Genomic DNA, 56,145 nt, shown 5'->3' with positions numbered 1-56,145 from the left:
CGCTGTTGCAAAAACTTCGCGTTGTCAACGAGCCGCTTCGCGATCGGCGCTTTCGGTTTCTTTTCTTTTTCCGGCATGGCCACCACTCCTTTCGAGAATCAACTCGACCGCCTTGCGCGTAATCGGCGCTCCGTATTTCGCATGGTCTCGATATCCCATTTTGCCGATGTCGCCGATGCCGACGATGAGCGGAATGTTCAGCCGGTCAAGGCAGTAGACGGTATCGCCATTGATCCGCCCGATCTCGAGGTCCCGGACGCCTTCTTTATCGACCCCATATTCGGTCATCACGCCGTCACGGTCGATGCTCACATGCACTTTTGTCCATTCATGCTGGTGCGTATTGGAGGCAACCGCCAGCGCCCCGAGCACTTGGATTTGCTCATGCGTCGCCACATAGCGAAGCGCCTGCTCTCCGGCCCCCTCCCCGAGGGCGCCGCAATCGTCAAACATGACAAACACTGGATCGTGCGGCGTTTGCAAAATGAGTTCGACCAACTGTTCACCGCTCAGTTTCGTCGGATTGCCTTGCGAGCGAGAAATGCAACGGCCGCCGATCTCGGCGGCAACCCGCTCAATCGCCCGGCAGGCGAACTCGTCCCCATCCGTTACTAAAATGACTCGTCGTTTTTCCATCATCTCTACCCTTTCGGTTTGCAAGTGAGCGCCGCGGCAAAAGAGCCAGCCACGATAAAAGCGAACAAGGCGCCGGCAAATCGGAACACCGCTGCTCCGGTTTCGACAAATCCCTCCGGCCGCGGTTCTGCCATGGCCCCTTTCGCCAACCAATACCCAAATCCGCATAGCGGCATCGTCGCCCCGGCGCCAGCCCAAGCGACGAATGGATCATAGACGCCGCCAAAGCCAAGGAGTACGCCAAAGACGACAAGCGAACCGGCGACGCCAGCCGGCGTCCATTTGCCGCGGTCGATGATGAGCTGAACGATGGCGCACAGCAGCCCGCCGGCGAGAAAGGCACGGACGTATTCCATATCACATTCCCTCCTGATCGTTCCCAAATAAAAGACGTCCTACGGCGGCAAATCCGGCTCCTGTCCAGCCGCTTCGATGACGACGCCGTGAGCGATCGCTGGGATCGACTGTTTTTGCTGCACCATCGTTTGACTCAAGAGCGCCCCGGTAGCGACGACAAACAGGCGTCGAAACGTTCCGCGGGCGAGCTCTTGAAGCAAATACCCGTACGTGACGACCGCCGAACAGGCGCAGCCGCTGCCGCCGGCGAACACCTTTTGATCTGGCCGGTAAATCATCAGCCCGCAATCGTTGTAAACGTCGGTCACATCGTAGCCTGATTCAGCAAGCAACTCGCGGACGATGACGCTGCCGACGCGCGACAAGTCGCCGGTGACAATCAAATCGTAATCGCCCGGCGAGACGCCTAAGTCACGGAAATGCTGCTCGATCGTATCGGCCGCCGCCGGGGCCATCGCCGCCCCCATGTCGAGTGGGTTTTTCAGCCCGGCGTCAACGACTTTGCCGATCGTCGCCGCCCGGACGCGCCAACGTCCCGGCGCGCGGCCAACGAGCGCGGCGCCGGCGCCCGTGACGGTGAACGTCGCCGTTTTCGGCTTTTGCACCCCCAGTTCAGTCGGGTAGCGAAACTGCCGTTCGGCCGTCGCGTTATGACTGCTTGTCGCCGCAAGCGCCCGATCAGCCAATCCACCAGCGACAAACGCAGCGGCTGCCGCCAACGTTTGCATCGAGGTCGAACAGGCGCCGAACAAGCATAAAAACGGAATCGGCAGCTCGCGGGCGACATAGTTCGATGTCGCATTTTGGTTTAACAAATCACCGGCCAAAAATAGATCGACTTCTTCGGCAGAGACGCCCGCCTTTTGCAAGCAGCAGTCCACCGCCTCCCGCATCAGCCTCCGCTCGGCCAGCTCCCACGTCGCTTCGCCGCAATATAAGTCGCGATGACAAACATCAAAATAACTTCCGAGCGGCCCGTCGGCTTCAAGCGGCCCGACTGCGGCAGCGGCCGCTTGGATGTAAACACCATCGTCAAACACCCATGTCTGCTTTCCGACACGTTTCATGGCCAATCCCTCTTTTCGTCACGGCCAAACAAGGCCAAGCACATAGGCGGCAATCAGACCATAAATGACCGCTGCCCCACCGGCTTTCAACATCTGCCCGGCCACCCCGGCCGTCCATCCTTCGCTGCGATGTTCGATGGCAGCGCTCGCGATCGCATTGGCCAGCCCTGTAATGAGCATCGTCGCCCCCGCACCGGCAAATTGGCTGAAATCATCATATTTCCCGACGGCCGTCAGCACAATCGCCAATCCGGCCATCACCATAGACGCCCACAGATGAGCCTCGAGCGGCGAAGCGGCAAACGTGCCGCCATACCAATCAACGAGCCATTGCGCCAACGCACAAAGCGCCCCGCCGACAAGAAACGCTTTTACCGCATTGGCGGCGTATGGGGGAGAAGGCTGAAACGCCTTCACCTCGCGGACATAATCGGACTTTAATCCCACGTTTCCTTCCCCCTTTGTCAGCGAAAGTGATCGACAAAATAAAGCCAATGAAACAACGAACCGGCCACTTTGCCAAAGGCGATGGCCATAAGTAAAATGACGATTTTATCATCGACGCCGATCCGCTTCGCTAAAATCGGCCAAACGTTCAACACCTCTGTTAAAGCGGCAGCGAGCATTCCGATAAACACACCATGAAACAATCCGATCGGCGCTAGCCAATATTTGGATAAATGCCAAACAGAATGGCGCAAACTCATCCAACCGCCAACGATGGCGCCGGCTACAGCCCCCCATTCATAGGCGTGAATGCGTTTTGGAGTTTTCGTCAGCTGCGTCAGGCGCGGGATGACGCCAAGCACGACCAAAAAAGCGACAAATCCGGTTCCGACCGCCAACCCTCCGGCGAAGCCGACGAACACTACCAGCAAAATCTCAAGCGTCGTCAAGAGGCCTCAAGCTTTCTTTGTTTTCATGCAAAATGACGTACTGATCGATCGATTGCTGGTAGTTGAACATTTCGACTTCAAGAGGGCTGGGCTCCTCGTTGATTCGTTTGCGGAACCAATGGTTGAAAAATAAAATCATCCCGATGCCGAGCCCAAGCGAATATGGAATTTGCAAAAGCAGCGGTTTATCGACCGCCTGGCCGGTCACCATCTCGTACAGATGGCGATGCACCCGTTGCATGCTGACGTCCTCGTGAAAGTTCATGATCGCCATCGCCGAACCGACGAACAAAAGAAGCCAAACGAGAACGAAGGAAGCGGTCGAAACCTTCCGTTTTTCATAGACGACTTCAATGATCGTCTGCGATGGGCCGATCATCTGCACATCAAGCGAGGAATCCACATCAAACACAGCCCGGATCATTTGCATCATATCGATGATGACGATATTTTTATCGCTGGGCTGGATGCGATAGAGCGGAATCGTCTTCAACCGCCGAATGAGCCCGCCATCCGGCGCAGCGATTTGGGCCGCCTGCCCGAGCGTCACCACCGCCCCCGGCTTGACTTGCACGCGATGGCGCGGCTTGATAAATACGGTGTTGGCCATTTGCTTCACACCTTTGTCCCCATTTTGTTTTTCTTTAGTTTGGTTGGCAAAAACACCGATCATGCGGCCTGTCGGCGTTCACCATCGATTTCATAAAAATAGAAAAGAATGGGCAAAAAATGCCCATTCTTTTTTAGACTTTTGTTGCTTGCTATGGAAAAAGCGTTCCAAGATGCGCTTACAGACCAAAAGACGGATGCGATTCATGGTTCACCGCCGATGAATTGACATCCGTCCATTTTGAACACACCTGTGCGGACAAAATGGACTATCCGTCCATTTTGTTGCCCACTCTGTGCGGACAAAATGGACTATCCGTCCATTTTGTTGCTCACTCCGTGCGGACAAAATGGACTATCCGTCCATTTTGTTGCTCACTCCGTGCGGACAAAATGGACTATCCGTCCATTTTGTTGCCCACTCCGTGCGGACAAAATGGGCTATCCGTCCATTTTGTCCTTTATGTGCTGCAATATTTTCTTTTCCAGCCGGGATACTTGCACTTGAGAGATGCCGAGCCTCGATGCCACTTCGGACTGGGTTTGGTCTTTGTAATAGCGCAAATAGACGATCAGCCTCTCACGCTCGTCGAGTTCTTCGATCGCTTTTTTTAAGGCGATTTTGTCAAACCATGACGCTTCGTCGGCGTCAGCGATTTGATCAAGCAACGTAATCGGATCGCCGTCGTTTTCGTACACCGTTTCGTGAATCGATGTCGGCGAGCGGACGGCCTCTTGGGCGAGAACGACTTCCTCAGGGGAAATGCCTAAATGGTCGGCGATTTCCGTAACCGTCGGCGCCCGCCCGCGCGTTTTCGACAGCTCATCTTTCGCCTTGCGGATTTTGTTGCCCATCTCTTTCAGCGAACGGCTCACTTTGACGGTGCCGTCGTCGCGAAGAAACCGCTGAATCTCCCCAATGATCATCGGCACGGCGTACGTCGAAAACTTGACGTCATACGACAGGTCAAACTTGTCGACCGACTTTAACAAGCCGATGCAGCCGATTTGAAACAAGTCGTCCGCTTCATAGCCGCGGTTTAAAAAACGTTGAACGACCGACCAGACGAGGCGCATGTTTTTTTCAATAATTTCATCACGCGCTTCTTGATCGCCTTCTTGGCTGCGGCGGATCAGCTCTTTCATCTCCTGATCTTTGATTGGCGACTGATCTTGCTTGACATCGACATCCATAGGCATGTCTCCCTCAGTTACATAACGCTTTGCTTTTCGCAATATGCTTTTTCAAATACACAGTCGTCCCTTTATTCACTTCCGATTCGACGATGACTTCGTCCATGAAGTTTTCCATAATGGTAAAGCCCATCCCTGACCGCTCGAGCTCGGGCTTTGTCGTAAACAACGGCTGGCGCGCTTCTTCGATGTCAGGAATGCCGACTCCTTCGTCTCTCACCGTCAAATGGACGACACCGTCTTCAATGATGACGGAAATGGAGACGATGCCGTTCGGATCGTTGTTGTAGCCGTGAATGATCGCGTTTGTCACCGCCTCAGAGACAACCGTTTTAATTTCCGTCAGTTCGTCCATCGTCGGGTCAAGCTGGGCGACGAACGCCGCCACGGTCACACGGGCGAACGATTCATTTTCGCTGCGGGCAGAAAATTGGAGGTGCATTTCGTTGCGCATTTACGCCACCCCCAATGCTTGCAAGGCGAATTGCTCATCCGCCTCAACGCGGATGATTTTAAACAGACCCGACATGTCAAACAGCCGTTTGACGGCCGGCGATACGGCGCATACAACCATCTGCCCGCCGACGTTTTTGATTTGTTTATAGCGTCCGAGAATGACGCCGAGGCCAGAGCTGTCCATGAACGTCAATTGTCCTAAATTGAGCACGATGTGGCGGACCGCTCGGTTTTCGAGCACATCCGTCACTTGTTCACGCAATTGTTCGGCTGTATGATGGTCAAGCTCCCCAGACAGGCGAACGATGAGCACGTCTTGCTTCACTTCCAAGTCGATCGCGAGACTCACAGCGTGTTCCCCCTTGTCCATTTCAGGATATGGAGACATTTCGCTGCTGTCCGCCCGAAATCCTGCCGCCCGACAAAACTAGTGGTCGTTCGCCAAAGAGAGCGAAAAGACCGCAAAACTTGACATTATCCCGCTTGCACGAAGCGGCCAAACACCCGCTTAAACAAGTCCCAAAAGCTCGCTTCTTCGACCGTTTGCTTGGCGACGATCGGGCTGTGCAAAATTTCTTTTCCATCCTGTTTTAAAATGAGGACGCCAAGCTCATCGCCTTTGCGAACGGGTGCTTTCACATTGTCTTTCACTTTGATCACTTTTTCGATCTGCTCGACCGACTGCCCTTTTTTCGTCAGCACCGACACCGGCTCCGACGTCACCGCTTCGACGGATGACCGTTTGCCTTTGCTTATGTTGACGCGGGCGACTGTTTCATTCCGTTTGTACACCGGGTGAGTTCGATATTGGGAAAACGCGTAATCGAGCATCTTCGTAATTTGCGCATTGCGCGATTTCGGCGTCGGTGCTCCAAACACAACAGCGATGACGCGCATGCCGTTCTTTTTCGCCGTGGCGGTCAAACAATATTTCGCTTCGGCTGTATATCCGGTTTTCAGGCCGTCAACGCCCGGATAAAATTTGACAAGCCGGTTCGTATTGACGAGCCAAAACTTTTTGTCCGTATTTTCGCGCAAATAGTCTTCGTACTTGCTCGTATATTTCGTAATATCTTCATATTTCAACAGTTCGCGCGCCATCATGGCCATATCATAAGCGCTGCTGTAGTGATGTTCCGCCGGCAGGCCGGTCGCATTGGCGAAATGAGTGTTTTTTAAGCCGAGCTGTTTCGCTTTTTCATTCATCATCTCGACAAATGCTTCTTCCGACCCGGCGATCTGCTCAGCCATAGCGACCGACGCGTCGTTGGCCGAACCGATGGCAATGCCGCGCAGCAGCTCATCGACGGTCATTTCCTCGCCCGGCTCGAGGAAAATTTGCGATCCACCCATTGACGCGGCGTATTCGCTCGCCCGCACTTTTTCATCGTAGGACAGCTTTCCTTCATCGATGGCTTCCATGACTAGCAGCATCGTCATAATTTTCGTCATGCTCGCCGGCGGCAATGGTTCATGGGCATTTTTTTCATACAATACTTTGCCGGTGTCGCGTTCAATCAAAATGGCTGATTTCGCCTCATCGGCCAGCTTCACTTTCGCTTCCTTCATCTCTTTCGCCTCGGCATGGGCAGAAAGAGGAAGAAAAAGAAGAAACGGCAATAAAAGAAGACGAGTGACTTTCGTTTTCATCTCCCAAACCTCCATTCTTTATACATGCCATTTTTTCCAGGCGAGATATTTTTATACAAAAAAACAGCTCATTTTCCAAAAAACAAAAAAAACGCCCGAAACACGCGTTTCAGGCGTCTTCTTCTTGAACAACCGCTTTTTTCCTTGCGGATCGCCAGCGTCCCTCTCTATACGATGGTCTCATAAATGAGCGGCGGCCGAGCAACCGGCTGCGGCGACAGACGAACAGCCCCCTCGATCTTTTCTTTCACGTCAAGCACATCTGGCCGGTTGCTGTGAATCGTGGCGAGCGCTTCCCCTTTCTGCACGCGATCGCCGATTTTTTTATGGAGCACAATGCCGACCGCCAAATCGATCACGTCTTCTTTTTTCGCCCGGCCGGCGCCGAGCCACATGGCGGCCGTGCCGATGTCATCGGCGGCCATCTCGGCGACATAGCCGTCGGCAGCCGCCGTGACGGTCGACGTATAGGCCGCCTTTGGCAATTTATCCAGATCGTCAACGACCGATGCATCTCCACCTTGAGCGGCCAAAAACGTTTTGAACGCCGCGATGGCGGCCCCGCTGCGAATCGCCTCTTCAAGCAAACGGCGCGCCTCATCAAGCGATGGCGCCTTCTCCGCCAAATAGACCATATGGCTGCCGAGCGTCAAACAAAGTTCGGTTAAATCGTGCGGCCCGTCTCCTTTTAACGTTTCGATGGCCTCTTTCACTTCCAAGGCGTTGCCGACGGCATAGCCGAGCGGCTGGCTCATGTCAGAAATGACCGCCATCGTCCGGCGGCCGACGCGCTTGCCAATGTCGACCATCGCTCGAGCGAGCCGGCGCGCCTCGTCAAGTTCCTTCATAAACGCTCCGGCGCCCGTTTTCACATCCAAGACGATGGCATCAGCCCCAGCGGCGATTTTTTTGCTCATGATCGACGAGGCGATGAGCGGAATGCTGTTGACGGTCGCCGTCACATCGCGAAGCGCATATAGCTTTTTGTCAGCCGGTGTCAAATCGCCCGTTTGGCCGATAATGGCGATTCGGTTTTCATTCACGAGTCGAATGAACTCGTCTTTGCTGATCTCGACATGAAACCCGGGCACGGACTCGAGTTTGTCGATCGTGCCGCCCGTATGGCCGAGGCCGCGCCCAGACATTTTCGCCACCGGCACGCCGACAGAAGCGACAAGCGGCCCTAAAACGAGCGTCGTCGTATCGCCGACCCCGCCGGTCGAATGTTTATCGACTTTCACGCCGCGAATACTCGACAAATCGAGCATTTCGCCGGAGTGCACCATCGCCATCGTCAGCGCGGCCGTTTCTTCCTCGGTCATGCCGCGGAAATAAATCGCCATCGCGAGCGCGCTCATTTGGTAATCGGGAATGTTCCCGTTTGTATACCCTCGGACGATCCACTCAATTTCTTCCTTCGTCAGCGCCTTTCCGTCGCGCTTTTTCGCAATCAAATCGACCATTCGCATCGCGATCACCTTTTTCGTTTTGATTTCGCCATTTCGGCGACAATCGCTTTCACAAACCGCAAAAAGTCCGTCTTCACCCGCTCGGCCGTTTCAACCACTTCGTCGTGGTGAAGCGGAGCATCCGACATCCCTGCAGCCATATTCGAAATGCACGAAATGCCGAGCACCTCAATGCCGCCGTGGCGGGCGACGATCACTTCCGGGACGGTCGACATGCCGACCGCATCGCCGCCGAGCGTACGAATCATGCGGATTTCCGCCGGCGTTTCGTACGACGGCCCCGTATTGGCGACATATACTCCTTCATGCACGCGAACGCCAAGTCTCGCCGCCGTTTCCTTGGCGAGCTCGCGCAGCCGCCGGCTGTACGCTTCCGTCATGTCCGGAAAGCGCGGACCAAGCTCCGGATCGTTCGGACCAATGAGCGGATTTGTGCCCAGCAAGTTGATATGGTCGGAAATGATCATGAAATCGCCGGGCTGGAACCGTTCGTTGATGCCGCCCGCAGCGTTTGTCACGATCAATTCGCGGACGCCAAGCGCCTTCATCACCCGGACGGGAAACGTCACTTCCTGAAGCGAATACCCTTCATAATAATGAAACCGCCCTTGCATGGCGACAACGGTCGCCCCCTCAAGCCGCCCATATACGAGCCGTCCAGCGTGTCCTTCAACGGTCGACACTGGAAATCCGGGAATATCTTCATACGGAATGCGAACCGCCTCTTCGATTTCATCAGCGAGCACGCCGAGCCCCGAGCCGAGAATGAGACCGATTTCAGGCGGAGTTGGCATCAATGGGCGCAAATGACCGGCGGTTTTTTCAATCGCTTGTCGATCCATTCTTTTCCCCCTCATCGTTCTTTATGAAGTTAGGCCAAATCAGCCAAAAAGCTTGTTCCGTACGGCGGCCGGTTGACTTGGAAGTTATCCGCAATCGTTGCGCCGACATCGGCAAACGTCTCGCGGACTGGGAGCGGCTTGCCGCCGCGAAATCGCGGGCTGTACACAAGAAGCGGCACATATTCGCGCGTATGGTCAGTTCCGTGGTGAATCGGGTCGTTGCCGTGGTCAGCGGTGATGATAAGCAAGTCGTCCGCTGTCAAGCGCGGCAACACATCGGCAAGCCGGGCGTCAAACTCTTCGAGCGCATCGCCGTAACCTTTTGGGTCGCGGCGATGGCCGTATTTAGCGTCAAAATCGACGAGATTGACGAAACTCAACCCGGTAAAGTCCATGCCGAGCGTGTCGACGAGCTTATCCATTCCGTCCATATTGGATGTCGTTCGCAACGACTGGGTAACTCCTTCATTGTCGTAAATATCGGCGATCTTCCCGATGGCAATCACTTCATAACCGGCGTCTTTCAATTCATTCATCACCGTTTTGCCAAACGGCTTAAGCGCATAGTCGTGCCGGTTGGCGGTTCGCTCAAAATGGCCGGGTTTGCCGATGAACGGTCGGGCAATGACGCGCCCGACCATATACGGCTCGTCGCGCGTCAATTCACGAGCGATTTCGCAAATGCGGTACAATTCATCAAGCGGCACAACTTGTTCATGGGCGGCGATTTGCAAGACGGAGTCGGCTGATGTATAGACGATGATCGCCCCTGTTTTCATATGCTCTTCGCCAAGCTCTTCGATGATCGCTGTTCCGCTCGCCGGTTTGTTGCCGATCACGTTCCGGCCGGTGCGCCGCTCGAGCTCAGCGATCAATTCATCTGGGAACCCGTTCGGAAAGACGCGGAACGGCTTGTCGATGCGAAGGCCCATCAGCTCCCAATGGCCTGTCATCGTATCTTTTCCAGCCGATGCTTCCTTCATTTTTGTATAGTACGCGAGCGGTCGCTCGACTTTCGGCACCCCTTTGATCTCACGAATATGGCTTAGGCCGAGCTTCGCCATGTTCGGCATATAGAGGCCGCCGCGATACTCAGCGATATGGCCGAGCGTATCCGCTCCTTTGTCGTTGTATTTCTCGGCATCCGGCGCCTCGCCGATGCCGACTGAATCCATCACAATCAAAAAAACGCGCCGGTATGTCGTTTTCACATTCATTCCCCCTGCCTGCAATGAAAAATGGAGTCTCTTTCTATCGTTCCCGTATTTTCGCGAAAACACGCCTATGGCCAATTGGTCAGAAGTCTGACAACTAAAACGACAGGCAAGCGCCTAGCATACGGCAGCTGCTAGGCGCGCGGGTGGTACTGTTTGTACACGTCTTTTAGGCGCGTTTTCGTAACATGCGTATACATTTGCGTCGTCGAAATGTCGGCATGCCCAAGCAACTCTTGCACAGCGCGCAAATCGGCTCCGTTCTCAAGCAGATGCGTCGCAAACGAATGCCGAAGCGTATGCGGCGTCAATTCTTTTTCGATGCCGGCTTCTTTCGCGAGCCGCTTTAAAATTTTCCAAAACCCTTGCCGTGTCAACCGCTGGCCATAATGGTTCAAAAACAGCGCCTCCGTTGCCCGTCGTCGCGGATTGACAAGCTGCGGGCGCCCTCGCTCCAAATAGTGGGCAAGCGCTTCAATCGCCATGCGCCCGATCGGCACGATCCGCTCTTTCCGCCCTTTTCCATAGCAGCGGACAAACCCCATCGTCAAATGCACGTCGCTTAAGTTGAGCTGCACAAGCTCACTGACGCGCATGCCGGTCGCATACAACAGCTCCAGCATCGCCTTGTCGCGCAGCCCAAACGGTGTGCTCACTTGCGGCGCTGCAAGCAGCGCCTCGACTTCCTCGACCGACAGCACTTTCGGCAGCGTCCGTTCAAACTGCGGCGTTTCGATATGGACGGTCGGGTCTTGCGCCGCGATTTTCTCCCTTAGCAAAAACTGATGAAACGAACGGATCGACGCCAAATGGCGGGCGATCGTCCGCGCCGATTGCCCTTGTTCGCTTAAAAACTTTAAAAAATGGAGAATATGGAGGCGCTCCACTTCGCCCCACGCCTGAAGCTGCTCGACTTGGCGCAAATAGCGGACGTATTTTTTCAAATCGCGTTCATATGAAACGATCGTATTGTGCGCCAAATTCCGCTCCACCGTCAAATAATGCAGAAAATCTTTCAACTCGTATTCCAACGCTCTCTACTCCCCATCGCGATAAAAAAATAACAGCCGGTCGAGCCAACTTGGCGGCGCACTCTCCGCCGCCGATACTTTGACCGCCGATCCCTTCGGCTCATCGTATCGGTGGTAATACTCGTACTCGCGGTTAAACCATACAAGACTATAATAAAATAAAATGGTGCATCCCGTAAATAAAAGAAACACTTTCACCATTTGCCAAACGGTTTTCATGGCATCCTCCCTATCAGCTGCTTGTCAGCTTGCTAGTATGAGGATATGCCATTTGTTTCGTTGTTTATACGCAAAAAACCTTTCCCGTTGGAAAAGGTTTTATTTTTCTTCATGCTTTTGCTGGCAACGGTGACAAATGCCGTGGAACGTCAAACGATGGTCTTTAATTTTAAATTTCCACTTCTCCTCAACAATCGCTTCGACATCCTCAAGCAAATCTTCTTGAATTTCCGCCACCGACCCGCATTCTAAGCAGATGAGGTGGTGATGAAAATGGGCCGCTCCTTCCTTGCGGAGGTCATAGCGCGACACCCCGTCCCCGAAATTGATTTTATCGACAATTTTCAGCTCGGTTAACAGCTCGAGCGTCCGATAAACGGTCGCCAACCCGATTTCTGGGGATTTTTCTTTCACGAGGAGGTAGACGTCTTCCGCGCTTAAATGGTCTTCTTCATGTTCAAGCAGGACTCTTACCGTCGCTTCCCGCTGCGGCGTTAACTTGTAACCCGCCGAATGCAGCTGCTTCTTGATTCGTTCCACACGATCTTCCATCTTTTCATTCCTCCCTCGCCATTCACCCATCATTATAACAAATGCACGAGGGAAGTATCAAAGTAAAATCACTATTATGAAGAAATGATAATGGTTATTATATAATATTCATTATGATTAAACTCATTGTCCATTGAACCGCCTGTTTCATCAATGCCGGCGAAAGATATGCCTCGACCGCTGAGGAAAGAAGCAGCCCAAGGGCGACAGCCGCCATCGCCGCTGCGTAGCGCATCACCATCGGAAACATCGATCCATGCGGCCGCTTCATAAACTGGTTGCGCACCATGTGCAAGGAAAACGAAATCGAAATGACGCCCATGACGATCATGAGTGGAATGGCCACCAAATTTTGCGGCATGATGGACACAAACGACAAAAGAAACCCGCGCCAACCCATTTGGTTGACTAAAAAGCCAACCGTAAAGCCGACAACGACGCCTTTGAAAAACAGCAAAACAAGAATGATCGGCAAGCCAATGACAGAAATGCCAAGCACCCACATCAGCGCGGTATATTTGACGTTGTGCATATAGCTTTGCCGGAACATATCATGGGCGCTTGCGATATTGTCTTTTGACACTTGTCCAAAAAATTGCGTCAAGTAATAGTACAAGTCTTGCTTTTGACTGAAACCGAGGCTGTTGACGACAATGGCGCCGAAAATGACGCCCATGAGAAACAGGACGATGACAAACACGTACAGCGAAGCATGTTCACGCCAATGAACAGCGATAGCCGATTTCAGCGGATGGGTTCTCATTGTGCTTCGTCCTCCTACTTTGTCTCTTAGTAGATTGTATGTCCATCCGCTTTCGGTATGACTGTTTTTCTAAAAGGCTGGTGATGTAATAAAAAAGCAGCTCAACACCGACGTGTGACCAACTCCACGGGCGGCACGCCGCCTCGGTCCATTGGCGCATGGCTGGGCCAAGCAGCACGCACGGCATGATGATGAACGGCAGGAGCGCTGCCCGAGTGGTTACCCCTCCCGCACTTTCCCGTACCTCCCACCGCCCCCGGCCTCGATATGGAGCGCACCGCTGCGGGCAAGGACGATCAGTTGGGCCAACTTTTCTCCCACCGTCTCCGCGATCTCTTCCTCCGCCGCCTCATGAAGAACGCTCATTTCCGTGCCAAAACGGGCGAGCAGCTTTTCATACGCTTTTGAACCAAGGCCGGGGATGAATTCAAGCGGCACTTGATAAATGTACGGCGGCCGTTTCGGCCCGCGTTCCGCCGTTTTCAGCTCCGCAAGCCGGTCAAACACGCCTTTCACGAAGCGATGATGGCCGCATGCCGCACAGCGGTCGACGTCCGGTGCAACCGGCGCAAGGCAGCGCTCGCACACTGTCTGGTGATATTTTCCGAGTTTGGGATTTAAACCGTAGTTGGCGACAATCGCGCGCCCGTCTTCACCGCGCAGCGCTTTTTCCAATTCAGCAAACGTCGGGGCGGCGAGCCGCACTTCTTCATATTCGCGGGCGATTTTCCGCAGCGAATGGGCATCGGAATTCGTCAAGTACGGGTAGCGATGCAATTCGGCGATCTGGTCCGCCATCGCCGTGTCGGCGCTTAACCCAAGTTCAATGGCATCAATCCAATCCGGGTCAAACACTTCTGTCAGGCTGTGCTTGACCCCTTTTCCGTACAAGCTTTTAAACGGGGTGAACGCGTGCGCGGGAATGAACCAGCCGCCCTGCTCTTTCGCGGCAGCTTGCAGCTCGCGGCCGGAGGCGTAAATGCGCTGTGAACTGAGCGACATGTTCTTTACCCGTTTGCCAAGCCAGCCGGAAAACGTGCGCATCGTCTGCACAGTCGGCAAAAAAACGAGCACGTGGATCGGTCCATGGCAATGGTCGTCATATACTTCGATTTCACTGCCTAACAAAAGCGTCACTTTCCCGGCGCTGACGCCGCCCCCCTCATGTTCGCGCCAACCGTGCTTCTCCATTGCCCGCTCGAGCTCGTCCAGCACTTCGGGCACATGGCTGTCAATGACGCCGACGAGGTCGATCCCTTTCACCTCAGCCGCCTCATGCAAGATGTTCTCAAGCGTCAACGTCCGCGCCCCAGTAATTTTCACCGGGCGGCCCGAGGCGGTGCGGCCGATGTGAATATGTAAATCAGCGTAATAACAGCCGAGGCCGCGCTCGTTTTTTTTATTCGGCATTTTGCTCCCCTAGCGCGCGGCGCAGCTGCAAATATTGCAAGGCGTATGCCGTTTTCGCATCGTAAATGTCGCGTTGTTGAAGCATCTCAAGCGCCTCCTCCAATGTAACTTCCAACAGCTCGACAAACTCATCTTCATCCAAACCGGCGCCGTCCTCCGCTTTTTCCAGCCCCTCGGCGACATACAAATGGATGAGTTCATCGGCAAACCCTGGGGATGTATAAAAGGAAATGAGATGGCGCATCGATTGGGCGCGGTAGCCGGTTTCTTCTTCGAGCTCGCGGTGTGCGGAAGCGAGCGGCTCTTCCCCATGTTCTAGCTTGCCCGCCGGAATCTCGACTAATGCGCGCTCCAGCGCTTTTCGGTACTGGCGGACAAGAACGATTTTCCCGTCCGGCAACAGCGGCAGCACCGCCACCGCCCCCGGATGTTTGATCACCTCGCGCTGGCTCGTTTTCCCATTTGGCAGCTCGACTTCCTCGATATACAAGTCAATGATGCGGCCGCTGAACAATTTCTCTTTGCGGACGGTTTTTTCATACAACTTCTCCATTCTTCTTCTCCCCTATCGATTGATGGACTCTTTTCCATTGTACTACATGTTTGGCCATTTTTTCGCTTCCGTTGTACAATGAACATATCATCATCGATCGCGAAAGGGGGCGCAAAAGATGAACAAACGCCGCATCGGCACATCAGACTTATACGTCAGCGAAATTGGACTCGGCTGCATGTCGCTCGGCACTGATGAAAACCATGCCATCTATCTCATCCATGAAGCATTGGAGCGCGGCATCAACTACTTGGATACAGCCGATTTATACGACCGCGGCTTAAACGAGGAATTTGTCGGCAAAGCGGTGAAAGGAAAACGCGACCAAGTCATCATCGCGACAAAAGTCGGCAACCGTTGGCGCCGAGACGGAAGCGGCTGGGACTGGGATCCGTCAAAAGCCTATATCAAACAAGCGGTCAAAGAGAGCCTGCGCCGCCTGCAAACGGACTACATTGACTTATACCAGCTCCACGGCGGCACGATCGACGACCCGATCGATGAGACGATTGAAGCGTTCGAAGAGCTGAAGCAAGAAGGCGTCATCCGTTGGTACGGCATCTCCTCGATCCGCCCAAACGTCATTCGCGAATATGTGAAGCGCTCGAACATCGTCAGCGTCATGATGCAATACAGCTTGCTTGACCGGCGGCCGGAAGAATGGTTCCCGCTTCTTCGCGAACATCACATCAGCGTGATCGCCCGCGGTCCGGTCGCTAGAGGCTTGCTCACGAGCCGCCCGCTTGAACAAGCGAGCAGCGCGGTGAAAGAACACGGCTACCTCGATTATTCCTACAAAGAACTGCAGGCGCTCATCCCGAAGCTGAAGGAAAAAACGGCCGGGCGCCGTTCATTGACCGCGACCGCGCTGCAATTTTGCCTGTATGACCCGGTCGTTGCTGCCGTCATTCCGGGCGCAAGCCGGCTTCGGCAGCTTGAAGAAAACATCGCCGCCGCTTCCGCCCCGCCGCTTGATGCCGACGAATACGAATGGCTGAAACAAACGACAAAACGCTCGGTGTATGAGGCGCACCGATAAGCGCAGGAATCGCCATCGTGCTTCATTCCGACGCCTATGGCCAGCAACAACCGCAGGCCGCAGCCTCTATTCCCTGCCTATGTGTGTCACTGAACTTGCCGGCGGCCATGGCGCTGACAAGAGGCAAAACGAAAAAACAAACCAAAAGAGCCCAACGGCTGCCAATGTCCGTTACGGGCTCTTTTTTCCAAATGGGCCGGTCACTTCACAAAAACCGATCAATCCTCTTCCACATACTGATTCCTCGCTGCCCCTAAGCCGAACGCCATCATGGCCGCACAGACGGCCAACAACATGCCAAGCGGGGCGGTAAACCGTCTGGCCGCATCGTACAATACGCCAAACAGAGGCGGTCCGGCAGCAGCCAGCAAGTAGCCGACCGATTGGGCCATGGCCGACAGCTGGGCGGCTTCCAGCGGACGGCGCGTGCGCAAAGTAAACAGCATCATCGCCAGCGAAAACGCCATGCCGGCGCCGATGCCGGCGAAAAGCGCCCCAACCCAAAGCAGCCAACCTTGGCCAGCCAAAAAGGCGATCGTTCCAAAAGCCATGAGCAACACCGCCGAGCCGATCAGCACTTTTTGATTGTCCATCCGCTCCGCGAGCATCGGAGAGACGAACATCATCGGCAACTGGGCAAACTGGAAGAAAAAGAGCAGCCATCCGGCTGTATCGGCCGCCAAGCCCTTGCTTTGGCCAAGCTCCGGCAGCCACGTGACGATGCAATAAAAGAACAAGGATTGCAGCCCCATAAACAGCGTCACTTGCCAGGCAAGCGCCGATCGCCAAAGCGAAGAGCGCCGGCTTCCCGCCGGGACGCCGCTTGACTTCTGGCGCCAAGCTTGCGGCAGCCAAACGACAAGCGACAACGCGGCAACCAGCGCCCAAAAGCGAAACGCCCCTTGCCAGCCGATCCCCCACCCGTCGGCAAGCGGAACGGCGAACCCGGAAGCGAAGGCGGCGCTCATGTTCATCGTTACGGTATAAACGCCCATCATCAAGCCGACCCGTTCAGAAAACGTGTCTTTGATCAGCGCCGGCATGAGAACGTTGTCGACCGCGATGGCGGCTCCAATCAGCGCCGTGCCGAGAAATAGGGAAAACTCTCCCGAAAGCGGGCGAATGAGTTCGCCGGCAAGCAAAACAACAAGCGAACCGAACAGCGTCCGCTCTATTCCGAACCGCCGGGCGAACGCGGCCGCCACAGGAGCCAAGAAGGCAAACGCCAAAAGCGGAATCGTCGTCAACGCCCCAGCGGCTGCGTGGGAGAGGCCAAGCTCCCGCTGCAATTCAGGAACAAGCGGCCCGACCATTGTGAGCGGTGCGCGCAAGTTGGCGGCCAAGATCACGACCGCAGCCACCATGAACACAGACGCGGACGCCATACCCGCTGTCATCATTTTTTGTTTCATCTGAACGTTCCCCCTATTTAAACTTCCGCCAATCGAGTTCACTTTCTTCCAGCAGCTCGGCAAATGATTTCTGTTCCTCACGGCGGCGCTCTTCCTCGCGACGCCGCGCCTCTTCCGCCGCTAGACGCCGCTGTTCTTCCTCGGCAAGCGCCCGCTTTTTCGCGAGCAGTTTCGCTTCCGTCTCGGCACCGAGCCGGTCGGCAAGCGTCACTGCCTGCGTCTCTTGTTCTTTTTTCCGCGCAACCCGGTTCTTCATGATTTCCGCCCCCTTTGCATAACGACCGTTCGTTTGTCAAACGATACAACTAAACGATAAGAAAAAGGAGAGATGTATGGATGGAGAAAAACCGCGCCCAAAAAGGGAAACCGTCCGCCGATACGGTGAAGCCGGTGATCGCAAAAGAAGAATTGGAAAAAGCAATCCACCCGACTAAGCGGCAAAACAGTCCGCAATAACATTGGAAAGCGCCGTTCGGCGCAAAACGCGGCTTCTAACTATGGAAAGGGGCGCCCCCGGCCGAAAATGGCTTAGGGGCGGCCCCTTTACAACACCTCGGTGATGTGCGGCATATGTTCGCCAAGCCAGGCGATCGCCTCCTCCAGCGTCGGAAACTCTTTCATTTCAAACGTCATTTCGTTTTGCAGCAGCCAGACGTCTTTCGCCTCATGATACGGGCCGGCGACCGACCAATGAAGCAAGCTGTACGGATCGTTTTCATGGGTGAACGACACCCATGTTTTTTGCTTCGCCGCCTTTGCGAGCTGCTCTAGCTTACCGTTCATGGCCAGATTTCACCTCAACAAACGGCATATGACCATTCAACGTTTGCCCTGGGCTTTTGAGCTGAAAAACGGTCGTTCCCGGCTTGACGTCAATCGTCATCGTTTCATCAAAAAAGATGAGACGCGACCGTTCCACGAGCACCGGCGCAAAATTCGTCTCGACGACGACATCATCTTCATCGGCTTTGTCGACAAGCCATAGCGCCGGCACGCCGTCGACCAAACAGCCGCAGCCGTCAGTGTCAAACATCAACTTTAACTGCCGTCCGGATTCCGCTACAATAGAGGCAAGCGCCCGTTTGGCTGCATCCGTAAACGTGATGTACAGACTCATAGCTGGCTCCTTTTCCCTTTGATTTCCTTTATTTATTTTACCTGTCAACATGAGAAACTGTCAAAACAAAGCAAGGAGGAAAAAGCGATGGCAAAAGTGCAAATCAAAGTGAACGACAACGGCTCGCTGCGCGTCACCGGCGATGTTGAACTGCTCGATGGAGAAGGAAAGCCGTTTGTGACCAAACAAACGTTTTCGCTCTGCCGTTGCGGGCTGTCGAACAACAAACCGTTTTGCGACGGTTCGCACAAAGGCCGCTTCCAATCCGTTGTCCGCGCCCCTTTGCCGGAAACGGATAAACAATAAGGCGGTGAGAAGCCGATGGACGAACGATGGCTGCAAAAACAAGTGCGCAACTGCCTGCGGCATTATGGCTATGATGATGACATGATGCCGCTTGGCGAAGACGACTGGCGCGAGCTTTGCACCCGCATTGCCGCCGCCAAAGAGAGGCAGCCAAACGCGGACATCTATGAACTTGTCCATGACGCCGTCTACCGGTTCATCACCAGCGCTTGACCCGGCTCGTGTCAAACGAACACGGGGTTGGCCCCAAAGGCCATCTTTCTTCAAGAAGAGGAAAGGCGTTTCGCGCGTCTAGACGATGATCAGAAAGGGTGCCCCTTATATTTGGGACACCCTCGCTTACTTTTGGAAAAACGCCCGCTTTGCCACCTTTTCCACAAGACCCGGAGCGAGCCGGTACAGCCGGCTGCCGAGATCCATCCAACGCGGCATGTTCACTTCGCGCGTTGGCGTCATCATCGCGGCAACAACGCGCTTCGCCACCGCCTCCGGCCTTAACATCCAACGCGAGACATTGCGCACATACTCTCCCGATTCATCAGCGGCCGAAAAAAAGTTCGTCTCCACCGGCCCCGGATTGACGGCCGTGACAAAAATGCCAAAGCGCCCCGCCTCGAGGCGGAGGCTGTCGGTAAAGCCAACGACCGCGTGTTTCGTCGCGGAATAGACGCTCGACTTCGGCGTCGCGATTTTGCCGGCTTGCGACGCAATGTTGATAATATGACCGCTTCCTCTCTCTTTCATATGCGAATACACCGCCTTCGTACAGGCGATGAGGCCGAAGACGTTGACGGCAAACATCCTCTCCATTTCATCCAAGTCGATGTCCTCGACATAGCGAAAGACGCCAAACCCGGCGTTGTTGACCAACACATCGATCGCGCCAAGATCCGCAATGAGCTGGGAAACAACCGCCTCGATCATGCCGCGGTCGCTGACATCAAGCGATGCATACGGGGCGCGAATACCGGTTTGCGCTTCGATCCGCGCGCTCGCTTCTTTCAGCCTTTCTTCACTGCGCGCCAAGAGCACCGGCACCGCCCCTTGGCGCGCCGCTTCATAGGCGATTTGCTCGCCAATTCCTCCCGACGCTCCGGTAATGACGACATGGCGCCCCTTCAGCCGCACACCGACACCCCCACCGCTTCGTAGACGTATCGGCCGGCTTCTTGCTTTTTCGTCACATACCCGTTCGCCTCGAGATAATCAAGCTGGCCGATCGTCTCTGACATCGTCAGCATGAGCTGGCGTTCGTAAGCGGTCGGGAACAGCTTTTGACAAACGTCAAACACCGTATGCGGGCGTTCTTTCACCATTTCGAGCACCCGCTCGGCGCGCTGGCGTTGCTTACCCAGCCGCTCGCGAACGAGCGCCGGAATATCGGTCGCATCGTCGCCATGGCCGTTTAGCGAGCGAACGATATCGTATTGCAGCATTTTTTGCAGCGACTCGTTGTACTGCAACAACGGTTTCGGCCGTCCCGTCTCCCCTTCCGCCGGCGGCTCCATCATTGGATTCGGGGAAATATGAACAAGCAAATGATCGCCGCCGATCAGCAATCCGTCCGCCTCGCGGTAGAGGGCGATATGGCTTTGCGCATGCCCCGGCGTTTCGATGACCTGCCACCCGGGCATCCCCGGCACCGCGTCCCCTTCCGTCACCATGATGTCAAGCCCGCGCCGGCTTGCGTAGCGAAGCGATCCGCCTTCTTTGGACAGCTGACTGAACAAACGGCGGTCGACGCCGCATTCCGTAAAAAATTCCTGAAAAAATTGGACGTACCGCTCCATAAACGAACGTTCGCGGCGCAAAAACGGATCCGCTTTCGGATGGCCGATGATCGGCGCATGCGGAAAATAATCAAGCAAGCCGACATGATCCGGATGATGGTGAGTAATGACGATTTGTTCAATATCCTCTGGCGCATAACCGACCTCGCCAAGCTGCTTCACAAACAGCTGCCATGCTTCCTCTGTTTTCACTCCGGCATCGACCAGCGTCAACCGATCGCCGGCGATCACGTACATATGCACATCGCCGACCGGAAACGGCGTCGGCACCGTGATCCGATACACTCGTTCCTCGTTCATTGCGTTCCCTTCTTTCCTCAAGTTCATGAACCATCCCGTTCGAACCGTTTCATCAGTCAAAATGAATAGTTATTCATTATATTTTATTTTACAGTTTACACCGATTTCATCCATTTGTCATGCCTTTTTCTTCCGCACGACGAAATTGCAAAAAAATTCGCTCTCCTCTCTTGACAACAGCGCCTGTCCCGCGGCATAATGACTAATAACATCACGGATACGGCAAACCGGCGATGAACAGGGCCAGTAAACCGCAAACGGCACCAGAGAGCGAAGCCCGCGGCTGGAAGGCTTTGCGGCCCTCTTTGCGGTTGAACCTACCCTAGGAGCTGTTAGGCCAACCTAAACGCCTCCCCGGCGTTATCGGGGCAGAGTCGGGCCTGTTTGGCGCTTGGGCCAAATCGGGCCAAAAAAGGTGGTACCGCGGAAACGAAGGTTTTCCGTCCTTTTGCAGGACGGGAAACCTTTTTCTTTTGGATGGATACACCAAGGCAAGGAGGAGTGGAATGATGAACAACGAACGAACGATCGCGCTCATCGGCGCCGGCTCGATGGCGGAAGCGCTCATCGCCGGCATGACGAAAGCGTTTTGCCATCCGGCGCACATTGTCGTCGCCAACCGACAAAACCGCGCTCGGCTCGAGGAGCTGGCGCGCCAATACGGTGTTTGCACGGCGGGTTGCGCGCAAGAAGCCGTCAAACAAGCGGATATCGTCATTTTGGCGATGAAGCCGAAAGACGTCGTCGAAGCGATGAACGCCATCGCACCGACCCTCCGCGCCCATCAGCTCATTCTTTCACTGCTCGCCGGCATCACGACCGAGACGATCGAACGGCTCGCCGGACGCAACATCCCTGTCGTGCGCGCCATGCCAAACACATCCGCCGCCGTCGGCTTATCAGCGACCGCGATCGCCGGCGGCCGCTTCGCCGCGAAAGAACATCTTGAGGTCGCCAAACAGCTGTTTGAAACGGTCGGCATCGTCGCTGTTGTGCCGGAGAAGGACTTGCATGCGGTCACCGGCCTGTCCGGGAGCGGTCCGGCGTATGTGTATTACTTGGTCGAAGCGATGGAAAAAGCGGCGGCCGACATCGGCCTTGAGCGAGGTGTCGCCAAACGGCTCATTTTGCAAACGATCATCGGCGCAGCCGAGATGCTAAAAGCGTCCGACAAGCACCCATCCGTCCTGCGCCGTGAAGTCACGAGCCCAGGCGGCACGACCGAAGCCGGCATTGGCGTGCTTGAGCAATACCGGTTCCAAGAAGCGGTCATCGCCTGCATCCGCCGGGCGACGGCCCGCTCCGAAGAGCTCGGCAGCGCTCTTCTCGCTGCCATCGCCGAAGCGTAAAGAGCGGACCTCCGGAGCGCGCCGCTCCTTTTCCCGCCTAGCCCGAACACGGCGACAATCCGTTTTATTTTGTTTTTGATAAGCAGCGTGCTATCATTCAGTAATGAACCATTCATTGGCCTAGAAAGGAGCTGCTTGTCATGAACACGATGCTGTTTTCGCCGTATACAATCCGCGGGCTGACGCTGAAAAACCGAATTGTCATGTCGCCGATGTGCATGTATTCGTGCGACACGAAAGACGGCGCCGTACGCACGTGGCATAAAATCCACTACCCGGCTCGCGCTGTCGGCCAAGTCGGCTTGATTATCGTTGAAGCGACCGGCGTGACGCCGCAAGGTCGCATTTCTGAACGCGACTTAGGCATTTGGAGCGATGACCATATCGCCGGGCTTCGCGAACTCGTTGGGCTTGTGAAAGAGCATGGGGCGGCCATCGGCATCCAGCTTGCCCATGCGGGGAGAAAATCGCAAGTGCCGGGAGAGATCATCGCTCCGTCAGCCGTCCCGTTTGATGATTCGTCGCCGACGCCAAAAGAAATGACGAAAGCCGACATTGAAGAAACGGTGCAAGCGTTCCAAAACGGCGCACGGCGCGCGAAGGAAGCCGGCTTTGACGTCATTGAAATCCATGCCGCCCACGGCTACCTCATTAACGAATTTTTATCGCCGCTCTCCAACCGGCGCCAAGACGAGTACGGCGGCTCTCCGGAAAACCGTTACCGTTTCTTGGGCGAGGTGATCGACGCTGTCCGCGAGGTGTGGGACGGACCGCTTTTTGTCCGCATCTCGGCGTCCGACTACCATCCGGACGGGCTGACGGCCAAAGACTATGTCCCATACGCCAAGCGGATGAAAGAACAAGGAGTCGACCTCGTCGATGTCAGCTCCGGCGCTATTGTTCCGGCGCGCATGAACGTCTATCCCGGCTACCAAGTGCCATTTGCCGAACTGATCCGCCGTGAAGCAGACATCCCGACCGGCGCTGTCGGCCTCATTACGTCCGGCTGGCAAGCGGAAGAAATTTTGCAAAACGGCCGCGCCGATCTCGTCTTTTTGGGGCGCGAGCTGCTGCGCAACCCGTATTGGCCATACGCCGCGGCGAGAGAGCTGGGCGCAAAAATCTCGGCGCCCGTCCAATATGAGCGCGGCTGGCGGTTTTAACCGCGCGGGATCGAAAACGAGGCGAAATCAACGGCGAGCTCGGTGTTCGGAAACACGCTGCGCGCCTCGGCGACGAGCTGCAGCGCCGCCTCACCTTGGTAGCGAGAGCTGATATGGGTCAAAATAAGCCGCTTCGCCCCGGCCCGCCTCGCCACCTCGGCTGCGTCTGTGGTCGTGGAATGGAAATAGTCATGGGCCAGCCGCTGTTCCGCCGCGGCAAACGTCGCCTCGTGGACGACGACATCGGCATCGCGGGCGAGTTCAATCGCCGCTTCGCAAAAACGGGTGTCGCCCAACACGGCGACGATTCTCCCCTTTTGCGGCGGCCCGACAAATTCGCGCCCGTCGATGACCGTGCCGTCATCCAGCACGACCGTTTTTCCTTGCTTAATTTCTTGATAAATCGGGCCGGGGCGGACGCCGAGTGCTTGCAATCGCTCGACCAAGAGCGGGCCGGGCAAATCTTTTTCAACGACGCGGAAACCGTATGACGGCATGCCGTGATCGAGCCGTTTGGCGATGACGGAAAACCGTTCATCGTCAAAAATGACGCCCTCATCGATCTCCACAATGTTCAGTTCATAGCGGAGCTTTGTCCCGCTGACGGCAAGGGCCGTTTCGACAAACGCGCGAATGCCTTTTGGGCCGAAAACCGTAAGCGGCGTCTCGCCGCTTTGAAACGAACGGCTGCCTAGCAGTCCAGGCAATCCGAACAAATGGTCGCCATGCAAGTGCGTAATAAAAATATGCTCGATGCGGCGCGGGCGAATGGCGGTATGCAAAATTTGATGCTGCGTCGCTTCGCCGCAGTCAAACAGCCATGTCGCCCCGCGTTCGCCAAGCAGCTGCAGGGCGACGGACGATACGTTGCGCTCTTTGGCCGGCACGCCGGCACCCGTGCCTAAAAACAACAGTTCCAACGCGCTTCACTCCTTTTTCTCGCTCAACATTGCCTGTTGTTAGCGTACCAATGTCAAAACGGCTTTTCAACTTTCTTTTGCGCTCAAAAACGCCGGGTTGGCGCCCGGCTCTTTCATGAACATAAACGCTTTCCCGCCGGAAAGCAACAAAGTGTTTGCGTTCCGACCGGCAAACCTCTACAATGGTTTCATTGAAGAGACAAATTTGGTTAAAGCGAGGTACATACGGTGGACAACATGAATCCGAAATCGATCATCGTCATTTTCGGAGCGACGGGAGATTTGGCGAAACGGAAACTGTTTCCGTCCCTTTACCGCCTGTATGAAAAAGGGCATTTGAACGAGCAATTCGCTGTCGTCGGCGTCGCGCGCCGCCCGTTGTCGGCCGACGAGTTCCGGAACTATGTGCGCGACTCGGTCGAAACGGCGTTTCACCAAAAGCTCGCCGACGGCCGATTCACCTCCCATTTCTATTACCATCCGTTCGACGTGACGGAAGCCGAGTCGTACCAGCGCTTAAAGTCGCTCCTCGAACAGCTCGACGGCACATACAAGACCGAAGGCAACCGCATCTTTTATTTGGCGATGGCGCCGGAATTTTTCGGCACCGTTACTTCCCGCTTGCAGTCGGAAGGATTGACGGAAACGCACGGCTTTAAGCGGCTCGTCATCGAAAAGCCGTTCGGGCATGACTTGGCGAGCGCCGAGAAGCTGAATGACGAGATTCGCCGCGTCTTTTCCGAGCGGGAAATCTACCGGATCGACCATTACCTCGGCAAAGAAATGGTGCAAAACATCGAGGTCATCCGCTTTTCAAACGCCATTTTCGAGCCGCTTTGGAACAACCGGTTCATCGCCAACATTCAAATCACATCGAGCGAAACGCTCGGCGTCGAAGACCGCGGCCGCTACTACGACCATTCCGGGGCGCTGCGCGACATGGTGCAAAACCATATGCTGCAAATGGTCGCTCTGTTGGCGATGGAACCGCCGATCAAATTAACGACCGATGACATCCGCCATGAAAAAGTGAAAGTGTTGCGCGCCTTGCGCCCGATTGCGCACGATGAAGTCGACCGCTATTTCGTGCGCGGCCAATACGGGCGCGGGGTGATCCACGGCAAAAACGTGCCGGCGTATCGCGAGGAGCCGAACGTCGATCCGGACTCGAACACGGAAACGTTCGTCGCTGGAAAACTCCTGATCGACAACTTCCGTTGGGCTGGCGTGCCGTTTTACATTCGCACCGGCAAACGGATGGCGGAAAAATCGACGAAAATCGTCGTCCAATTTAAAGATGTACCGATGAACTTGTATTACCGGACGAATGAGACGATCGCCCCGAACTTGCTCGTCATCCACATCCAGCCGGACGAAGGGATCACCCTTCATTTAAACGGCAAAAAAACCGGGGAATCGACGACCATAACAGCTCCATTTCAACTCGACTATTGCAACAACTGCATCGATGGGATCAACACGCCGGAAGCGTACGAAAAGCTGCTGTACGACTGCATGCGCGGCGACGCGACAAACTTCACCCATTGGGATGAGGTAGCAGCGTCATGGCAGTTTGTCGACCCAATTTCTGAGGTGTGGGCGAACACAAAAGCTTCCGACTTTCCGAACTACGCGGCTGGCTCCATGGGCCCGGCGGCCGCGGACGAGCTGCTCAAAAAAGACGGCTTCCACTGGTGGCCGATCGAGCATCCGCGTTCGTAAAGACGCGATGGCCCGCCTGTTGCGCCTATCGCGTCCTCTTTGACAAACCAACATGGGGCGCTTGCCCCTTTATCCCTCATGCAAAGGAGCGAATGAACGATGAAGGTGTATGACGTCACCGCCCCGATTTACGAGGGCATGCCCGTGTATAAAAACAAACCAGAAAAACAGCCGAAACGCACAACGATCACCAACGGTTATGTGACCGAATCGCGCATTGACATGGACGTGCACACCGGCACGCACATTGACGCGCCCCTCCATATGGTCGAAGGCGGGGCGACGTTTGAAACGATTCCATTGAACGACCTCGTCGGCCCGTGCAAGCTGTTCGATTTGACGCATGTCAACGACCGGATCACGAAAGACGACATCGCGCATCTTGACATTCAAGAAGGCGACTTTGTGTTGTTCAAAACGAAAAATTCGTTCGAAGACGCGTTCCATTTCGAGTTTATTTTCGTCGCCGAAGACGCGGCCCGTTATTTGGCCGACAAACAAATCCGCGGCGTCGGCATCGACGCCCTTGGCATCGAACGGGCGCAGGAAGGCCACCCGACTCATAAAACGCTGTTTTCGGCCGGTGTCATCATCATCGAAGGGCTGCGGCTGAAAGACGTCCCCGAAGGACGCTATTTCATGGTCGCCGCTCCGCTCAAACTCGTCGGCACCGACGCCGCCCCGGCGCGCGTCTTGCTGTTTGACCGCGAGCCGTAAAAACAGTCGGCCCCTTGATGGGACCGATTTTTTTCATTCTCATTCAAGAAGACCCCATGTCTATGTGTGAACGGGGCAAGAGGGCGTTCAACGTCCGTTCTCATATCGTTGCTGACCACACATGTTTCTTGCTGGACAAAAAATCATACGATTTTTAATGATTGATTCAACACAAACATAAGTATAAAAAGCGTTCTCGAAAGGAGTGAACGCATCGATGGAGAAGGGGAATGTTTCTGCTCAACCATCGCCTATCGTCATGAAAGCGACAAGCAAACTGTCTAGCCGAGGGCAAGTGGTCATTCCTGCTGAAATCAGGAAAACATTAGGCCTTGCTGAAGGCGACGATTTTACGTTTATTGTAAATGAAGATGGGGAAATCAAAGTGGAAGTCACGAAGAAATATCGCTTGTCACAATTAATCGGCATTCTCAAAACCAATCAGCCGTTCCGCCCCGTTGAGGAAATCCGAGATGAAGTATATCGTACGATGGGAGCAAAAGAATTGAAAGACGGGGAGGAAAACTAAGTGGCTCGCAAATATTTGAAACGATTGAACATTCGCCACGATCGTCCAAAGAACTGGTGAAAAGGCGGGGCTTCCCCGCCTCTTTTTACAGCTCTTCCCCGTTCGTGCGAATGACGCGCTGGAACCAATAAAAACTTTTTTTCTTATAGCGCTTCAAATCGCGCAAGTTCTCGTCGTCGCGGTTGACGAAAATGACGCCGTAGCGCTTGCGCATCTCCCCTTGCGAGCTTAATAGATCCGTCGCCCCCCACATCAAATAGCCGATCACCTCGACCCCTTCTTCCATGGCCATCTTCATTTGTTCGATATGGCGGCGCAGATAGTCGATCCGCTCGTCATCGTCGACCGTGCCGTTCTCATTCAGCTCCTCCTCAAGCCCGATGCCGTTTTCGGTGATGAAAATCGGCATTTCGTAACGGGCGTACACGTCTTTTAAGGCAATCCGCAAACCGATCGGATCGATCGCCCAGCCCCATTTCGTCTTTGGCAAATAGGGATTCGGTTCAAGCCCTTTGATGATCCGCTCATCCTGTTCCTGATGGCGGACGATTTGGCTTTGATAGTAGCTGAACGACAAAAAGTCGACCGTCTGCGAACGGAGCAACTCCTCATCCCCCGCTTCGAGCGGCAGGCAGATTCCTTTTTTCTCAAGCTGATTCGTCACATAACGCGGATAGGCGCCGCGGGCGAACACATCAAAGAAGAAATCAATGAACAGCTCTTTCGCCTGCACGTTCGCCAAAGCGTCTTCCGGCCGGCATGTCGCCGGATACATCGTCAAATACGTCACCATCCCGCCGATCTTCGCCTCGGGAGCGATTTCGCGCAGCGCCTTCACGGCTTTCGCGTGGGCGATGAACACATTATGACAGACGCGGTAGGCAAACGCTTCCGGGTCTTCGTCTTCCGGGCAGATCGCCCCCCATAAATGCGGTTGTTCGAGCACTAAATTTTGTTCGTTGAACGTCAGCCAATAGTTCACTTTCCCGCGGTAACGCTCAAATACGGTGCGCGCGTACCGCTCAAACAAGTCGACGACCTTTCGCGAGGCAAAGCCGTTGTATTTCTTGGCCAACGCCAGCGGCAAATCAAAATGGTACAGCGTAATGACCGGCTCGATGCCGTTCGCTCTCAATTCATCAAACACGGCGTCATAAAACGCCAAGCCCGCTTCATTCGGCTCCCCTTCCCCGTCCGGAAAAATGCGCGTCCAAGCGATGCTCGTCCGGTAGGCGGTAAAGCCGAGCTCCTTGAACAAAGCGATGTCTTCTTTGTAGCGATGGTAAAAATCGACCGCCACTTTCCAATCGGAATGCCCTTTTGGAATCGGGCGCGCATCAACGATCGACAGCCCTTTGCCGCCTTCGTTCCACGCCCCTTCCGTCTGGAACGACGTCACCGCCCCGCCCCATAAAAAGTCGTCGGGGATGATCGATTTACGCTGTTGTGACATGGAAAGACCCTCCTATCTGTGAACAGACGTGTTTAAGTGATTGAACGCCTTGGAAAATTCACCCTTGGGCATCATCCTCATTATGACATATTTGCTTCTTTTTGAACGCTCTCCCACCTACGCTCACGCTTAGAGGTGGGAGATTCTTGAACACCCGCCCTAAGGCAGGCTTGTCAACCAAGCCATCCCCGTGCGTCCCACGGTTTAGTGGTCTTACCAAAACAGCAAACGAAGCCCTTCCTGCAAAATAGTTCGGGCGGCGTTATGGTCCCGGTCATGTTCGGCTCCGCCGTTTGGGCACATCCACTGACGGATGTCGAGCGATTTCACCTCAACCTGCCGATGCCCGCAACACGAGCACAATTGTCAAGAGGGAGATCGATGGCGAATAACGATTCATCCCCCACTTACGCTCACGCGTGGAAGTGGGGGGTCTTCTCGGTTTAGGATGATAAAACTAGACGGGCGGAGGTACGAGCCCGTCTAGACGTTGTGAAAACTGTTTCATGCGCTTTGGAGAAGCACCAACGCTCCCAGCAATGGCAATTTTATTGAGACAGTTTTTGCTTAATCAAATAATGGTTCGTAGCCACTTTTCGATACGTGAAGATCATTCCATCATCTCCAGCCGTTGCGAGCAACGCTTCAGATGACAAATCGGCGATTTTCGTTCCTGTTGCCCGGTTATAAATGGCACGGCTGGTGATGATATATTGACGGCTCGCCGCCCGCAGCGGCTCCGGAAATTCAGCGGCCACCAATGCGCCGGGCTGGGCTGGATTGATGCGCGCCTTTCCGTAAAAAATCTCCCCGCCGTTCATAAAAAAGGCATCATCCCCTCCAGGGAAGGACAATAGTTGCGAAACATGCCAATCGGAAAGCCGCACCGCATACAGATCATGATCCGATGTTCCTTCCTGTCCGACATACAATACATTTTGTTTTTCGTCATACCCAATCAACGGATTGATGAATACCTTTGGGATTCGCCATTGTTTTTTCGTCTTCATATCATAAACGGCAATCGATCCCGTCAACGTGCGGCTATTGTCCGTGAAGAAAATTTTCCCGTCCCCGATCGCCAATGAACGCGGAGCAGCGATCAGCGGCACCGTTCCAAGAAACTGCATTGTTTTGGCGTCGTAAATCGCCATTTTCGTCGCTCCCGATAGCGCAACATACACCTTGCCGCCATCAATTTTTACATCCGTCGGCTGCGGTCCGGGATGAATTTCTTTCACCATTTTCATGTCGCTGGCGCGAATGACAAACAGTTTGCTGTCTTCGGCGGACAACACATACAACCATCCGGTCGACGAATCATAAGCCAAATGGGAAATGGGGACATTGGTGAAAGCATAATGGGACGATCGAACATAATAGCTCTCATCGGCCGGCAATGGATATTTATAAATTCGATTTTCCCCTTCTTTGATCAAATACAAATTGTACTTTGCATCCATCAACGCATAGTTCGTCGGGAATGGAAGCGCGTTTATCTTAGCAGAGGTGTAACGGTCATACACCGCCTTATTTGTCACCACATAGGCCCCTTGAACATCTAAAACGGGGCCGTTATAACAGTCGTGCACCATGTTGATATTTCCGGCATCAATGCGCCTTCCCGCAAAAAACACATCGCTTCCGTCAACGATGAGCGGATGGGTGGGAGCGCTACCTCTCGGCCCTTGATACGAAACTCGCTTCACCACCTTCAAATCGAACAGGCGCAATACCGCTAAATCAGGAATGGAAACATTGCGGCCGATGAAGGCTAGACCTCTCTTCTCATCGAAAAACAACGTATTTTCCTCTGAAAAAACAGAAAAAAAGTTAGGATCAGCAATCAGCCGGCTTGTTTGGCGTTTCGCCGCCAAATCCCACATGTACATCTCATACGTCGTCTTCCCGCGCCCGTACTGCTTTCCGAAAGTTACGATTTTGTTGCCTAATAGGCCAAACGGCAATCCGTTATACGGGGCTCGTTGAATCAGCCGTTTCGTTTTGACGTCAAAAACGTCTATCGATGTTTCAGACGGCACATACAGCTTCCCGTCCCGCAAAAGAAGAGTGACCGACCGCTGGGCATATTTCCGCCATAAAGCGCTGTATGCCCGCAGAGAAACGGGTTCCTGCTTTTTGATCGACAATGTGCTCGCTTCAATAAATAATAACATCCCCTTTTCCGTGAGCGCATAAATATACCCATTTTGATCATCCATGACCCAATCGAGCACGCGCCCAGGAAGCTGTTGCGTACGCGGTCCCGCCGCTTCCGCTTTAGCGGAAGGAAAAACATGGAAAAGACAGATAAACAAGAAGAGACAAAATAAAAAACCTTTCCTAAATGTTGTTCCCATTCCAATCCCCCGTCAAACGATGATTGCTAATTCCTATACATTCCTTGCGCATAGCATAGCTCAAACAATCGAGCACCGACATTTGACCATTCCTTATCCATCCTCAATATCCATGATAGCCCACCGTTGATCATCACTTCAAGCTCTTTTTGCCATACGCACCCCGTTCGGCCGCATACACCAACTGCCGCCGATCACGAACAGCGGCCATCGCTTTGCTGTCTAATACATTTTCATGCTTTCCATTTTGAACCTCCTTTCCCCCGAACGGTCAAACAAATATAATGAAAACGGAGCTCCCAATAGAAACAAGTGGGGTGAGGCAAAGTTGAACATTTTGCTCATTGAAGATGATGTGACGTTGTTTCAAGAAATCAAAGCACGTTTGGAACAATGGTCGTACGACGTTTGCGGCATCCGCGATTTCGGCCGTGTGATGGAAGAGTTTTCTGCTTGCAAGCCGCACTTGGGGAAGCTTTCGTTTCATCAAGCACCAAAAAACCCTTAGAACCGCCTTCGGCTCTAAGGGTTTTTCGCTTATTTCAACCATTCCGTATGGAAAATGCCTTCTTTGTCGACGCGTTCGTACGTGTGGGCGCCGAAGTAGTCGCGCTGCGCTTGGATTAAGTTGGCTGGGAGCACCGCGGTGCGGTAGCTGTCGTAATAGGCGAGGGCGCTTGCGAATCCTGGCACTGGAATGCCGCGCATCGCCGCGGTGGCGACGATTTCGCGGAGCGCGTCTTGGTAGCGTTCGACAATGTCTTTGAAATACGGATCCAAGAGCAAGTTCGAAAGCGCCGGATCGCGGTCGTACGCCTCTTTAATTTTTTGCAAAAATTGCGCGCGGATGATGCAGCCGCCGCGGAAGATCATGGCGATGTCGCCATAGCGCAAGTTCCAGTTGTATTCCTCAGAAGCCGCCTTCATTTGCGCAAATCCTTGGGCGTACGAGCAAATTTTGCTCATATAAAGCGCGCGGCGCACGGCTTCGATGAAGTGGCCGCGGTCGTCTTCAAACGGCTTCACCGCTGGGCCTGCCAGCACTTTGCTTGCTTTCACGCGCTCGTCTTTCATCGCCGAGATGAAACGGGCGAACACCGATTCCGTGATGATCGGCAGCGGCACGCCCAAATCGAGGGCGTTTTGGCTCGTCCATTTGCCCGTCCCTTTTTGCCCAGCTTTGTCCAAAATGACATCAACAAGCGGCTTGCCTGTTTCTTCATCGATTTTCGTGAAAATGTCGGCCGTAATTTCAATCAAGTAGCTGTTCAATTCGCCTTTGTTCCAGTCGGCAAACACTTCGTGCAGCTCTGCAGCATCCATGCCGAGCACATGTTTGAGCAGGAAGTACGCTTCAGCGATCAGCTGCATGTCGCCGTATTCAATGCCGTTATGCACCATTTTGACATAATGCCCCGCGCCGTCCGGACCGATGTACGTCGTGCACGGCTCGCCGTCGACTTTCGCAGCGATGGCTTCAAAAATCGGGCGCACGAGCTCATGCGCTTCTTTTTGCCCACCCGGCATGATCGACGGGCCTTTCAGCGCCCCTTCCTCACCGCCGGAGACCCCTGTGCCGATAAAGTGAATGCCGAGTTCAGCGAGTTCTTTATTGCGGCGTTGCGTATCCTTAAAATACGTATTGCCGCCGTCAATTACAATATCGCCTTTCTCCAAATGCGGCTTCAGCTGTTCGATCGTCGCGTCCGTCGGCGCTCCCGCTTTCACCATCAGCAAAATTTTCCGCGGTTTTTCCAAGGCGTTGACGAATTCTTCGATGCTGTATGTACCGACAATGTTTTTTCCTTTCGCTTCTTGCAAAAACTCGTCCGTTTTTTCGCGCGAACGGTTGTATACCGCCACTGAATAGCCTTTGCTTTCAATGTTCAACGCCAAGTTTTTCCCCATGACCGCCAGTCCGATGACGCCGATTTGCTGTTTCGCCATTGTCCAACGTCCCTTTCCGTTTTGGTTTGTTCATCAAACAACATACCATACGTTTACGCTTGCCTGCAAGTTTTTCTAAACCGATTTATGAACGAGTCTGCACGACGGATTTGTTTGCCATTTTCATATTGAAAATGAAAGGGGCGCAACGCCCCTCATGCTTAGTAGCCTCCATAGTGCGGGAAGCCGTATGGGGAAAACGGATAGTGGCCATCATACATCCCGTATGGAAAATGGTGATAGCCGCCGTAGCCCCCGTGCCAATAAGGATAGTAGCCATACGGATAGTGGCCGTAGCCGCCAAAGTACGGCGGATAAAAGCCGCCCGGATACGGGCCAAACGGTCGAACCATGGAATGCGCCTCCTCTTCATGAGTTGAAGTTCATTTCCATGATTAGGATATGCGCGGAAGAAAAAACGGTATAGGCAAACACCTATACCGTCTCTCCTGCCCGGACAGCGGCTTGGGCAGCGGCCACCTGCTCGCGAATCTCCTCTGCCTCGTCCAAATGGGCAAACAAGACGCGCGGGTCAAGCACGGTCAACAGCCGGTCGGCTTGCGCCGCCATCCCGACTACATACGGCGTGCGCTCCGCGGACATCAGTTGAAGCGGTTTAATGGCCTCAGGCTCAATATCGGCGATCTCTTTCGCCTCATCGACGATAAACGCGACCGACAAGCCATCCACAGCGGCGACAATGAAGCGTGTCTGATCCGTTTCCTCAATCGCTCTTCCGTACAACAATTCCCGCATATCAAGCACTGGCACGAGCTCGCCGCGGATGCGCACGACGCCGGCCATATAGTCCGGCATATGCGGAACGGCGGTCGGCTCTGTCATTTTTTCAATCGAGACGACATACGCGATCGAAACGGCGTACTGTTCCCGCTCAACGCGAAAGATGACATATTTGTCCATTCCCCAGCCCTCTCTTCTTCAACATCTTGCCTTTGCTTTTTTTATCGGCAGCTTTCATCCTATTTTCAGCGCGAATGTTCCCCGCTCGAGAAAAAGAGCATCCAGCCTCGGGGATGCTCACTCGGCATTGGCGACTTCTTCGACAATGGCGATGACCATTTCCGTCAGTTTGACCAACTCTTCAATCGGCATCCGCTCGTTCGTCGTATGGATCTCTTCATAGCCGACAGCGAGGTTGACCGTCGGAATGCCGAAGCCGGCGATGATATTGGCATCGCTGCCGCCGCCGCTTCGCTCGAGCTTGCACGGCCGTCCGATTTTCGCCGCCGCCCGTTTGGCGATTTCCACGACATGGTCGCCGTCGCTGAACTTAAAGCCCGGGTACATCACTTCCACTTCGACATCGGCGCGGCCGCCCATTTCCGCGGCGACCGTTTCAAACGCCTCTTTCATTTTCGCCACTTGCGCTTCCATTTTTTCCGGGACAAGCGAGCGGGCTTCCGCTAAAATATCGACGCGGTCGCAGACGATGTTCGTTTGCGTGCCGCCTTCAAAGCGGCCGATGTTGGCCGTTGTTTCCTCGTCGATGCGGCCGAGCGGCATTTTCGCGATCGCTTTCGCCGCAATCGTAATGGCGGACACCCCTTTTTCAGGCGCCACACCGGCATGAGCGGTTTTGCCGTGCACAACCACTTTCAGCTTCGCCTGCGTCGGGGCGGCGACGACGATGTTGCCGACTTTGCCGTCGCTGTCCAAGGCATAGCCGTATTTCGCTTGGATGAGCGACGGATCGAGCGCCTTCGCCCCGACAAGCCCCGACTCTTCTCCGACGGTGATGATAAACTGGATCACGCCGTGCGGGATGTTTTGCTCTTTCAACACCCGAATCGCTTCCAACATCGCCGCCAAGCCCGCTTTATCATCCGCGCCTAAAATCGTCGTCCCGTCGGTGACGACATAGCCGTCTTGAATCGATGGCTTCACGCCTTTGCCCGGCACGACCGTATCCATATGCGACGTGAAATAAATCGGATCCACCCCGTCTTTCGTCGCCGCGAGCGTGCAAATCAAATTGCCGGCGCCGTGCCCGGTTTTCGCGGCGGCATCGTCTTCGATCACCTCAAGGCCGAGCGCTTCAAACTTTTGTTTGAGCACGTTGGCGATTTCCCCTTCATGCTTCGTTTCTGAATCGATTTGCACGAGTTCCAAAAATTCGTCGACAAGACGCTGTTCATTGACCATAACTTTCTTCCTCCTGCTTATGTATTCCACCTTAAGTATACCGAAATGTTCCGCCAAGAGCCAAACCGGACGCCGGAACGATCGGCACGCACAGCGCTGACAGCCACGTTCGCAATGCGCCAGCGCGAGCTCCCGGGTTCGACAGACGAAAAAATCCGTAAGCAATGGGAGACATAGCAGCGGAATGAGCCTGATGGACGCGAATCCGTATGCGAAAATAGAGGCCAAGCAACAAAACGGGGCCCCTTGACCCCGTTTTTACAGCGGAATATTGCCATGCTTTTTCTTCGGCCGCTCCTCGTGCTTGTTTCGAAGCATCTCGAGCGCCTGAATGAGCTTGATTCTCGTATCGCGCGGGTCGATGACGTCATCGATCATGCCGTATTTGGCGGCGACATACGGATTGGCGAATTTCTCGCGGTATTCGGCAATTTTTTGCGCCCGCGTTTCTTCCGGATTCGGACTTTTTTCAATTTCGCTCGCGAAAATGATGTTCGCCGCCCCTTGCGGCCCCATGACGGCCACTTCGGCGTTCGGCCACGCATAGACGACATCGGCGCCGATCGATTTGCTGTTTAAGGCGACGTACGCGCCGCCGTACGCTTTCCGCAAAATGACCGTAATTTTCGGCACCGTTGCTTCCGAGTAGGCGTACAAAATTTTCGCCCCATGGCGGATGATGCCGCCGTGCTCCTGCTTGACGCCCGGGAAAAAGCCGGTGACGTCCTCAAACGTAATGATCGGGATGTTGAACGAATCGCAAAAACGGATAAAACGCGCCGCCTTGTCGGACGAATCAATGTCAAGCCCGCCGGCCATAAACTTCGGCTGGTTGCACACAAGCCCCACCACTTCGCCTTTGATGCGGGCAAAGCCGATCACGATGTTTTTGGCGAAATCTTTTTGCACTTCCAGAAACGATCCGTCATCGACGACGTGGGCGATGACGTGGCGCACATCGTACGGGCGGACGGCGTCAATCGGCACGACATCGGCCAAATCGGGGCGGTAGTCGTCCCCGTCCGGAATCGGGCCAAACGGCGGCTTTTCGTTATTGTTTGACGGCAAATAGCCAAGCAGCCGCCGCACCTCGGCGAGCGCTTCCTCTTCATTCGCCGCCGCAAAATGAGCGTTGCCGCTGATCGTGTTGTGCACGCGGGCGCCGCCTAAATCTTCGGCGCTGATTTTCTCCCCGGTCACCGCTTCAATCACTTTCGGACCGGTGATGAACATTTGGCTCGTTTTTTCGACCATGAACACAAAATCCGTGATGGCCGGCGAATAGACGGCCCCGCCGGCGCACGGCCCCATAATGACGGAAATTTGCGGGATGACGCCGGAATAAATGGCGTTGCGGTAAAAAATGTGCCCGTACCCGTCAAGCGACAAGACCCCTTCTTGAATGCGGGCGCCGCCCGAATCGTTCAAGCCGATGACCGGCGCCCCGGTTTTCGCCGCCAAATCCATGATGTTCGTGATTTTTTTCGCGTGCATTTCCCCAAGCGCCCCGCCGAAGACGGTGAAATCTTGCGAGAACACAAATACGGTGCGTCCATTGATCTTCCCGTAGCCGGTGACGACCCCATCGCCCGGCCCCTTCTTTTCGCCAAGTCCAAAATCGGTGCAGCGGTGCTCGATGAACGGATTGAGCTCGACAAACGTCCCTTCGTCCAACAGCAAATCAATCCGCTCGCGCGCCGTCAGCTTCCCTTTCGCGTGCTGCTGTTCGATTTTCTCATCGCCGCCGCCCAGTTCAATCTCACGCCGGCGGTCATACAGTTCGTTGATTTTATCGTACATGTCGCTCATTGGTGTCCCTCCGTTCGGTTCGTCCGTTCACAAAGTTCGTACAACACGCCGCCGGTCGATTTCGGGTGCATGAAGGCCACCCACGCCCCGCCGGCGCCGCGTTTTGGCGCATCTTGAATCATGCGGATGCCATGCTCCTTCAGCTCACGGATGCGCTCGGTGATGTCTTCAACCCCAAGCGCCACATGATGAATCCCTTCGCCGCGCTTCTCGATAAATTTCGCCACCGCGCTCTCTGGCGACAGCGGCTCAAGAAGTTCAATTTTCGCCTCTCCAGCCTGCAAAAACGCCACTTTCACCTGCTCCGACTCGACTTCCTCGATGCCGAGAAACGGCAGGCCGAGCACATCTGTATAAAACGGAAGCGCTTTCTCGATCGAGCGGACGGCAATGCCGATATGGTCCACTTTTTTCACCTGCATCGTCTTGGTCTCCTTTGCTGCAAAATGATGAGGCCAACATTTTATTATTCGCCGTTTCGACAAAAAATCCTGCTTTTTTTGTTTTTCTTTGTCTGCGCAACGGTCAAGCCATGGAGCGGTCCGTTTCATCTCTCATCCTGCTTTTTTCCTTGTCCGCTCCGCTGTTTGCCGTTACAATAAACGTAGAACAGCGGACGGAAGGAGGACGGACCGTTGTCGCGCAAAACGCAAAAATTCGTGGTTTACTTGATGCTCATTTGCATGCTGCTGACGACGCTCCTCGCCGGCATCAGCATGTGGTTTTAAGCGCGATCCGGCGTAAAAAACGCAAGCTCCGAAACCGGAAGCTTGCGTTTTTCATTGGACAGCGCCGTACCGTTTGGCAATGGCGTAAAACGATTCGTTGCTGCGGAGAATGAGCACGTTGGCGCCGATGGGCACCCGTTCATACAGCTGCTCGACATCGCGGTTGTGCATGCGCACACAGCCTTGCGAAACGTAGCCGCCAATCGACGCCGGGTTGTTCGTGCCATGAATGCCGTACGTGCGCCCGTCCGTCCCGCGCGCGTTAAAGCCGATCCACCTTGTGCCGAGCGGATTGTTCGGCGCCCCGCCCGGGATGTTCTTTTTCCGATAATACGGGTGTTTCGCCTTCACCGTCACCGTAAACATTCCTTCCGGCGTCAAATCGGTATTGACCCCGGTCGCCACCGGATAAACGGCTTCGATGCGGCCGTCGCGGACGAGCGCGAGCTTATTGATCGCTTTGTTCACAATCACGAGCGGCTTCGCCTCCGCCGCTGTCTGGAAAGGCGCCCCCAACACTGCGGTTATCACGAGACAAATGGCCAACCATACCCGCATATAAGTCCATCCTTTGCTTGAATGTTTGGCTATAGTGTGCGCCAAAACGGATGGACATATGCCCTGTATCATGCCTTCAGCCGCTGCTGTTTTGGTTCGTTTCCGGGGTGGAATTCGCTTTTGATGATTAAATATCGCTCCAATTCGCGCACTAAATGAAACAACGCAGCCCGCTCTTCAAACTGCTCGCGCGTCTTTGGCAGCGGCATCGCCTTAAACTGTTCGCGCATCTCGGCGAGGCGCCGCAAAAAGCGGTCCGCCGTATTTCCCGGGTGAATGGCATCGCTTAATTCGTCGATAAAATCCGCAATCATCATCCGCTGCTCGACCGTGTAGACGAGCGACGTCACAAGCGGAAGCATATGCTCAATGATTTCCAACTGCCGCTCGCGCATGCGGAAGTAGCGGACATATTCATCCTCATTCCGCCATAATTGGTTGTCGGCGTGACGCATGGCGAGTTTTTTCGCTTTTTCGAGCGTCTCGGCGGCGAGCGGAAGCTCTTTGCCATCCCAATCGAGTTCATTGGTGCGCAAGTAGCGGACGATTTCTTTTAAAATGATGCGGAACAAGTCTTCAACAGTGCGTTGGTGCTCCTTCAACTGCTTTTCCACACTCGGCATATACATGTTCATCAGCAGCGCCACACCAATGCCAACCGCCACCAGCAAGATCTCATTGGCGACCAATCCCCACGTGATGTCCTTGGCCGCATACAAATGCAAAATAATGACCGAGCTTGTCGCAATGCCCTCGTTCACTTTCAGCCTGACGGTCACTGGAATGAACAGCAGCAGCAACAGCCCGATCGTCCACGGATGATAGCCGAAGACGGTAAAAAACAACGCCGCAAACCCGATCGCGACGACGCACGCCGCAAAACGAGCCCGAGCTGTTTCCAACGACCGCTTTTTCGTCACTTGGACGCATAAGATGACGATAATGCCAGCGGAAGCGAAGTTATGAAGACCGATGAGCTGAGCGATGGCAATCGCCAGCGCCGCCCCCACCGCCGTTTTCAATGTCCGATAGCCGATTTTCATCGCGCCGTCTCCTTTGCCAATGTTTGCCGACTTCATTGTACAGATGACGGCGCTTTCGATGCAAGGAAAAACAGACAATACTTGGCTCACACGCACACCCGTCCCGAAGCCCATCTGCCCAAACAGCCGCGGAAGGGCAAAAAAAGGCCGCCCTCAAGTGAGAAAGCGGACCGGCTAAATCCGGAGGCACGGTTCATGAGCAGGCTTTCTCATAAATCGTTTTCCCATCGCGCTCGATTTCGCGCCTGATCGCTTCGTTCAGCGCGTCGAAAAAAGCACGTCACACGAGTAAATGTCGACGATGTCGTCAATATCCTCTTTGATTTTCCACTTTTGTTTGCCGGTGTAGTCAATGCACAAGTCAATGTCGGAGTTGTAGCGGGCCATGCCGCGCGCCCGCGAGCCGAACAACACGACTTTTTGAATCTCCTCCTCGCCGGCGAAATACGCCATCAGCCGTTTAAACACGACCGGGCTCATTCCATAGGTCACGATCGATCACTTCTTTTTTGATGTGTTCGAGCAGTGCTTCGATTTTGTGGACATATTCATTCATCTGAAATCAAACATGCCTACTTCAGAAAACAGTGAACAGACTAAATCACTTCTAACGATATTTCATGTAGCATATCGAGATCTTGCGTCTGGCAAGATGGAAGGAGCTCACCGTAGACACTTATATTTACTTTCCGCTGTGGAAAAGCCTCAACATGAATTGATTCAATTCTCGCCATATAACGCCCGTTGTTTTGAATAAGGTTAAACATAAACTCGCTATAGAAAGCAGGAATATACCCTAGCTTACACCCTTCATCTGTTAACACTTCTACTGCTTTAGAATCTTGCCTATTCTCCGGCTCTAACCGAAAATGCACCTCATCTCCCACTTTAAGATGTTGAACCACTTGATCTCCCTCATAATACCTCCAACCGGCGACATAAAAATCAAAATCGAAATGATTTCCCCATACATAAATTGGCGCTACAAATTCATAAGAATCTGTCGCAAGTTTACCACCAGTCGCTCGCAACATATCCATATCTGTACAATCGCGCGGCAAGCCGTATGTCCGCAAAATTTCTAAAAAATCCGGACGGCGCCGGTCAGGCAAACGCCGCTCAAAAGGCCCGAACAATCTGTTAGAAACGTATTTTTTTCCTATATCCGGAAACGACAAATGAGGTTGATAACCGTTTTCTAGTGCTTCGAACAGTCCTCTTCTCTTCCTGCTGCGTTCATAATAAAATACATACTTATCCCCATCGTGTAATAAGTTTCCAATATGATATCGCTGCCGAGTACATTCATTTTGCCAAATTAACCAAAGCACAAAAGGGCGCATCGCTTATTTCACCTCCATATACCAATTTACGAGCCATTCTTTTCGATACTGTAATAATTTTAATACCCATTCTTTGTAAATTTTACTCATGACATTTTCTGAAACACCATCTAAAACAGTTGTGACTTGTTGCTCATTTATTTGACTGATACGATCAATTTCCTTCTTCATTTCTTTTGGATACAATTCATAAATGAAACTTAGTAATTCTTTATATTTAGGCTTCTTCTTATGAGGAAGTCCGATTAAAGAAAAACTCCGATTTGTAAAAGCTTCGAACATTCTCTGATCTTGAAACATTTTTAGAATACGTTCTTCCTTCAATTGGTATCCTAGCGACGCCCCGTTATCATATATAGGTGCAAGCTTGCAGCTAGTGTGGTGAACAATAATCCCCCAGTTATCACAGTGACGATCTTGATTGGCGATTAGCGCGTCAAATACAGGGATTTGGACAAATTCTTTTTCAAGATGAAATCCAGACAACACTTTTATTACATTCAGAAAATGATAATGTTTTAAATTGCGGCGATCAAAACTCTCTTCAATTGTAAAGAACAAATCGCCACCTTCATAAAATTCCTCATTATATAAGACGAAATTTTCAGATAAAATACCTATTGTTCCATCGTAAACAGCTAAATCGGCCTTCATCATATCTAACCCTATATGTTGGCCGATTTTTGATGCAACAACCTCTGCCCACGCTTCCCCAGTATTTTCCTTAGGAATTTTAAATAGATACCGACGTTTATTATCTGGATTAATTAACCAAAACTTCTCTCTTGTCCCAGAAGCTTGCCGCTCCTCATCTTTTTTCCAATGACTAACATCATATAACTCCATAAAAGATGATCCTTTTTTTAGTTTTTGGTTTTTGATAGAAACAAGAGAAAAAGTTGATCGCAAGAGAAGCCTGCTAAAATGATGATCATATGCACTGCTGTTTGCCTGTCTCTGATCTCTTTTTATATTATCACAAACAATAATGGTCATGCAAAAACCCGAAGTCCCTTTTCGAACTTCGGGTTCTCCTTTCACACTTCCTCACAATATTCATCGAACAGCGCCTGCAGCTTTTGCACGACGGCGACCGGTTCGTGCCCTTCGATGTCGTGTCGGTGCAGCATGGCGCACAATTTCCCGTCTTTTAACAAGGCGAACGACGGCGAGGATGGCGGCTCGCCGACAAAATATTCGCGCGCGCGGGCGGTTGCTTCTTTGTCTTGGCCGGCAAAGACGGTCACCAAATGGTCCGGGCGCTTGTCGTAATGAACCGCGTGGGCCGCTGCCGGACGGGCGATGCCGCCGGCGCAGCCGCACACCGAGTTGATGAGGACAAGCGTTGTGCCCGGACGGCGGAATGCCGCATCGACGTCTTCCGGCGTGCGCAGTTCTTCAAATCCGGCTTCGACCGCTTCGCGCCGCGCTTGTTCGACGATGTCGTTATAGAGCGGAAATTGAAATTGGAACATCGTGACACCTCCTTCGATTTGCCTTTATCATATCACAGTTCACCGCCTCGCTTCCGTTCATACGCCTCGATCAGCTCGCGGACGGCGGCGGTGACCGGCTTGGCGCCGGAAATGACGCTGTTCTCGAGCATCGGGAGCTTTTCTTTCACGACCGGATCGGCAAAAAAGCGCGTTTCGATATATTCTTTGATCATGGCGTGCATCCAGTCTTTTTGCTGCTGGCGGCGGCGGTCGAAAAAGACGCCGGATTGCTTTGTCGTCTTGACAAACGTTTGAATGACGCGCCACATGTCGGCGATCCCTTCTCCCAAAAGCGCCGAGCATGTGTACGCTTTCGTCTCCCAGCCGGGCGTGGCCGGGCGGAGGTAATGGAGAAACTGGTTGTATTCTTTTTGCGCCGCTTTTGCTTTTTCTTTATTATCGCCGTCCGCCTTGTTGATGACGATGGCGTCCACCAGCTCCATGATGCCGCGCTTCATGCCTTGCAGCTCGTCGCCGGCGCCGGTTAAGGCGAGCAACAAGAAAAAGTCAACCATCCCTCGGACGACAAACTCGCTTTGCCCGACGCCGACCGTCTCGACGAGGATGATGTCATAGCCGGCCGCCTCGCACAGCATCATCGTCTCGCGCGTTTTTCGGTGTACGCCGCCAAGCGCCCCGCCCGATGGGGACGGACGGATGAAAGCAAGCGGATTGCGGGCGAGCGCCTCCATTCGCGTTTTGTCGCCGAGGATGCTGCCGCCGGTCAACGAACTCGTCGGGTCGACGGCCAAGACGGCGACGCGATGGCCCTGCTCGCACAAAAACGTGCCAAACGCTTCAATGAACGTGCTTTTCCCCGCCCCCGGCACGCCGGTGATGCCGATGCGAATCGAGCGGCCGACGTGCGGAAGCAGTTCATTGAGCACTTGCTGGGCGAGATCCATATGCCTGGCCGCATTGCTTTCGACAAGCGTAATCGCCTGCGCCAAAATGGTGCGGTCGCCGGCGAGCACTCCTTGGACGTATTCTTTAAAAAATCGTGCCGAAAANCAATGCGGCCAGGCATATGGATCTCGCCCAGCAAGTGCTTCAATGAACGTGCTTTTCCCCGCCCCCGGCACGCCGGTGATGCCGATGCGAATCGAGCGGCCGACGTGCGGAAGCAGTTCATTGAGCACTTGCTGGGCGAGATCCATATGCCTGGCCGCATTGCTTTCGACAAGCGTAATCGCCTGCGCCAAAATGGTGCGGTCGCCGGCGAGCACTCCTTGGACGTATTCTTTAACCGATCGTTCTTTTCGCCGCACGAGCCGCTTCGGCGCCGGCGGGCGCTCGGCTTGCACGTACGACGACAGACCATTGCCGTCCGCCCATTCCGGGCGCCGCGGCTGTCCGTCCGAAACTGCGCTCTGGCCGCTTGCCTGTTCCCGCCGTTTCTCTTCGCCGTTCATTGGTTCACTTCCTCATAGCCAAGCCGGGCGTAAATTTCATCCAACACTTTTTCCGCCGCTTCCGGAATGACCGTGCCCGGTCCGAAAATGGCGGCGGCGCCGTGCTCATACAAAAACGCGTAGTCTTGCGGCGGAATGACGCCGCCGACGACGACCAAAATATCATCGCGGCCAAGTTTTTCAAGCTCCTCGACGAGCTGCGGCACAAGCGTTTTATGCCCTCCGGCGAGCGAACTGATGCCGACGGCGTGCACATCGTTTTCGACCGCCTGGCGCGCCGTTTCTTCCGGCGTCTGGAAGAGCGGGCCGATGTCGACGTCAAACCCTAAATCAGCAAACGCCGTGGCGATGACTTTCGCCCCGCGGTCATGGCCGTCCTGCCCCATTTTCGCGATCAAGATGCGCGGGCGGCGTCCTTCGAGTTCGGCGAACTGCTCAACCCGTCGCTTCACCCGCTCGAGCTGCGCTTCGTTTTTGTATTCCGAGCTGTAAACGCCGCTGATCGAGCGGATGGCGGCGCGATGGCGGCTCGCCACTTTTTCGATCGCGTACGAAATTTCCCCGAGCGTCGCCCGGACGCGCGCCGCTTGGACGGCAAGCTCGAGCAAATTCCCCTCGCCCGTTTCCGCCGCTTTTGTGATGGCGTCAAGCGCCGCTTCGACCTGCTCGTTGTCGCGCGTCGCCTTTAGCTCGTTCAGCCGNTTTTCGGCTCGCTTTTACGCGCGCCGCTTGGACGGCAAGCTCGAGCAAATTCCCCTCGCCCGTTTCCGCCGCTTTTGTGATGGCGTCAAGCGCCGCTTCGACCTGCTCGTTGTCGCGCGTCGCCTTTAGCTCGTTCAGCCGCTCGATTTGCCGCTGGCGCACGGCGGTGTTGTCGACTTCCAAAATGTCGATCGGCTCTTCTTTTTCCGGGCGGTATTTATTGACGCCGATGATCGTTTCCGCTCCTGAATCGATGCGCGCTTGGCGGCGGGCCGCCGCTTCTTCGATGCGCATTTTCGGGATGCCGGTTTCAATGGCTTTCGCCATCCCGCCTAAGCTTTCGATTTCTTCGATATGCGCCCACGCCCGCTTCATCAACTCGTTCGTCAACGTCTCGACGTAATACGAACCGGCCCACGGGTCGATCGTCCGACAAATGCCGGTTTCTTCCTGCAAGTACAGCTGCGTATTGCGGGCGATGCGCGCCGAGAAGTCGGTCGGCAAGGCGATCGCTTCATCCAAGGCGTTCGTATGGAGCGACTGCGTATGCCCCATCGCCGCCGCGTGCGCCTCGATGAGCGTGCGCACGACGTTGTTGAACGGATCTTGCTCGGTCAAGCTCCAGCCCGACGTTTGCGAATGCGTCCTTAGAGCGAGCGATTTTGGATTTTTCGGATTGAACGTTTTCATCATTTTCGCCCACATGAGGCGCGCGGCCCGCAGTTTCGCCACTTCCATAAAGTAGTTCATGCCGATCGCCCAGAAAAACGACAGCCTCGGCGCGAACGAGTCGATGTCAATGCCGGCTTTCAAGCCGGTGCGCACGTACTCAAGCCCGTCAGCGAGCGTGTACGCCAGCTCCAAATCGGCCGGCGCCCCGGCTTCTTGCATATGGTAGCCGGAAATACTGATGCTGTTGAATTTTGGCATGTATTTGGCCGTATAGGCGAAAATGTCGGCGATGATGCGCATCGACATCTCCGGTGGATAAATGTACGTGTTGCGCACCATATATTCTTTCAAAATATCGTTTTGGATCGTGCCGGACAGCTTGTCTTGCGTCACTCCCTGCTCTTCGGCGGTGACGATGTAAAACGCCATAATCGGGAGCACCGCCCCGTTCATCGTCATCGACACTGACATTTGGTCGAGCGGGATGCCGTCAAACAAAATTTTCATATCGAGCACCGAGTCGATGGCCACCCCCGCTTTGCCGACGTCGCCGACGACGCGCGGATGGTCGGAGTCATAGCCGCGGTGCGTCGCCAAGTCAAAAGCGACCGACAGCCCTTTTTGCCCCATCGCCAAGTTGCGCCGATAAAAGGCGTTGCTCTCCTCGGCGGTCGAAAAGCCGGCGTATTGGCGGATCGTCCACGGCCGCACGACGTACATCGTCGGGTACGGCCCGCGCAAGTACGGCGGCAAGCCGGGCATATAATCAAGAAAATCGAGCCCATCGATGTCTTCCTTTGTATAAAGCGGCTTCACCGCAATGTGTTCGTTCGTCTGAAACAACAGCTCATCGATCGACGCTTGCACGCGCCGCTCCACCGCGTCTCTCCACTGTTTCTCATCCACATCGGCCGTTGCGTCGGAAAGCGTCATGTTGGTAAAATCAACGTACTTCGCCATCAAGCGCCACCCCTCTTTCCGTTAGAAACGCCACGATCACATCGTACGCGTTCGAACCGAGATGAATCGATCCGTCCACGCCCGCGTCCGCGTACGTTCTCTCAAGCTCTTCCGGCGGCTTTCCGGCGACATACAGCTTCGCGTTCGGCTTGGCTTGCTTGAACGCCTCAGCCAACGCTGGAACGAACGCCGGGTAATCGTCATCGGCGCCGCACACGATATAATGCGTCCCGTTCGTGTTCCGCACCCATTCGACCGCTTCCGCGACCGAGGCAAAGCCATCGCTCCGCTCAGCCGCCACCCCGCCGGCCGCAAACAGCCCGGCGATGAAATCGGCGCGCGCTTGATGACGGACAAGCGGCCCGATATTGATCAAGTGAACGGAAAGCCTGCTTCCTGTGCGTTCGGCATGCTCCTCGGCTGCCTTCCGCAGCTGCTCAAACGGCTCGGCCAAGCGCCATGCCCGAATCGGCGTGATGGCAACAACCGCGTTCCCATCGACCAACGCCGCCGCGATCTCCCGAGCGGTTGCTCGACGGCGAACCGCACGAATCGCCGCTTCCATCCACTTCCCGCCCGCGAGCGAGGCGCGAATATCGGCCACCCGCTTTTCATCCAGCGGCGGCGCCACGTTCGCTGCGTCTTGCTTCGGTTTTTCGACCGGCGTTTCCTCCAAATTGGCGTACACGTTCGTGCCAACGATTTTTTCCTTCCGCGTCTTGACACGATCCAGCCGCCGCTTGGCGACCGCTTCCACTTCCGTCTGCACGAAGCCGTCTTCGAGCGCCTTCGCCATGCCGTCTTTTTCCTCCACACGCTGGAACAGCTTCCACGCTTCTTCGGCGAGCTTGGCGGTCAACGTTTCCACATAATACGAGCCGCCCGCCGGATCGATGACGTTCGCCACATGCGCCTCTTCGAGCAAAATGAGCTGCGTGTTGCGGGCGATGCGCCGCGAAAACTCATCAGCGAGTCCGAGCGCCTCGTCAAACGGCGACACGTGCACGCCATCGGCGCCGCCGACAACGGCCGCAAACGCTTCCGCCGCCGCTCGGAGCATGTTCACATACGGGTCGTACACCGTTTTCGTAAAGGGCGACGTGCGCACATGCAGCTCGATCCGCCTTGCTGATTCACCGCCGCCAAACGCTTCGATCACTTGCGCAAACAACCGCCGCGCCGCCCGCAGCTTGGCGATTTCCATGAAAAAGTCGGCTCCGACGGCGAGCGACACTTGCATCCTTGTCGCGATGTCATCAACCGTCAAGCCCCGGTCCAACCCGGCGCGGATGTACTCGACGGCTGCCGCCAACGAAAACGCGAGCTCCTGCACGGCGTTCGCCCCGCCGTTATGGTACGGCTCGCCGCGCACCAAAATCGTGCGAACGGCAGGCATCTGTTCCTTCGCCCACTTCGTTGCTTCCGCCATTTCATCATACAGCCGCTCAAGCGAACACGGGAGCGTCCCCTGCTCCGCCCACGCTCCGAGCGGATCCATGCCGATCGCGCCCCGTACGCTCGATAGCGGGACGCCCCGTTCCTCTAAATAAGCGGCCAACAGCGCCAAAAACGAAAGCGACCGCGCCCCGGCGTCCACACGGAGCGAATAGCGGTCCAGCGGCACGCCATCCAACATCGCCGCCACATCATCAACCGACTCGACGGCAAACGGCAGCCGGCCAAGGGCAAGATGGATTTCCGTCTGCCCCCGCTCCAAGTCGTGCTTCACTGCCTCGTTCCAGTCGGACGGGCTCGCTGCCGAAATCTCCTGGCTCACCTTCCACGGCTCGCCCCGATACCCTTCCGGCCGCGCCCCACGCACATAGCGGCCAAAGCCCGGGTACTGCTCAAGCGGGCCGAGCGCCTCCACATCGCGGCGCGTATAGAGCGGTTTGACCGCAATGTTTTCGTACGTCATCGATACAAGCCGCTCGAGCGGCTTGCCTTTCAGCGACTTTTCCGCTTCCCGCTCCCACTCCTCCACCGTCGGAGCCGGAAACGCCGCTTCCTTCATCTTTGCGACATCGCTCATTCCGATCCCCCTTTGCCTTCCAGACATAAGAAACCGCTTTCTTTTCAAGCCGCACCTTTCCCTCTCGAACCCGTCTGCTCAGAACGAAGCGCTGATGACGCTTCGTGTGGGAAAAAACGGTTTCTATGTTTATTGTAGTACATCGGCCGCGTTTGGGCAATGAACAAAAAGGCAAACAACTTGCTGATGCCACCATTTCGCCATGAAATGGAAAACAAAGCGGTCAAAAAAAAAACATGAACGATCCCGAAATGGCTCGATGACTTGGCGAAACAACACCATCTCAACGATTCACAAATCCTCCAAGAAGCCCTGAAAAAACATGAAAGGAAGAGGGCGTTGTTGCATGCTCTCTTGGACGATGCTCCCTCGTCCCCCTCCAAATCACCGCTTAGCGAAAATCTCAACTGCCATTTATTCATTGGAAAATGTTTCGCAAATCGATCACGAAATCCTTCAATACATGAACCAAAACGGCGTCATCCCGGTTGTACACTCCATGAAGTTCCAATCTTCCTGTTTTTCCGCGCAAATACACTTCCACCACTTGATTCGCCGGGTCAACGATCCAATATTCCTTCACCCCGGCCCGCTCGTACGCGATCCGTTTGTCCATCCGGTCGATTTTGGCCGTGGCGGGGGACAAGATCTCGACGACCAAATCCGGAGCCCCGACAATGCGGTTTTTTTGAATTTTGTTTTTGTCGCAGATGACGACAAGATCGGGGCATACCCAGTTTCGGACGTTTTCATCCATCCATCCCTTGCGATGATCTTCGAAAAGATACACATCGATCGGGGCGGCCAACACGCGGCAATCCTTCCCACGAAGATGCATCCCGAATTCAATGGAAAGTTGAAGCGAAACTGATTGATGTTCCGGTGTCGGCGACGGCGCCATGCTAATGATGTTCCCGTCCAAGACCTCGCACCGTTTTCCTTCCGGCCATGTCGCATACTCTTTGTAGGTCATAGGGGCCTGTTCCTTTTCTGGTGAACCCATATCCTCCACCTGCCTCCTAATTTTATATTGATTATACATCATCCATTCCTGTGTCTTGAACGATGTTTATTCCTCTTCCCGAACGAGCGGCAGGCGGACGAATACGGTCATCCCGCGTCCAAGGTCGCTGTCGAACCAAATCGCGCCGTCATGAAGAGAGACGATTTGTTTGACGATGGCAAGCCCCAAGCCGGTGCCGCCTTCTTTGCGGGTGCGGGCGCGGTCGACGCGGAAAAAGCGCTGGCCGAGAAGCGGGAGCTGGTCTTTCGGAATGCCTTTTCCCGTGTCTTGGATGACAAGCTCGCCTTCCGCTTCCGACAAGCGGGAAAGCCGCACCGTCACCGCGCCGCCTTCCGGGGTGTAGCGGATGGCGTTGTCGAGCAAGTTGCGCACGACTTGTTCGAGCCGGTCGGCGTCGCCGTTGACGATGATGTCATAGTCCAACTCGCACGCCAACTCGATCCGCTTTTGCGAGGCGATCGGTTCGTACGTGGCGATGACATCTTCGATCACTTGGGCAAACGCCACCGGCGCGCGCTCGAGCGGCACGCTTTGCCCTTCAAGGCGCGCCAGGTCAAGAAGATCGCGCACCAGCCGCTCCATCCGCTCCGTTTCGCGGTGGATAAGGCGAAGGTACGCCTTTTCTTCTTCCTTCGTTTTCGCGAGGCCAGCAAGGAGTGCTTCGCTGTATCCTTTCATATAGCTGAGCGGCGTGCGCAGCTCATGCGAGACGTTCGCTAAGAACTCGCGTTTCCGCTCGTCTTCTTTAGCAATGGCGTCCGCCATTTGGTTGAACGCCTCCGCCAGGCGGCCGATTTCATCATCGCTCCGCACGGGGATGTCCGCTTCGTAGCGTCCTTCCGCCATGCGTTCTGCCGCTTGTTCCATCGCTTGGAGCGGCTCGGTCATCTGCCGCACCATCCGTCGGCCGACAACCAAAAGCGCGGCGGCGAATATGGCGGCCAACGGCCAAAACGCGGCGGCCGCCCGCTTCGTTGCTTCCTGAACGTCGGCTAACGGCAAATACAAGTAAATCGCTCCTTCAAGCCGCTTGCCGTCCAAAAGCGGAACGACGACCGCCATCACGCGGCGTCCGAACCGCTTTTCGTATCCCGTTTTGACAACAGGCTTCCCGGCTAACAATGTTTCCCGGTCGCGGCCGCTGACTAACGCGTCATAGTGGACCGGAAACGGAAAGCAGGCGCTCAGTTCGCGCGGGTTGTCAATCAACAAGATCGTGGCCGTTGATTTTTCGTCATACCATTCGATTTGACGGCGATATGCCTCCGTCACCGCCCCGCCGCGATAGTCGCGGGCGAGGCTCGTCCCTTCCGCGATCAACGTTCGCTCAACTTCTTTCATGTACACCGTCCGGTAAAAATAATTCAGAAGGCCAAAGGAAAACGCCAGCGTCGCCACGACCGCGGCGCCGATCGCCAGCCATAGTTTTTGTCCTAACCGAAGCCGTTTCATGTTCATCCCTCAAACTTGTAGCCGATGCCCCATACGGTTTGGATGTGGCGGGCGGCGTCTTTCAGCTTCATGCGCAGCGTTTTCACATGCGTATCGACCGTGCGGGCGTTTCCTGTATAATCATATCCCCACACTTTGACGAGCAAATCGTCGCGGCTGAACACCTGGCCGCGGTGTTTTGCCAAAAACAGCAGCAGCTCAAACTCCTTCAACGTCAGCTTCACCGCCTCGCCGCCAACGGTCACGGTTCGTCCTTTTTCGTCGATGGCAAGGTCGCCAAATTGCAGCCGGCCGTCATTCTCGCGGACGCGCTGCACCCGGCGCAACACCGCCTCAAGGCGGGCGATGAGCTCTCCTGGGCTGAACGGTTTGACGATGTAATCGTCGCCGCCAAGCTTCAATCCTTTCACTTTATCCCATTCTTCGCCAAGCGCGGTCAAAAACAAAATCGGCACGTCCGACTGCTCGCGGATGCGGGCGCAGACGGCGAATCCGTCCTGTTTTGGCATCATGACGTCCAACAGCACGGCATCAACCGGATGTTGCGAAAGCAGCACCAGCGCTTCTTCCCCGTCCCCTGCTTCGAGGCAACGAAAGCCGGCGTTTTCCAAATACATGCCAACGAGCAGGCGCATTTCTTCTTCATCATCGACGATTAAAACGGTTCGTTCGCTCATGTTCGTCCCTCCCGAATGAATAGCTGCAGCGGGCCGTCTCCCGTCTTCCAACGGGCGAGCGGACGCAGCATCGCCTCATCGACCACGATGATTTCATCGCTGTCATAACTCGCAATATACAAACGGCTTCCTGCCGCTTCCATGGCAAACGGATTGGCGCCGACAGACGCCGAAGCGAGCTGTTTTCCTTCTTTTGAAAACTGATAGATCGTGTTCGAACCGTGGCTTAGCACAAACACGCCGCGGCCTGTTTCGACAAAATCAACCGGCATGACCGGGGCGGCAATCGTCCGCAACAAGCGGCCGTCTTGAAGCGAATAGACGTGAACATTCTTCTCCACCTTGTTTCCGCTTCCATGTCCGCCGACCCACAGCTCCCCTTGCCGCTCGCGCATCAATCCGCCTAACGCCATCTTCGGCACAGAAAATGAGCGAATGACACGGAGGCGGCTCGTATCAATGACAAAGGCGCGGCCGTCTTGAAAGTCGATGGCATACAGCTCCGTTTCCTGGCGATTGACAAGCAGCGTCATCGGGGAGCGTCCGACCGAAAGGCGGGCGATCTCTTTCCCGTCCCGGCTCACAACGCGCACCGCGTGATGGGTGCTGTCGCCAAAAAACCACGTGCGGCCATCCGGAGATGGAGCAGCGCTCACAATGCCGCTTCCTATTTTCCATTCGCCAAGCAGCTTCCCGGTCGCGAGATCGTACCGATAGACGCCGTCAAGATCCCGCCCGTACAAAAGAAGCGTCCGGCCGTCCGAGCTCAACGCCCCGCCTTGAAACGGTTCGTTGATGTTCCAACGGGCGATCTTGCCGCCATTTTCCGCGTTCAAAAAGGTGACCGTTTCCGCTTTGACATCGAGGCTGATGACGACAGAAAGCGAATCGGCCACCGGGGGAAACGACGGATTGGCGCAGCCGCTTAGCAGAAAGAAGCAACACAACAGCATCCATACGCTCGCTCGTTTCATCTCGTTTTTCTCCTTCGCACGTTCGTTTCTGTCCTCATTATACATCACATTTGTGAAAGAAGTTTGAAATCGCGCCACGCAAAAACCCCCACCGCCAACCGATGGCGATGGGGGAATCGTTAATAAATCGGCGTGTTGTCTTTGTTCATGTTTTCCAAAATCGCTTTGACGCGGGCGAGGAAGCGGCCGCAAATGAGGCCGTCCAAGACGCGGTGGTCGAGCGACAAACATAAGTTGACCATGTCGCGGATGGCGATCATGCCGTTTTTGACGACCGGACGTTTGACGATCGTTTCCACTTGCAAAATGGCCGCTTGCGGGTAGTTGATAATGCCCATCGACTGCACCGAGCCGAACGCGCCGGTGTTGTTGACGGTGAACGTGCCGCCCTGCATGTCTTCCGGGCGCAGTTTGCCGGCGCGCGTTTTTGCCGCCAGTTCAGCGATTTCGCGGGCGATGCCTTTGATCGTTTTTTCATCGGCGTGCTTGATGACGGGCACGAACAAGGCGTCATCCGTCGCGACAGCGATGGATATGTTGATGTCCTTGCGCTGAATGATCTTATCGCCCGCCCACACTGAGTTCAACTGCGGGAATTCTTTCAGCGCTTGGGCGACCGCCTTGACGAAGAAGGCGAAATACGTCAAATTGAAGCCTTCACGCCGCCTGAACTCGTCTTTGATGGCATCGCGGTAGGCGACAAGATCGGTGACGTCGACTTCGACCATCGTCCAAGCGTGCGGCGCTTCGTGTTTGCTGCGGAGCATGTTCGCCGCAATCGCCTTGCGCACCGGGGTGACCGGAATTTCGATGTCGCCCGCTCCGGCTTCGACGTTCGGGGCCGCTGGTTTGATCGGCGCTGCCTGCGGCGCGGTTGGCGCGGCCGCGGCAGACGGTTGAACGGTTGCGGCGGCTGTGGCCGGTTGTTCCGTTCTCGGTTCCGCTTTTGGCGCGGCTTGTTCCGCCGCCGGTGCCGCTCCCGCTTTCGGAATTTGTCCAGACTCAATGAGCTTCAGCAAATCTTTGCGCGTCACCCGCCCGCCAAGGCCGGTGCCTTCGACTTGTTCGAGGTCAATGCCGTGTTCCTGAGCCAAGCGGAGCACGGCCGGCGAATAGCGGCCGTTGTTTGCCCGGCCGGCCTTTTTCGGAGCGGCTGGCTTGGCGTTGTCTTCTGCTTTCGGCGCTTCATCCGCCGGCTTCGCTTCCGAAGCCGGTGCAGCGCCTTCGACTTCGATCGTGCAAATCGGCGCGCCGACTGGGAGCGTCTCCCCTTCTTTGGCGATCAGCTCGCGGATGACGCCGGCAAACGACGACGGAATTTCCGCGCTCACTTTATCGGTGATGACTTCAGCGATCGGGTCGTATTTGTTCACTTTGTCGCCCGGGGAAACGAGCCATTTGCTGATCGTGCCTTCCGTGACGCTTTCCCCGAGCTGAGGCATCGTCAATTGTTCGATGGCCACATCGATACCCTCCTATCTCTGTTGCAATATCTTTGCCGTGACGTCCCCACGCCGTCTAGGGTTGGCTTCGAGGCCGGCGTTTGTGGGGAATCCCTTCATTAGGATGGAATGATTCCCTAACCGAACATCCCATGTTTTCCTGACGCCTCCAAGCTGGAGACGCCTTTTGTTCATCTGTTAAAACGCCGCTAATTCGCGCATTGCTTTTTCGACTTTTTCTGGATTGATCATAAAGAATTTTTCCATCGTCGGCGCATACGGCATGGCCGGAACGTCCGGGCCGGCGAGGCGCATAATCGGCGCGTCGAGATCAAACAAACAATGCTCCGCGATAATGGCGGCGACTTCGCTCATGACGCTGCCTTCTTTATTGTCTTCCGTAATGAGCAGCACTTTTCCTGTTTTGCTCGCCGCCTCGATGATCGCTTCTTTGTCGAGCGGATAGACGGTGCGCAAATCGAGCAGATGGACAGAAATGCCGTCTTGGGCGACGCGCTCGGCCGCCTGCAAGGCAAAATGGACGCACAGCCCGTACGTGATGACCGTGATGTCATCGCCTTCACGCTTGACGTCCGCCTTGCCGATCGGAAGCACGTAGTCGTCCTCCGGCACTTCCCCTTTAATGAGGCGGTAAGCGCGTTTATGCTCGAAAAAGAGCACCGGGTCTTCGTCGCGAATCGCCGCTTTCAGCAGCCCTTTCACATCGTACGGCGTCGACGGCATGACGATTTTTAACCCAGGCTGGTTGGCGAAAATCGCTTCGACTGACTGCGAATGGTACAAAGCGCCGTGAACGCCGCCGCCGTATGGGGCGCGGATGACGATCGGGCAGTTCCAGTCGTTGTTCGAGCGATAGCGGATGCGCGCCGCTTCAGAAATGATTTGGTTGACCGCCGGCATGATAAAATCGGCAAACTGAATTTCGGCAATCGGGCGCAGGCCGTACATCGCCGCGCCGATGCCGACGCCGACGATCGCCGACTCGGAAAGCGGCGTGTCGATGACGCGCTCTTCGCCGAACTGCTCGTACAATCCTTGCGTCGCTTTGAACACTCCGCCTTTCCGGCCGACGTCTTCTCCTAACACAAACACGCGCGGGTCGCGCTCCATCTCTTCACGAATCGCCATCGTAACCGCATCAATATAGGAAATAACAGGCATCGTCGATTCCCCCTTACTCCTCGGCATACACGTAGCGAAGCGCATGCTCCGGCTCGGCGTACGGAGCCTTCTCCGCGTAGTCGGTCGCTTCGTTCACTTCTTTCATGACGCGCGCTTGAATGTCCTCGTCAAGCTGGTCGGTCAAAACGCCGGTTTCTTTCAAATAGTTGGCAAACGACACGATCGGGTCTTTGGCGCGCGCTTCGGCGAGCTCTTCTTCCGTCCGATAGACGCGGTGGTCATCGTCCGACGAGTGCGACGTCAGCCGGTATGTCACGGCCTCGATGAGCGTCGGCCCTTCGCCGCGGCGGGCGCGGTCGGCCGCTTCTTTCACGACTCGGTACACTTCAAGCGGATCGGTGCCGTCGACCGTATAGCCCGGCATGCCATAGCCGATGGCGCGGTCGGACACCTTTTCGCACGCGAGTTGTTTCGAAATGGGCACGGAAATGGCGTACTTGTTGTTTTCGCACATAAAGATGACTGGGAGTTTATGAACGCCGGCGAAGTTCGCCCCTTCATGGAAGTCGCCTTGGTTCGACGACCCTTCGCCGAACGTGACGAAGGCGACAAAATCTTTCTTTTCCATTTTCGCCGCCAGCGCAAAGCCAACCGCATGCGGCACTTGCGTCGTCACGGGCGATGAACCGGTGACGATCCGGTTTTTCTTTTTCCCGAAATGCCCTGGCATTTGCCGGCCGCCGGAGTTCGGGTCTTCCGCCTTGGCAAACGCCGCCAACATCAATTCTCTCGGCGTCATGCCAAACGTCAGGACAACGCCCACATCGCGGTAATACGGCAAGACATAGTCTTTCGTCCGGTCGAGGGCGAATGCCGCGCCGACTTGCGCCGCCTCCTGCCCTTGGCATGAGATGACGAACGGAATTTTCCCCGCGCGGTTTAACAGCCACATCCGTTCATCGAGCTTGCGGGCCAAGAGCATCGTTTCATACATTTCCAACACCGTGTCATCGCTTAATCCAAGCGCCTGATGACGGTTTTGCGCCATCGCAACAACCTCCCTTAGATTCACATAGTCAACCAATGATCACGCGCCGCGCGCATACGGCGAAATCGGTTAAAAATGAATAGCTTTGCCATCGACCGCCAGCGCCGCTTCCGCCATGGCCTCTGACAGCGTCGGATGCGGATGGATCGCATGCGCCACTTCCCACGGAGCCGCATCAAGCACGCGGGCGAGACCGGCTTCGGAAATCAAATCGGTCACGTGCGGCCCGACCATATGGACGCCAAGCAGATCGTCCGTGTTCCGGTCGGCGATGAGTTTCACAAACCCTTCCGCCTCACCGAACACAAGCGCCTTGCCAATGGCTTTAAACGGAAATTTGCCGACCTTGACATCATAGCCTTTCGCTTTCGCCTCTTGTTCGGTTAAGCCGACCGCCGCCGCTTCCGGAAAAATGTAGCCGAAAA

General features: G+C 54.9%; 59 protein-coding genes and 7 pseudogenes (1 of these 66 only partly in view). 11 read left to right on the top strand and 55 right to left on the bottom strand.

Annotation, left to right across the window (positions count from 1 at the left end; translation table 11 throughout):
• From T260_RS134205 to T260_RS134300, 20 genes are all read right to left on the bottom strand, one after another.
• Positions 1–77, bottom strand: partial view of a spore germination protein gene (locus tag T260_RS134205; protein ID WP_011231783.1) — the 5' end (the start) only. 1,402 nt of this gene lie to the left of the window's left edge; 77 of the gene's 1,479 nt are visible here — the first part of the coding sequence; the start codon lies at positions 75–77; its stop codon lies beyond the left edge, outside the window.
• The gene (gene spoVAEA, locus T260_RS134210; RefSeq protein ID WP_020278271.1) at positions 25–636 is read right to left on the bottom strand and encodes a stage V sporulation protein SpoVABEA; all 612 of its coding nucleotides are present in this window, start codon (positions 634–636) and stop codon (positions 25–27) included. Before spoVAEA ends, T260_RS134205 begins: the two co-directional genes overlap by 53 nt.
• A 5-nt stretch (positions 637–641) precedes the next feature.
• A complete protein-coding gene (locus T260_RS134215; protein WP_012820684.1) occupies positions 642–992 on the bottom strand; it encodes a SpoVA/SpoVAEb family sporulation membrane protein in 351 nt (116 codons plus the stop codon).
• 39 nt (positions 993–1,031) lie between these two features.
• Positions 1,032–2,060, bottom strand: coding sequence for a stage V sporulation protein AD (gene spoVAD, locus T260_RS134220; RefSeq protein ID WP_011231786.1), 1,029 nt, complete (start codon positions 2,058–2,060; stop codon positions 1,032–1,034).
• An 18-nt stretch (positions 2,061–2,078) separates the two neighbouring features.
• Positions 2,079–2,507, bottom strand: a complete 429-nt coding sequence (locus T260_RS134225) for a SpoVA/SpoVAEb family sporulation membrane protein (RefSeq protein WP_011231787.1) — start codon at positions 2,505–2,507, stop codon at positions 2,079–2,081.
• Positions 2,508–2,524: 17 nt separating this feature from the next.
• A complete protein-coding gene (locus tag T260_RS134230) occupies positions 2,525–2,956 on the bottom strand; it encodes a stage V sporulation protein AB (protein ID WP_011231788.1) in 432 nt (143 codons plus the stop codon).
• On the bottom strand, positions 2,943–3,566 hold the full coding sequence (locus tag T260_RS134235; protein WP_011231789.1) for a stage V sporulation protein AA: 624 nt from the start codon (positions 3,564–3,566) through the stop codon (positions 2,943–2,945). The genes T260_RS134230 and T260_RS134235 overlap by 14 nt, the downstream gene beginning before the upstream one ends.
• A 440-nt stretch (positions 3,567–4,006) precedes the next feature.
• Positions 4,007–4,759, bottom strand: a complete 753-nt coding sequence (sigF, locus tag T260_RS134240) for an RNA polymerase sporulation sigma factor SigF (RefSeq protein WP_014196263.1) — start codon at positions 4,757–4,759, stop codon at positions 4,007–4,009.
• A gap of 13 nt (positions 4,760–4,772) precedes the next feature.
• Positions 4,773–5,213 (bottom strand): anti-sigma F factor, encoded by a 441-nt coding sequence (gene spoIIAB / locus T260_RS134245; RefSeq protein WP_011231791.1) that lies wholly within the window; start codon positions 5,211–5,213, stop codon positions 4,773–4,775.
• Positions 5,214–5,564, bottom strand: coding sequence for an anti-sigma F factor antagonist (gene spoIIAA / locus T260_RS134250; protein ID WP_014196264.1), 351 nt, complete (start codon positions 5,562–5,564; stop codon positions 5,214–5,216).
• Positions 5,565–5,689: 125 nt separating this feature from the next.
• Entirely contained in the window at positions 5,690–6,865 is a 1,176-nt protein-coding gene (locus T260_RS134255; RefSeq protein ID WP_011231793.1) for a D-alanyl-D-alanine carboxypeptidase family protein, read from the bottom strand.
• Positions 6,866–7,032: 167 nt separating this feature from the next.
• Positions 7,033–8,334, bottom strand: coding sequence for a pyrimidine-nucleoside phosphorylase (locus T260_RS134260; RefSeq protein WP_023633517.1), 1,302 nt, complete (start codon positions 8,332–8,334; stop codon positions 7,033–7,035).
• Positions 8,335–8,339: 5 nt separating this feature from the next.
• Positions 8,340–9,176, bottom strand: a complete 837-nt coding sequence (locus T260_RS134265; protein WP_011231795.1) for a purine-nucleoside phosphorylase — start codon at positions 9,174–9,176, stop codon at positions 8,340–8,342.
• 29 nt (positions 9,177–9,205) lie between these two features.
• Positions 9,206–10,393, bottom strand: a complete 1,188-nt coding sequence (deoB, locus tag T260_RS134270) for a phosphopentomutase (protein ID WP_020278266.1) — start codon at positions 10,391–10,393, stop codon at positions 9,206–9,208.
• Between the two features lie 131 nt (positions 10,394–10,524).
• On the bottom strand, positions 10,525–11,421 hold the full coding sequence (gene xerD / locus T260_RS134275; protein ID WP_011231797.1) for a site-specific tyrosine recombinase XerD: 897 nt from the start codon (positions 11,419–11,421) through the stop codon (positions 10,525–10,527).
• Positions 11,422–11,427: 6 nt separating this feature from the next.
• Positions 11,428–11,640, bottom strand: a complete 213-nt coding sequence (locus T260_RS134280) for a YqzK family protein (RefSeq protein WP_011231798.1) — start codon at positions 11,638–11,640, stop codon at positions 11,428–11,430.
• A 99-nt stretch (positions 11,641–11,739) separates the two neighbouring features.
• Positions 11,740–12,192 (bottom strand): ferric iron uptake transcriptional regulator, encoded by a 453-nt coding sequence (gene fur, locus T260_RS134285; RefSeq protein WP_011231799.1) that lies wholly within the window; start codon positions 12,190–12,192, stop codon positions 11,740–11,742.
• A gap of 97 nt (positions 12,193–12,289) precedes the next feature.
• Positions 12,290–12,955 (bottom strand): stage II sporulation protein M, encoded by a 666-nt coding sequence (spoIIM, locus tag T260_RS134290; protein ID WP_013144830.1) that lies wholly within the window; start codon positions 12,953–12,955, stop codon positions 12,290–12,292.
• Positions 12,956–13,174: 219 nt separating this feature from the next.
• Positions 13,175–14,365 carry an endonuclease Q family protein gene (locus T260_RS134295; protein WP_014196268.1) on the bottom strand — a complete coding sequence of 397 codons (1,191 nt, stop codon included), beginning with the start codon at positions 14,363–14,365 and terminating at the stop codon, positions 13,175–13,177.
• The gene (locus T260_RS134300) at positions 14,355–14,918 is read right to left on the bottom strand and encodes an NUDIX domain-containing protein (RefSeq protein WP_014196269.1); all 564 of its coding nucleotides are present in this window, start codon (positions 14,916–14,918) and stop codon (positions 14,355–14,357) included. The genes T260_RS134295 and T260_RS134300 overlap by 11 nt, the downstream gene beginning before the upstream one ends.
• A 118-nt stretch (positions 14,919–15,036) precedes the next feature.
• Between T260_RS134300 and T260_RS134305 the strand changes: the two genes are divergently transcribed.
• Positions 15,037–15,957, top strand: a complete 921-nt coding sequence (locus tag T260_RS134305) for an aldo/keto reductase (protein WP_014196270.1) — start codon at positions 15,037–15,039, stop codon at positions 15,955–15,957.
• A gap of 218 nt (positions 15,958–16,175) precedes the next feature.
• On the opposite strand, the gene T260_RS134310 is transcribed toward T260_RS134305, so the two are convergent.
• The 4 genes from T260_RS134310 to T260_RS134325 form a co-directional block, all read right to left on the bottom strand.
• Positions 16,176–17,369, bottom strand: a complete 1,194-nt coding sequence (locus T260_RS134310; protein WP_011231804.1) for a CynX/NimT family MFS transporter — start codon at positions 17,367–17,369, stop codon at positions 16,176–16,178.
• A gap of 13 nt (positions 17,370–17,382) precedes the next feature.
• On the bottom strand, positions 17,383–17,625 hold the full coding sequence (locus T260_RS134315) for a YqkE family protein (RefSeq protein ID WP_011231805.1): 243 nt from the start codon (positions 17,623–17,625) through the stop codon (positions 17,383–17,385).
• A gap of 287 nt (positions 17,626–17,912) precedes the next feature.
• The gene (locus T260_RS134320) at positions 17,913–18,152 is read right to left on the bottom strand and encodes a YqkC family protein (RefSeq protein ID WP_011231807.1); all 240 of its coding nucleotides are present in this window, start codon (positions 18,150–18,152) and stop codon (positions 17,913–17,915) included.
• Entirely contained in the window at positions 18,142–18,486 is a 345-nt protein-coding gene (locus T260_RS134325; RefSeq protein WP_011231808.1) for an iron-sulfur cluster biosynthesis family protein, read from the bottom strand. The genes T260_RS134320 and T260_RS134325 overlap by 11 nt, the downstream gene beginning before the upstream one ends.
• A gap of 87 nt (positions 18,487–18,573) precedes the next feature.
• On the opposite strand from T260_RS134325, the gene T260_RS0119755 reads away from it, so the two are divergent.
• On the top strand, positions 18,574–18,792 hold the full coding sequence (locus tag T260_RS0119755; RefSeq protein WP_011231809.1) for a CDGSH iron-sulfur domain-containing protein: 219 nt from the start codon (positions 18,574–18,576) through the stop codon (positions 18,790–18,792).
• A 15-nt stretch (positions 18,793–18,807) separates the two neighbouring features.
• Entirely contained in the window at positions 18,808–19,005 is a 198-nt protein-coding gene (locus T260_RS134330) for a YqzH family protein (protein WP_011231810.1), read from the top strand.
• Between the two features lie 126 nt (positions 19,006–19,131).
• Here T260_RS134330 and T260_RS134335 read toward each other — a convergent pair whose 3' ends face one another.
• Positions 19,132–19,920 carry an SDR family NAD(P)-dependent oxidoreductase gene (locus T260_RS134335; RefSeq protein WP_020278263.1) on the bottom strand — a complete coding sequence of 263 codons (789 nt, stop codon included), beginning with the start codon at positions 19,918–19,920 and terminating at the stop codon, positions 19,132–19,134.
• Positions 19,911–20,882, bottom strand: coding sequence for an MBL fold metallo-hydrolase (locus tag T260_RS134340; protein ID WP_011231812.1), 972 nt, complete (start codon positions 20,880–20,882; stop codon positions 19,911–19,913). The genes T260_RS134335 and T260_RS134340 overlap by 10 nt, the downstream gene beginning before the upstream one ends.
• A gap of 509 nt (positions 20,883–21,391) precedes the next feature.
• Between T260_RS134340 and proI the strand changes: the two genes are divergently transcribed.
• Both proI and namA read left to right on the top strand, forming a co-directional pair.
• On the top strand, positions 21,392–22,231 hold the full coding sequence (proI, locus tag T260_RS134345; protein WP_031212331.1) for a pyrroline-5-carboxylate reductase ProI: 840 nt from the start codon (positions 21,392–21,394) through the stop codon (positions 22,229–22,231).
• Between the two features lie 140 nt (positions 22,232–22,371).
• On the top strand, positions 22,372–23,394 hold the full coding sequence (namA, locus tag T260_RS134350) for an NADPH dehydrogenase NamA (RefSeq protein WP_011231814.1): 1,023 nt from the start codon (positions 22,372–22,374) through the stop codon (positions 23,392–23,394).
• Here the strand turns inward: namA and rnz are convergent.
• Positions 23,391–24,314 (bottom strand): ribonuclease Z, encoded by a 924-nt coding sequence (gene rnz / locus T260_RS134355; RefSeq protein ID WP_015375332.1) that lies wholly within the window; start codon positions 24,312–24,314, stop codon positions 23,391–23,393. The genes namA and rnz overlap by 4 nt on opposite strands.
• Positions 24,315–24,542: 228 nt before the next feature.
• On the opposite strand from rnz, the gene zwf reads away from it, so the two are divergent.
• From zwf to T260_RS134370, 3 genes are all read left to right on the top strand, one after another.
• Positions 24,543–26,036: a glucose-6-phosphate dehydrogenase gene (gene zwf / locus T260_RS134360; protein ID WP_011231816.1), complete on the top strand. Its 1,494-nt coding sequence runs from the start codon at positions 24,543–24,545 to the stop codon at positions 26,034–26,036.
• Positions 26,037–26,135: 99 nt separating this feature from the next.
• Positions 26,136–26,753 (top strand): cyclase family protein, encoded by a 618-nt coding sequence (locus T260_RS134365; RefSeq protein WP_011231817.1) that lies wholly within the window; start codon positions 26,136–26,138, stop codon positions 26,751–26,753.
• A gap of 217 nt (positions 26,754–26,970) precedes the next feature.
• Complete coding sequence (locus T260_RS134370; protein ID WP_023633516.1) at positions 26,971–27,282, top strand: AbrB/MazE/SpoVT family DNA-binding domain-containing protein; 312 nt, start codon at positions 26,971–26,973, stop codon at positions 27,280–27,282.
• Between the two features lie 85 nt (positions 27,283–27,367).
• On the opposite strand, the gene T260_RS134375 is transcribed toward T260_RS134370, so the two are convergent.
• The 3 genes from T260_RS134375 to T260_RS134380 form a co-directional block, all read right to left on the bottom strand.
• The gene (locus tag T260_RS134375; protein WP_023633515.1) at positions 27,368–28,735 is read right to left on the bottom strand and encodes a glycoside hydrolase family 1 protein; all 1,368 of its coding nucleotides are present in this window, start codon (positions 28,733–28,735) and stop codon (positions 27,368–27,370) included.
• A gap of 213 nt (positions 28,736–28,948) precedes the next feature.
• Positions 28,949–29,098 carry a zinc ribbon domain-containing protein gene (locus T260_RS1000000138555; protein WP_075261432.1) on the bottom strand — a complete coding sequence of 50 codons (150 nt, stop codon included), beginning with the start codon at positions 29,096–29,098 and terminating at the stop codon, positions 28,949–28,951.
• Positions 29,099–29,283: 185 nt separating this feature from the next.
• Positions 29,284–30,912 carry a YncE family protein gene (locus T260_RS134380; protein ID WP_223812584.1) on the bottom strand — a complete coding sequence of 543 codons (1,629 nt, stop codon included), beginning with the start codon at positions 30,910–30,912 and terminating at the stop codon, positions 29,284–29,286.
• Between the two features lie 511 nt (positions 30,913–31,423).
• On the opposite strand from T260_RS134380, the pseudogene T260_RS1000000140725 reads away from it, so the two are divergent.
• Positions 31,424–31,564, top strand: a pseudogene (locus tag T260_RS1000000140725) (response regulator); the annotation flags it as partial.
• 68 nt (positions 31,565–31,632) lie between these two features.
• Here the strand turns inward: T260_RS1000000140725 and gnd are convergent.
• From gnd to mce, 6 genes are all read right to left on the bottom strand, one after another.
• Positions 31,633–33,042 (bottom strand): NADP-dependent phosphogluconate dehydrogenase, encoded by a 1,410-nt coding sequence (gnd, locus tag T260_RS134390; RefSeq protein ID WP_023633514.1) that lies wholly within the window; start codon positions 33,040–33,042, stop codon positions 31,633–31,635.
• 161 nt (positions 33,043–33,203) lie between these two features.
• Positions 33,204–33,395 carry a hypothetical protein gene (locus T260_RS134395; RefSeq protein ID WP_012820645.1) on the bottom strand — a complete coding sequence of 64 codons (192 nt, stop codon included), beginning with the start codon at positions 33,393–33,395 and terminating at the stop codon, positions 33,204–33,206.
• Positions 33,396–33,477: 82 nt separating this feature from the next.
• The gene (locus T260_RS134400) at positions 33,478–33,963 is read right to left on the bottom strand and encodes a chemotaxis protein CheW (RefSeq protein WP_023633513.1); all 486 of its coding nucleotides are present in this window, start codon (positions 33,961–33,963) and stop codon (positions 33,478–33,480) included.
• A 117-nt stretch (positions 33,964–34,080) separates the two neighbouring features.
• The gene (locus T260_RS134405) at positions 34,081–35,205 is read right to left on the bottom strand and encodes a tripeptidase T (protein WP_023633512.1); all 1,125 of its coding nucleotides are present in this window, start codon (positions 35,203–35,205) and stop codon (positions 34,081–34,083) included.
• Between the two features lie 258 nt (positions 35,206–35,463).
• Positions 35,464–37,014 (bottom strand): acyl-CoA carboxylase subunit beta, encoded by a 1,551-nt coding sequence (locus tag T260_RS134410; RefSeq protein ID WP_021322087.1) that lies wholly within the window; start codon positions 37,012–37,014, stop codon positions 35,464–35,466.
• Positions 37,011–37,436, bottom strand: a complete 426-nt coding sequence (gene mce, locus T260_RS0119745; RefSeq protein ID WP_025038880.1) for a methylmalonyl-CoA epimerase — start codon at positions 37,434–37,436, stop codon at positions 37,011–37,013. Before mce ends, T260_RS134410 begins: the two co-directional genes overlap by 4 nt.
• A 213-nt stretch (positions 37,437–37,649) precedes the next feature.
• Here mce and prli42 point away from each other — a divergent pair, with 213 nt between their 5' ends.
• Positions 37,650–37,742 carry a stressosome-associated protein Prli42 gene (gene prli42 / locus T260_RS1000000139745; RefSeq protein ID WP_012820630.1) on the top strand — a complete coding sequence of 31 codons (93 nt, stop codon included), beginning with the start codon at positions 37,650–37,652 and terminating at the stop codon, positions 37,740–37,742.
• A 51-nt stretch (positions 37,743–37,793) separates the two neighbouring features.
• On the opposite strand, the gene T260_RS134415 is transcribed toward prli42, so the two are convergent.
• The 11 genes and pseudogenes from T260_RS134415 to T260_RS134440 all read right to left on the bottom strand — a co-directional run bounded on the left by T260_RS134415 (position 37,794) and on the right by T260_RS134440 (position 47,960).
• Positions 37,794–38,300 (bottom strand): L,D-transpeptidase, encoded by a 507-nt coding sequence (locus T260_RS134415; RefSeq protein ID WP_023633510.1) that lies wholly within the window; start codon positions 38,298–38,300, stop codon positions 37,794–37,796.
• Between the two features lie 68 nt (positions 38,301–38,368).
• Positions 38,369–39,343, bottom strand: coding sequence for an aromatic acid exporter family protein (locus T260_RS134420; protein ID WP_023633509.1), 975 nt, complete (start codon positions 39,341–39,343; stop codon positions 38,369–38,371).
• 193 nt (positions 39,344–39,536) lie between these two features.
• Positions 39,537–39,823: pseudogene (locus T260_RS01000000137850) on the bottom strand (nucleotidyltransferase domain-containing protein).
• A 116-nt stretch (positions 39,824–39,939) separates the two neighbouring features.
• Positions 39,940–40,686 (bottom strand): HIRAN domain-containing protein, encoded by a 747-nt coding sequence (locus T260_RS134425; RefSeq protein WP_023633508.1) that lies wholly within the window; start codon positions 40,684–40,686, stop codon positions 39,940–39,942.
• Between the two features lie 3 nt (positions 40,687–40,689).
• Positions 40,690–41,682, bottom strand: a complete 993-nt coding sequence (locus tag T260_RS134430; protein WP_236620409.1) for a HipA domain-containing protein — start codon at positions 41,680–41,682, stop codon at positions 40,690–40,692.
• A 41-nt stretch (positions 41,683–41,723) separates the two neighbouring features.
• Positions 41,724–42,161 carry a BrxA/BrxB family bacilliredoxin gene (locus tag T260_RS134435; RefSeq protein ID WP_011231850.1) on the bottom strand — a complete coding sequence of 146 codons (438 nt, stop codon included), beginning with the start codon at positions 42,159–42,161 and terminating at the stop codon, positions 41,724–41,726.
• Between the two features lie 32 nt (positions 42,162–42,193).
• Positions 42,194–43,183 (bottom strand): annotated as a pseudogene (meaB, locus tag T260_RS0119735) (methylmalonyl Co-A mutase-associated GTPase MeaB); the annotation flags it as partial.
• Positions 43,184–43,228: 45 nt separating this feature from the next.
• Positions 43,229–43,594: pseudogene (locus T260_RS1000000140950) on the bottom strand (methylmalonyl Co-A mutase-associated GTPase MeaB); the annotation flags it as partial.
• A pseudogene (locus T260_RS1000000140465) lies at positions 43,591–44,310 on the bottom strand (methylmalonyl-CoA mutase family protein); the annotation flags it as partial. The pseudogenes T260_RS1000000140465 and T260_RS1000000140950, both read right to left, overlap by 4 nt.
• A gap of 1 nt (position 44,311) precedes the next feature.
• Positions 44,312–45,928 (bottom strand): annotated as a pseudogene (gene scpA / locus T260_RS0119725) (methylmalonyl-CoA mutase); the annotation flags it as partial.
• Complete coding sequence (locus T260_RS134440; RefSeq protein ID WP_020278558.1) at positions 45,912–47,960, bottom strand: methylmalonyl-CoA mutase family protein; 2,049 nt, start codon at positions 47,958–47,960, stop codon at positions 45,912–45,914. The gene T260_RS134440 and the pseudogene scpA, both read right to left, overlap by 17 nt.
• A 186-nt stretch (positions 47,961–48,146) precedes the next feature.
• Here T260_RS134440 and T260_RS1000000140165 point away from each other — a divergent pair.
• A pseudogene (locus tag T260_RS1000000140165) lies at positions 48,147–48,284 on the top strand (type II toxin-antitoxin system HicB family antitoxin); the annotation flags it as partial.
• 94 nt (positions 48,285–48,378) lie between these two features.
• On the opposite strand, the gene T260_RS134445 reads toward T260_RS1000000140165, so the two are convergent.
• From T260_RS134445 to T260_RS0119715, 8 genes are all read right to left on the bottom strand, one after another.
• Positions 48,379–48,963 carry a Uma2 family endonuclease gene (locus tag T260_RS134445; protein WP_011231854.1) on the bottom strand — a complete coding sequence of 195 codons (585 nt, stop codon included), beginning with the start codon at positions 48,961–48,963 and terminating at the stop codon, positions 48,379–48,381.
• Between the two features lie 66 nt (positions 48,964–49,029).
• Positions 49,030–50,436, bottom strand: coding sequence for a sensor histidine kinase (locus T260_RS134450; RefSeq protein ID WP_011231855.1), 1,407 nt, complete (start codon positions 50,434–50,436; stop codon positions 49,030–49,032).
• A gap of 2 nt (positions 50,437–50,438) precedes the next feature.
• Positions 50,439–51,113 carry a response regulator transcription factor gene (locus T260_RS134455; RefSeq protein WP_011231856.1) on the bottom strand — a complete coding sequence of 225 codons (675 nt, stop codon included), beginning with the start codon at positions 51,111–51,113 and terminating at the stop codon, positions 50,439–50,441.
• Positions 51,110–52,087: a YncE family protein gene (locus T260_RS134460; RefSeq protein WP_011231857.1), complete on the bottom strand. Its 978-nt coding sequence runs from the start codon at positions 52,085–52,087 to the stop codon at positions 51,110–51,112. The genes T260_RS134455 and T260_RS134460 overlap by 4 nt, the downstream gene beginning before the upstream one ends.
• Before the next feature lie 119 nt (positions 52,088–52,206).
• Positions 52,207–53,550, bottom strand: a complete 1,344-nt coding sequence (locus tag T260_RS134465) for a dihydrolipoamide acetyltransferase family protein (protein ID WP_011231858.1) — start codon at positions 53,548–53,550, stop codon at positions 52,207–52,209.
• 177 nt (positions 53,551–53,727) lie between these two features.
• On the bottom strand, positions 53,728–54,711 hold the full coding sequence (locus T260_RS134470) for an alpha-ketoacid dehydrogenase subunit beta (protein ID WP_011231859.1): 984 nt from the start codon (positions 54,709–54,711) through the stop codon (positions 53,728–53,730).
• 13 nt (positions 54,712–54,724) lie between these two features.
• Entirely contained in the window at positions 54,725–55,720 is a 996-nt protein-coding gene (locus T260_RS134475; protein WP_011231860.1) for a thiamine pyrophosphate-dependent dehydrogenase E1 component subunit alpha, read from the bottom strand.
• A 69-nt stretch (positions 55,721–55,789) separates the two neighbouring features.
• On the bottom strand, positions 55,790–56,145 hold a 356-nt coding region (locus tag T260_RS0119715; RefSeq protein ID WP_031212322.1), incomplete at its 5' end, for an oxidoreductase dimerization domain-containing protein.

Source organism: Geobacillus thermopakistaniensis, assembly GCF_000498995.1.
Lineage (GTDB): Bacteria > Bacillota > Bacilli > Bacillales > Anoxybacillaceae > Geobacillus > Geobacillus thermoleovorans.
This window is presented reverse-complemented; position numbering and strand designations above follow the sequence as displayed.

Excerpts from the sequence above, each read along its gene's own strand:
- T260_RS134430 (WP_236620409.1), bottom strand. The coding sequence starts at position 41,682 with ATGACCATTATTGTTTGTGATAATATAAAAAGAGATCAGAGACAGGCA.
- deoB (WP_020278266.1), bottom strand. The coding sequence starts at position 10,393 with ATGAATGTGAAAACGACATACCGGCGCGTTTTTTTGATTGTGATGGAT.
- gnd (WP_023633514.1), bottom strand. The coding sequence starts at position 33,042 with ATGGCGAAACAGCAAATCGGCGTCATCGGACTGGCGGTCATGGGGAAA.
- fur (WP_011231799.1), bottom strand. The coding sequence starts at position 12,192 with ATGGAAGATCGTGTGGAACGAATCAAGAAGCAGCTGCATTCGGCGGGT.
- T260_RS134440 (WP_020278558.1), bottom strand. The coding sequence starts at position 47,960 with ATGAGCGATGTCGCAAAGATGAAGGAAGCGGCGTTTCCGGCTCCGACG.
- T260_RS134280 (WP_011231798.1), bottom strand. The coding sequence starts at position 11,640 with ATGAAAACCGTTTGGCAAATGGTGAAAGTGTTTCTTTTATTTACGGGA.
- T260_RS134340 (WP_011231812.1), bottom strand. The coding sequence starts at position 20,882 with ATGAACGAGGAACGAGTGTATCGGATCACGGTGCCGACGCCGTTTCCG.
- T260_RS134460 (WP_011231857.1), bottom strand. The coding sequence starts at position 52,087 with ATGAAACGAGCGAGCGTATGGATGCTGTTGTGTTGCTTCTTTCTGCTA.
- T260_RS134400 (WP_023633513.1), bottom strand. The coding sequence starts at position 33,963 with ATGGACAAATATGTCATCTTTCGCGTTGAGCGGGAACAGTACGCCGTT.
- T260_RS134325 (WP_011231808.1), bottom strand. The coding sequence starts at position 18,486 with ATGAGTCTGTACATCACGTTTACGGATGCAGCCAAACGGGCGCTTGCC.
- T260_RS134470 (WP_011231859.1), bottom strand. The coding sequence starts at position 54,711 with ATGCCTGTTATTTCCTATATTGATGCGGTTACGATGGCGATTCGTGAA.
- T260_RS134375 (WP_023633515.1), bottom strand. The coding sequence starts at position 28,735 with ATGTCACAACAGCGTAAATCGATCATCCCCGACGACTTTTTATGGGGC.
- proI (WP_031212331.1), top strand. The coding sequence starts at position 21,392 with ATGAACAACGAACGAACGATCGCGCTCATCGGCGCCGGCTCGATGGCG.
- spoIIAB (WP_011231791.1), bottom strand. The coding sequence starts at position 5,213 with ATGCGCAACGAAATGCACCTCCAATTTTCTGCCCGCAGCGAAAATGAA.
- T260_RS134420 (WP_023633509.1), bottom strand. The coding sequence starts at position 39,343 with ATGAAAATCGGCTATCGGACATTGAAAACGGCGGTGGGGGCGGCGCTG.
- T260_RS134235 (WP_011231789.1), bottom strand. The coding sequence starts at position 3,566 with ATGGCCAACACCGTATTTATCAAGCCGCGCCATCGCGTGCAAGTCAAG.
- T260_RS134435 (WP_011231850.1), bottom strand. The coding sequence starts at position 42,161 with ATGTTCCAATTTCAATTTCCGCTCTATAACGACATCGTCGAACAAGCG.
- T260_RS134365 (WP_011231817.1), top strand. The coding sequence starts at position 26,136 with ATGAAGGTGTATGACGTCACCGCCCCGATTTACGAGGGCATGCCCGTG.
- T260_RS134450 (WP_011231855.1), bottom strand. The coding sequence starts at position 50,436 with ATGAAACGGCTTCGGTTAGGACAAAAACTATGGCTGGCGATCGGCGCC.
- T260_RS134255 (WP_011231793.1), bottom strand. The coding sequence starts at position 6,865 with ATGAAAACGAAAGTCACTCGTCTTCTTTTATTGCCGTTTCTTCTTTTT.
- spoVAD (WP_011231786.1), bottom strand. The coding sequence starts at position 2,060 with ATGAAACGTGTCGGAAAGCAGACATGGGTGTTTGACGATGGTGTTTAC.
- T260_RS134425 (WP_023633508.1), bottom strand. The coding sequence starts at position 40,686 with ATGCGCCCTTTTGTGCTTTGGTTAATTTGGCAAAATGAATGTACTCGG.
- T260_RS134405 (WP_023633512.1), bottom strand. The coding sequence starts at position 35,205 with ATGGTCAATGAACAGCGTCTTGTCGACGAATTTTTGGAACTCGTGCAA.
- T260_RS134295 (WP_014196268.1), bottom strand. The coding sequence starts at position 14,365 with ATGCCGAATAAAAAAAACGAGCGCGGCCTCGGCTGTTATTACGCTGAT.
- T260_RS134395 (WP_012820645.1), bottom strand. The coding sequence starts at position 33,395 with ATGGTTCGACCGTTTGGCCCGTATCCGGGCGGCTTTTATCCGCCGTAC.
- T260_RS134315 (WP_011231805.1), bottom strand. The coding sequence starts at position 17,625 with ATGAAGAACCGGGTTGCGCGGAAAAAAGAACAAGAGACGCAGGCAGTG.
- T260_RS134370 (WP_023633516.1), top strand. The coding sequence starts at position 26,971 with ATGGAGAAGGGGAATGTTTCTGCTCAACCATCGCCTATCGTCATGAAA.
- T260_RS134305 (WP_014196270.1), top strand. The coding sequence starts at position 15,037 with ATGAACAAACGCCGCATCGGCACATCAGACTTATACGTCAGCGAAATT.
- spoVAEA (WP_020278271.1), bottom strand. The coding sequence starts at position 636 with ATGGAAAAACGACGAGTCATTTTAGTAACGGATGGGGACGAGTTCGCC.
- T260_RS134445 (WP_011231854.1), bottom strand. The coding sequence starts at position 48,963 with ATGGGTTCACCAGAAAAGGAACAGGCCCCTATGACCTACAAAGAGTAT.
- T260_RS134260 (WP_023633517.1), bottom strand. The coding sequence starts at position 8,334 with ATGCGAATGGTCGATTTGATTGCGAAAAAGCGCGACGGAAAGGCGCTG.
- T260_RS134380 (WP_223812584.1), bottom strand. The coding sequence starts at position 30,912 with ATGTTATTATTTATTGAAGCGAGCACATTGTCGATCAAAAAGCAGGAA.
- T260_RS134330 (WP_011231810.1), top strand. The coding sequence starts at position 18,808 with ATGGACGAACGATGGCTGCAAAAACAAGTGCGCAACTGCCTGCGGCAT.
- T260_RS134265 (WP_011231795.1), bottom strand. The coding sequence starts at position 9,176 with ATGGATCGACAAGCGATTGAAAAAACCGCCGGTCATTTGCGCCCATTG.
- T260_RS134320 (WP_011231807.1), bottom strand. The coding sequence starts at position 18,152 with ATGAACGGTAAGCTAGAGCAGCTCGCAAAGGCGGCGAAGCAAAAAACA.
- T260_RS0119755 (WP_011231809.1), top strand. The coding sequence starts at position 18,574 with ATGGCAAAAGTGCAAATCAAAGTGAACGACAACGGCTCGCTGCGCGTC.
- T260_RS134410 (WP_021322087.1), bottom strand. The coding sequence starts at position 37,014 with ATGAGCGACATGTACGATAAAATCAACGAACTGTATGACCGCCGGCGT.
- T260_RS134415 (WP_023633510.1), bottom strand. The coding sequence starts at position 38,300 with ATGCGGGTATGGTTGGCCATTTGTCTCGTGATAACCGCAGTGTTGGGG.
- namA (WP_011231814.1), top strand. The coding sequence starts at position 22,372 with ATGAACACGATGCTGTTTTCGCCGTATACAATCCGCGGGCTGACGCTG.
- T260_RS134455 (WP_011231856.1), bottom strand. The coding sequence starts at position 51,113 with ATGAGCGAACGAACCGTTTTAATCGTCGATGATGAAGAAGAAATGCGC.
- T260_RS134300 (WP_014196269.1), bottom strand. The coding sequence starts at position 14,918 with ATGGAGAAGTTGTATGAAAAAACCGTCCGCAAAGAGAAATTGTTCAGC.
- spoIIM (WP_013144830.1), bottom strand. The coding sequence starts at position 12,955 with ATGAGAACCCATCCGCTGAAATCGGCTATCGCTGTTCATTGGCGTGAA.
- T260_RS134215 (WP_012820684.1), bottom strand. The coding sequence starts at position 992 with ATGGAATACGTCCGTGCCTTTCTCGCCGGCGGGCTGCTGTGCGCCATC.
- mce (WP_025038880.1), bottom strand. The coding sequence starts at position 37,436 with ATGCAGGTGAAAAAAGTGGACCATATCGGCATTGCCGTCCGCTCGATC.
- T260_RS134310 (WP_011231804.1), bottom strand. The coding sequence starts at position 17,369 with ATGAAACAAAAAATGATGACAGCGGGTATGGCGTCCGCGTCTGTGTTC.
- T260_RS134475 (WP_011231860.1), bottom strand. The coding sequence starts at position 55,720 with ATGGCGCAAAACCGTCATCAGGCGCTTGGATTAAGCGATGACACGGTG.
- sigF (WP_014196263.1), bottom strand. The coding sequence starts at position 4,759 with ATGGATGTCGATGTCAAGCAAGATCAGTCGCCAATCAAAGATCAGGAG.